The organism is Dyella sp. ASV21 (assembly GCF_016428975.1).
Taxonomy (GTDB): Bacteria; Pseudomonadota; Gammaproteobacteria; order Xanthomonadales; family Rhodanobacteraceae; genus Dyella.
The window spans coordinates 1-57025 of the sequence record NZ_JAELTT010000018.1 but is presented as its reverse complement, the minus strand read 5'-3'; the positions used below and the strand labels follow the sequence as shown (position 1 = coordinate 57025).

The following is a 57025-nucleotide window of genomic DNA, read 5'->3' as shown; positions in this document are numbered from 1 at the left end:
CAGGTCGATGGGTGCCGTCTTGGCCTGCGCCTTGAGTTGGTCCAGCGCAAGATTGATGCGCTTACGCATCAAGGCGCGGTCGCCATACAACGGCTTCACCGCCGCCATGGCCTGGTCATCGCTGGTGGGACGCACCTGCGCACCGTACATATCAGTGACGAGGATGACGTAATCCTTGCCGGCAACGCCCTCGGCCTTCTTCAGCGCCAGATCGGTGACGCCGTACCAGTTGGGCACCATCACCAGCCCGGGACGCTTGCTGGTGATCGCATCGTCGTAGACCAGCACACTGTGAAACGTGGTGCCGTCCTGGCTCCATTCCACCGGCTTGTGCACCATCTTCGCCTGCGCGGCGAAAGCGAGGCCGGACAGCAACAGCGCACAGCAAACTCGGGCAATACGCATGACGAGCACTCCTCGTTACAGGTTTTGAAGAAGCCTTACACGCCCGCCGCGTGCTCCGCCAGGCGGCGTTTGAGCGGCCCCAGGCGATCGAGCAGGCGCACACCCAGGCCACGGGCAGCCACCAGCGGCGCAGCATGCCATTGATAGATGCGCGCCAGTGCATCGAAGCCCAGGGCGTCCAGCGTATCGGCGCTACGACGACGTCGCGCATAACGCCGAAGCACATGGGCGGCCGCAATATCCAGGCCGGCATCACGCGCGGCGAGCAAGCTGTCGCGTAACTCCAGCACATCGCGCAGCCCGAGGTTTACGCCCTGCCCGGCCAGCGGGTGCACCATATGCGCGGCGTCCCCCAACAACACCAGGCGTTCGGCCTGATAGGTCTTAGCCAGCTGCAATTTGAGTGGAAACGCAGCGCGCGGCGTACATGCGGTGATGCGCCCCAACCGGAAGTCGCTAGCCACGCCCAGCGCGTCCATAAAGGCTTGATCGTCCAGCGCCATCACACGCTGCGCTTCGGCTTCGGGGAGCGACCACACGATTGAGCTGCGCCCGTCGGCCAACGGCAATAGCGCCAGCGGGCCGGTATCGATAAAGCGTTGCCAGGCGGTGTGCTCATGCGGGCGCTCGGTGACCACATGCGCCACCACGCCGCGCTGGGCGTACTCGCGACCTTCGGTCTCGATACCTGCCAGCGCGCGCAGCGGTGAACCGGCGCCATCGGCGGCGACCAGCAAGCGGGCGGAGAGCGGCTGCGCATCGGCCAGGGTGAACTGGATGCGATCATCCAACACCTCGTAGCCGCTCACGTGTGCCGGACAGATCCGCTGCACGCCAGCGCTCTCGAGCGCCTGCCACAGGCGCCACTGCACCAGGTTGTTCTCGACGATGTAGCCCAGTAGATCGCGGCCTTCGGTAGCGGCATCGAAATGGATGGCCGCGCCGGTTTCCGCATCCCATACATGCATATGCGCGTAGGGACCGACGCGCGCATCGCGAATAGAGGGCCATACACCCAACTCATGAAGCAATGCGATGGACGATGGCGCCAGGCCCACCACGCGCAGGTCCACCTCATGCTGCGCCGACCATGCCGTAGGCTCGCGCGCCTCCACCAGGGCGGTGGCAAAACCCGCGCGCGCCAAGGCCAACGCGGCCGCCGCACCAACCATGCCACCGCCGACGACGGCCACGTCCAGCGCGGGACCGCGCCGCCGGGTGGATTCACCTCGCAAGGTCGCGGGTGCATTCATGGCAAGCGCTCCAGTACGGCGCGCGGCGGTTCGCTGCGAAATCCCATGCCGTGTTTGGCCAACAGATGCTGCAGCGGTGGTACGCGATTGAACGCCAGCATGGCCAGGGAACGCAACGGCCCCAGCAAAGGCTGCGGCAAACACGCCCACTGGATCAATCCGTGGCTCATCGCCATGGTGCCTTCGCGATCGGCCGCGCGGCGCTCCGCATAGCGCGCCAACAGCGCCTCCGCGCCCGGGTCGCTCGCCTCGGCGACCAGCTCGGCCAGGGTCAGCGCATCGCGCAAGCCCAGGTTGAAGCCTTGCGCCCCGATGGGATGGATGGTCTGCGCCGCATTGCCCACCAACACCGCGCGCTGCGCGGTCAGATGCGCCGCGGCCACGCGCTGAATGGGGTATGCATGGCGGCGCCCCGGCCGACTGAGGCGTCCCAGCCTCCAGCCAAAGCGCTGCTGCGCTAGCGCGATGAAGGTGTCATCGTCCATCGCCATTGCGGCATCAGCCTCTTCGCGCGGCAGGGTCAACACCAGCCCGCACCGTCGATTGGCGAGCGGCAGCAGGGCGATCGGGCCGTCATCGGCAAAGCGCTCATAGGCACGCCCCGCGTGATCGCGCTCCGGCGTGACCGTGCAGACGAACAAGGTCTGCTGGTAATCGTGCCGTTCCACGCCGATGCCCAGCTGCTCGCGCACGAAACTGGCCGTGCCATCGGCCCCTATCAGCAAGGGTGTATCGATCTGGCGCGGCCCCTCGGCCGTGTGAATACGGGCGCGCCAACCGCGCGCCAGCGGCTCCAAGGCTTCCAGCCGGGCCGGCGCCAGACGCTGCAGGCGCTGGCACTCGTCCAGACGCCGCAGCAATGCCGCTCCCAGTTCGCGCGCGGGCAAGGTCCAGCCCAGCGCGTCCACGCCATGCCGCTCGGCATCGAGTTGCACGCTGCCAAACTCACCGGCGCGGGTGACATGGATATGCCGGATCGGGGTGGCCTGCGCGAGGGCATGTCGCCACACGCCAATCGCCTGCAGCCCGTTGACGGTGGCCCGCGCCAGGGCCAGGTTGCGCTCGTCGTAGCTGGGCTGCTCGCCCACGCGTGGCGCCGCGGCCTCGACCATCACGGCCTCGATACCGGCCGCGTCCAGCGCGATGGCCAGACTGGCGCCGACCAGGCCGCCACCAATGATGAGGACGGGGTGCCGCTCGGTATCGGCAAGAGGGGTGCTTGCGGTAGTCATGGGCCGGAATGATACGCGCAGCGGGCGCCCAGCCCCATCTGGGGCCGGACCAATTGCGATAGACTTATCGTCTGCACTTTGCGCAACACTTTATTTCTGGAGCAAGTCATGGCTACGACGCAGACCCAGCGGCTCGGCATCTTCCTGGCACTCGCCGCCGTGATGGCCGCTACCCGCATCCATCTGTCGGTGTTCAATCACGATGTGTGGGATGCCTCCTGGGGCATTTTCTTCCTGGCGGGCTTCTGGCTGCGCAACTCGGTTCGCTGGGCGTTTCCCCTGCTGATGGCCGAAGCCGTGCTGGTGGACTACCTGGTAATCAGCCAGCAGGGCGTGAGCTTCTGGGACCACTACTGCGTGTCGGCCGCCTATTGGTTCCTGATTCCCTCTTATTTCAGCCTGTGGCTGGGCGGCAGCTGGCTCGCCCGTCAGTCGCTGGGCCTGAACCTGCGCAGCCTCGCCCTTGCGGCCACCGCCGTGCTGGTGAGCTGGGCCGCCTGCTACGTGATCTCCAACGGCAGCTTCTACTGGCTGAGCAGCAGCGTGCCGCAGCCGCGCAGCGTCGGCGCCTGGCTGGCGAACCTGGGCGACTGGTACGCGTTCTTCCTTGAAACCACCGTGCTTTACGTGGGCCTGGGCCTGGTGGTGCATGGCCTGGTGGTACAGCTGGCGCGCATGCTGGGCCACACCCACGCGTCCAAGCTGCCGCGCTGAGCCTGCGCATGGGCAACCGCCTTTCGAAGATTTACACGCGCACGGGCGATGACGGCAGCACCGGTCTGGGCGACGGATCCCGCGTTGCCAAGGATTCACTGCGTGTGGCTGCCTATGGCACCGTCGACGAGCTCAACAGCACCATCGGCATGGTGCTGGCCTCCGATGGCGTGCCCGACGACGTGCGCGAGACGCTGACCCAGGTGCAGCACGACCTGTTCGACTTGGGCGGCGAGCTGTGCATTCCAGGCATGGCGATGGTCGAGGACAAGGACATCGACCGCCTGGAGCAGGTGCTCGATGGCTTCAACGATCCGCTGCCGCCGCTGAAGGATTTCATCCTGCCGGGCGGCGGCATGGCAGCCTCGTGCTGCCACCTTGCTCGCACGGTATGCCGCCGCGCCGAGCGCGAAGTGATCGCCCTGGCACGCCACGAAGAAGTACGGCCGCAGGCGCAGCGTTACCTTAATCGTCTCTCCGATCTGCTGTTTGTGATCTCTCGCGTACTCGCTCGCGCCAGCGGCCATGGCGAAGTGCTGTGGCAGCACGAGCGTCGCCGCAAGACGAGCTAAGCGATCGCCATGCTGCGGCTCTACACCCATTCTGCCTGCCTGCAGCACGACCCCGGCCCCGACCAGCCCGAATCGCCAGCGCGCCTGCGCGCCGTGCTGCAGGCGCTGGATCAGGACCGCTTTGCCGCGCTGGACCGCATCGAGGCACCCCGCGCCACACGCGAGCAGTTGTTGCGCGCGCACACGCTAGCGCACGTGGATCGCATCCTTGGCACCGTGCCCGACAGTGGCACCGTGCGGCTGGACGAAGACACCTTGATGTCGCCCGCCTCGGCCGAAGCCGCCCTGCGTGCGGCCGGCGCCGCGGTGGCCGCCGTGGATGCGGTGCTTGGCAGTGGCGGCCAGGCATTCTGCGCGGTGCGCCCGCCGGGCCATCACGCCACGCACGAGCGGGCGATGGGTTTTTGCCTGTTCAACAATGTCGCGGTCGCTGCAGCGCATGCCATCGCCGAGCACGGGCTCAAGCGGGTGGCGATTGCCGATTTCGATGTACATCACGGCAACGGCACGCAGGACATCTTCGCCAACGAGCCGCGCGTGCTGTTCATCTCCAGCCACCAGATGCCGCTCTACCCGGAAACCGGGCGCGAGGACGAGCGCGGCGTGGGCAATATCGTCAACGCCCCGCTCTCTCCCGGCGAAGGCAGCTACGAGTTCCGCGAACTGTGGGAGGGCGCACTGCTGCCACGGCTGCATGCCTTCAAACCACAGCTAGTGCTGGTGTCGGCGGGCTTCGATGCGCACCGCAACGACCCATTGGCCGACCTGCGCCTGGGCAGCGAAGACTATGCGTGGATCACCGGCCGGCTACGCGACGTCGCCGAGGCGCACGCGGGCGGGCGGCTGATTTCCAGCCTGGAGGGCGGTTACAACCTGCTGGCCCTGGCCAGCAGCGTGGCGGCGCATGTTTCCACGCTGATGGAATGATCCTGCGTCCGGCCGCTCAGCCGGGCAGGAAATCCAGCGCTACCGAGTTAATGCAGTAGCGCAGCCCGGTCGGCTTGGGGCCATCGGGAAACACATGCCCCAGATGCGAGCCGCAAGCGGCGCAATTCACCTCGGTACGGCGCATGCCGTGCGTCTCGTCCTGGCGCAGGCTCACCGCCGCGCGACTGAACGGCTGGAAAAAGCTGGGCCAGCCGGAGCCGGAGTCATACTTGGTCTCCGACGCAAACAACTGCGCTTTGCAGGCCACACAGGTATAGGTGCCCGCCGCCTTGTGTCGATACCACTTGCCGCTGAACGGCGGTTCAGTGGCCGAGCAACGACATACCGCATATTGCTCAGGGGTCAGTTCGGCCTGCCACTGGGCGTCGGTCTTCTCCGTCTTGGGCGTGCTCATCTCCATCCTCCGGTCGATTGTGCGGCGATCCAACTGCCGTCCATGGGGGCTTTCTGCTAGTTTTACGAGCCTCCCAGCCGACAGACTGCCATCGTGACGCCCAAGCTGCCTTCGCGCCACCTGCCCCCGCGCCGCCTGCTCGCGGTTGCCGCCGCTCTCGCCCTGTTCGGCGGCCCGGTCGAAGCCCAGTCGGCGCCCGAGCCAGCCCCGTCAACGCCCCCGCCGGCACCCGCCCCTGCGGCGACGACGGCGCCGGCAACCGTGGTGTCGAACTGCCCGCTGGGCGCGTTCCGCTGTGCGCCGCGGCCGGTGAATTTCTCCATGTGCCGCCCCAACGCCATGCTGTCGTTCTACGACCCGACGTTGAGCAAGGACAGCTCGGTTCGCGACACATCCAATACCTTTGTGACCTCCGAGCGCGTGGACGGCTCCAACCAGACCGTCTACCACCTGGAAGGCAACGTAAAGGTGGAGCGCGCGGACCAGCGCATGCAGTCCGACGTGGCCGACTACAACGAAGACACCACCGATTTCGACGCGCGCGGCAATGTGCGCTATCAGGAGGTGGGTCAGCTGGTCTCCAGCGACCACATGCGCGGCAACCAGGATGCCAGCACCGCCATTGCGGACAACGTCAGCTACCAGATGCTGACCAACCGCGGCAACGGCATCGCCACGCAGGGCCAGATGCTGGATGACCAGCGCAGCCGCTACCTCAACGCCACTTATTCCACCTGCGACGTGGGCAACCACGTGTGGGAAATCCGTGCGAAGGACATCCGCATGGACAAGGAAACCGGCGAAGGTGTCGCCAAGAACGCCACCATGTACCTGGGTGGCGTACCGCTGTTCTACCTGCCCACGTTTACCTTCCCCATCAACGACGAGCGCAAGTCCGGCTTCCTCACGCCCTCCATCGGCAACAACAGCCGCTCGGGCTTCATGCTGAGCACGCCGTACTACCTCAATCTGGCGCCCAACTACGACGCCACCTTGGACCCGCGCATCTATACCGATCGCGGCGTGATGCTCGCCGGTGAGTTCCGCTACCTGGTACCCGGCAGCATCGGCCAGTTGAACATCGAATACCTGCCCAACGATCAGGGCGATCCGCTTCCGGGCAGCAACATCAACACCAAGGGCACTGATCGCTACCTGGTGAAGTACAACGACAACACGCACCTGTACGGGCCGTGGTCGTTCAACACCTCGATCAATCGCGCGTCGGACCAGAACTACCTGCGCGACTTCGGCGACGACCTGTTCACTTCGTCCATCAGCACGCTGACCTCCAGCGCCTATATCAATGGCGCGGGCAAATGGGGCGCTGCGTTCTGGGACGCGCATTTCGGCGCGGACGACTATCAGCTGGTTGATCCCACGGTGCCCGCGTACGCCGTCCAGTACAAGCGGTGGCCCCGCGCCAACTTCAACGTGGACTACCCGATCAATCGCTGGCTGGACGTGGGCGCCAATACCGAGGCCGTAGCCTTCCGCAAGGACGATGTGGTGCAGGGCAACCGCATGGATCTCTACCCCTACATCTCGGCGGCTTTCCAAGGCGCCGCATGGTTCGTCAAGCCTAAACTCGCCTACCGCTATACGGCTTACGACCTTATCGGCAACTACCAGCAGTATGGCTATGGCGGCATGCTCGCGGCCGGCCAAACTTCGCCGTTCAACAGCAGCTCGCCCAGCCGTTCGCTGCCTATCGCCAGCATCGATAGCGGCCTGGTCTTCGATCGCAGCACCTCGCTGTTTGGCACCGGCTATACGCAGACGCTGGAGCCGCGCCTGTATTACCTGTATGTGCCCTACCGCAACCAGAACAACCTCCCGATGTTCGACACCAACCTGATGTCGTTCGATACCTGGCAGCTGTTCTCGACCAATGAGTATTCGGGTGCGGACCGGCAGATGAACGCCAACAACCTCAGCGCCGCGCTCACCACGCGCCTGCTGGACGACAACGGCGTGGAGCGTCTCTCGGCCAGCTTCGGGCAGATCCGCTACTTTACCCAGCAACGCGTACAGACGCCTAACAGCAACAACACGGTAAACCCAGTCACCAACTGGTCGGGCTCGGACTACGCGGTGGATTTCAGCACCCAGCTCAACGACGACTGGCGCGTAACCTCGCAGTACCAGTGGAATCCCAATACCAGCCTCACGGACCTGGGCGCCATCGCGGTACAGAAGCGTATCAATACGGACGGCATCCTCAATTTCTCTTACCGCTACCGTCGCCAGCCGGGCAGCACCTTGCCCCTGCTGGAACAATACGACGCTTCGGTTGTCTACCCCGTGTCCGACCGCTGGCGCCTGATTGGCCACTGGACGTATTCAGCGCTAGACAAGAAGACGGTAGAAGCCCTGGCCGGTGTGCAGTACGACAGCTGCTGCGTGGCGGTGCGCCTGATCGCCCGGCACTACGTGAATCTGTACAACTACACGACGGCGGTGGGCTCGGCCAATACGGCCCTGATGTTCGAGATCGAATTCAAGGGCATGGGCAACTTTACCGGTCAGTCGGAAAACGCCCTGCGCAATGGTATTCTTGGTTATCAATAACTTCCCTGTCGCCTCCGGCGATTGAAGGCCCCCGACTGATGAAGCAGCCCTTCGCGTTGTTCCTGCTCGCGATCGCCACCGCGACCGCCCTGCCCACCCACGCCCAGCTGTTGCCGCAGGCGGCCACGGGCAAGCAACCGCTCGACCGTATCGTGGCGGTGGTGGACGATGGCGTGATCCTGCAAAGCGAGCTGAACGAGGCCGTCCGTTCCGTGCAGCAGCAGTACGCCAGCAACCCCGGCACGCTGCCTCCCATGGATGTGCTGCAACGCCAGGTGCTTGATCGCCTGATCCTGATGAAGTTGCAGGTGCAGCGCGCCGACGACCAGGGCATCCGCGTGTCCGACGCCGATGTGGATCAGGCCGTCAACGCGGTGGCGCAGCAGAACAAGATGTCGCCCGAGCAGTTGCGCGCGGCGGTCGAGCAGAGCGGCTCCAGCTTCGCGGCCTTCCGTCGCCAGCTGTCCGAGCAGCTGATCGCGCAGCGCCTGCACGACAGCGTGATTCGTGACCAGGTGAATATCACCGACAGCGAAATCAACAACATGCTGGCCAGTCCGAGCTACAAGGCGGGCGAAGTTCATCTGGGCCATATCCAGATCAGCCTGCCGGCCGGCGCCAGCGCCGCTGACATCAAGGCAGCCCAGGAAAAGGCCACCCAAGCCATCAACGCCATCCATGGCGGCATGGATTTCAAAGCCGCGGCCATCCGTTTTTCGGATGCCCAGGATGCCCTGGACGGTGGTGACCTCGGCTGGCGCCGCGTGGACGAAATTCCGCCCGCCTTCGCCGATGCCGTGGCCAATATGAAGGCTGGCGATGTCACGCCGGCGCTGCGCGGCCCGACCGGTTTCCACATCCTCAAGCTCATCGAGCAGCGTGCGCCCAGCCGCCAGGTGGTGCAGGAGTTCCATGCCCGCCAGATCCTGATCAAGCCCAGCGAACTGCTGACGCCTGAGCAGGCGCACCAGAAGGCCGAGGATCTCTATAACCGCATCGTCAACAAGCACGAGGACTTCGCCAAGCTGGCCAAGGAGTTCTCCAAGGACGACACCACCGCCAACAATGGCGGTGACATGGGCTGGTTCATGCAGGGTGACTGGGGTTCGATCATCGCCCAGCACATGGCCGAGCTGAAGGACGATCAGGTGTCCCAGCCGTTCCAGAGCGAGGCCGGTTGGCACGTGCTGCAGCGCCTGGGCAGCCGCGAGAGCGACCGCACCGCCGAGATGGAGCGCAACCAGGCACGCCAGGCCATCGGCAATCGCAAAGCCGAGCAGGCCTATGACGATTACCTGCGCGAAATGCGCTCCAGCGCGTACGTGAACATCCTGGTGCCCGAGCTGCGCGAACCCAACGAGCCGCAGGGCGGCAAGTCCTCCTGAGACCGCGTTGAATACCCTCGCCCTACCCCCGCTGGCCATCACCGCAGGTGAGCCGGCGGGAATCGGCCCCGAGCTGTTGATCCGATTGGCCGCCACATCGTTGGCGGCCAATTTCATTGCGCTCACGGACCGCGACTTGCTCCTGCGCGCCGCCGATCGTTGCGGCTTGGTGATCGAGCTGATCGACGACGATGGCGCTCCCGTCACCCAGCGCCGCCCCGGCCAGTTGCGTGTGCGCCACATTCCGCTGGGCACCCCCGAGCGCCCAGGCCACCCCGATCCGCGCAATGCCAGCCACGTGCTGGCCACCCTGGCAGAAGCGGCCGATGGCTGCATGGCAGGCCGCTACGCAGCCGTGGTCACCGCGCCGCTGCAAAAGTCCTCGATCAACGAAGCCGGCATCCGTTTCAGCGGTCATACCGAGTTCTTTGCCGAACGCGCGCGGGCGGACGTGGTGATGATGCTGGCCAGCCCCGAGCTGCGCGTGGCACTCGCCACCACGCACCTGCCGTTGTCCGCGGTGCCCGCAGCCATCACCCGCGATGCGCTGGAGCGGGTACTGAGGATTGTCGAGCGCGAACTGCGAACCAAGTTCGGCTTGCCCGAACCGCGCATTGCCGTGCTCGGTCTCAATCCACATGCCGGCGAAGGTGGTCACCTGGGCCGGGAAGAACTCGACACCATCATTCCCCTGCTCGACGCGCTGCGCGCCCAAGGCATGCATCTGCTGGGCCCACTGCCGGCCGATACCGCCTTTGTACCGAACCAGCGCGAACGCTACGACGCGGTGCTCGCGATGTACCACGACCAGGCGCTGCCGGTACTCAAGAGCGAAGCGTTCGACCGCACCGTCAATCTCACGCTGGGCCTGCCCTTCATTCGCACCTCGGTCGACCACGGCACCGCGCTGGATCTGGCGGGCACCGGCCGCGGCGACCCATCAAGCCTGATCGCTGCCGCCACCATGGCGTTGGAGCTGGCGGCGCGGCGCGCGACGCATATCGCGCACGCCGACGCGGCACCTTCGCAAGGAAACTCATGAACGCCCGTCCCAAGAAAAGTTTCGGCCAGCACTTCCTGCATGAAAAGCGCTACATCGAGCGCATCGTCAGTGCCGTCTCGCCGCGTCCGGACGACTTCGTGGTGGAGATCGGCCCCGGCGAGGGTGCGCTAACGCTGCCGCTGCTCACTGCCGCCGGCAAGCTCACCGCGATCGAGCTGGACACCGACCTTATCCCGGATCTCAAGGCGCGCGCCGCCAGCGTGGGCGAACTGACCATCATCCACTCGGATGTGCTGAAGGTGGATTTCACCGCGCTCGCCCATCGTCACGGCGTGGAGCGGCTGCGCATTGCCGGCAACCTGCCCTACTACATCTCCAGCCCCATCCTGTTCCATTGCGTGGAGCATGCCGAGGCCATCCAGGACATGCATTTCATGCTCCAAAAGGAAGTGGTGGACCGCATGGCCGCCGAACCCGGCAGCAAGGTGTATGGCCGCCTTTCCGTCATGCTGCAACTGGTCTGCCGCGTGGAGCCACTGTTCGTTGTGCCGCCGGGTGCCTTCCGCCCGCCACCGAAGGTGGACTCCGCCGTGGTACGACTGGTGCCACTGCCCCACGATCAACGCCCGGATGCCGACCCCGAGCGCATCTACACCATCGTGAAGGCTGCATTTGCCCAACGCCGCAAAACGCTGGGCAACGCCCTTAAAAACGTGATGGATGCCCAAGCCATTCTCGCGGCCGACGTAGACCCCAAGGCCCGCGCCGAAACACTCTCGCCCCAGGATTACGTACGACTGGCGCGCGTCGTCACGTCATAACCACAGTCAGGCGAGCCAAGATTCGGTGCGCCGCAGGCAAGCTTGCCCCATGCGGCGCCACAACCCGTACAATCGCGGCATGAACGAAAGATCTTCCTACACGATCGACGTGCAGGTCGAACCCCGCTTTGTCCCCGACCAATCCCGTCCCGGCGACAACCGCTACGTTTTCGCCTACACGATCACCCTGCACAACGCAGGAAGCATCCCCGCGCGCCTGATGACCCGGCATTGGATCATCACCGACGCCAACGGCAAGGTGGAGGAGGTCAAGGGCGACGGCGTGGTCGGCGAACAGCCGTGGATTCGTCCCGGCGACGAGTACGAGTACACCTCCGGCGCGGTGCTCGAAACCTCCGTCGGCATCATGCAGGGTAGCTACCAGATGCTGGCCGATGACGGCACGCACTTCGAGGCGGCGATCCCACCCTTCACCCTGTCCATTCCGCGTACCTTGCACTGATGGCTACGTACGCAATCGGCGATGTGCAGGGCTGCTATCCCGAACTCCAGCGCCTGCTCGAAAAACTGCGCTTCGACCCGGCCAGCGATCGCCTGTGGTTCTGTGGCGACCTGGTTAATCGCGGCGGGCAGTCCCTGCAAACGCTACGGCTGATTCACACGCTGCGCGAACAGGTGGTGATAACGCTGGGCAACCACGACTTGAGCTTGCTGGCCATCGCGCAGCGCCGGCCCGAAGCACAGTCCAAGGTCAATCCGGAGCTGCGCGAAGTGTTGTTCGCCGAGGATGCGCCGGTGCTGATGGAATGGCTGCGCTCGCAGAAGCTGCTGCACCACGACGAGCAGCTCAACTGGACCATGGTACACGCCGGTCTCGCCCCGTCTTGGACGTTGCGCCAGGCGCAACGCTCGGCGGGCGAAATTGAACGCGAACTGGGCAGCCCGCGTCATCCTCGCCTGCTCAAAAACCTGTTCGGCAATCGCCCCGCGGCATGGAACAGCCGCCTGCAGGGGATCGAACGCATGCGCGCCTCGATCAATACGCTTACGCGCATGCGCTACTGCGACGTGCAAGGCCGCATCGACTTCGAGAGCAAGGGCATCCCGGGCACACAGAAGCCGGGCATGTATCCATGGTTTGAAGTCCCTGGCATGCGCCGACGCGAAACGCGCATCGTGTGCGGCCACTGGTCCGCACTGGGCCGCTTGGCCGGCATGGGCGTGTACGCCATCGATACGGGCTGCGTGTGGGGTGGCCAGCTCACCGCATTGCGCCTGGACAGCGAGGACCTGCAGTACATCACGGTGGATGCCGAGCCCTACCGCAAGCGTATGCCGGGCGGCGACTAACGCTGCGCGCAGCGATGCAGCCCGGCCTCCCGTGCGTACCGAGGCGCACAAAGAAAAACCCCGCCGAAGCGGGGTTTCTTTTTATCAGCTCAGCTGTCCGTGGCAGTGCTTGAACTTTTTGCCCGAACCACACGGACACGGATCGTTGCGGCCAACACGCGGACCATCCTGGGCGCCGGACACCGGTGCGGCCATGCTGCCCGCCGCCACCGACTCCGGATCGGCGTTCAACGCCGCCGTCGGCGCACCGCCGCCGCTCGCCATCATCTGGCGCTGCAGGCGCTCGGCCAAGCGCTGCTGCTCGGCTTCCATGGCAGCGACTTCTTCCTCGCTGCGCACGCGAACACGGGCCAGCATCTGCACCACTTCGGTCTTGATGCGATCGAGCATGCTCGAGAACAACTGGAACGATTCGCGCTTGAACTCTTGCTTGGGCTGCTTCTGCGCATAGCCGCGCAGATAGATGCCCTGGCGCAGGTAATCCATGCTCGCCAGATGCTCCTTCCAGGCGTTATCGACCACGCTGAGCATGATGTGCTTCTCAAGCTGGCGCATGGTCTCTGCGCCCATCTGCTGCTCCTTGGCCTTGAATAGCTGCTCCACGGCCTCACGCACGTGCTCGACGATCATCTTGTCGTCGACCTCATGCTGCTGCTCGATCCAGTGGGGCAGATCCAAGGTCAGGCCAAACTCGCTTTCCAGCTCGCGATCGAGACCAGGGATATCCCACTGCTCGTCGACACTGTCGTGCGGCACGTGGCGACGCACCAACTCGGTGACCACATCGTCGCGGATATCGGCGATGGTGTCGGAGACGTCATCCACTTCAAGCAGTTCGTCGCGCTGGCTGTAGATCACCTTGCGCTGGTCGTTGGCCACGTCATCGAACTCGAGCAGGTGCTTACGAATATCGAAGTTGTGCTGCTCGACCTTGCGTTGTGCCTTTTCGATCTGACGGCTGACCATGCGGTCTTCCAGCGCGTCCTCTTCCTTCATGCCGAACATGCGCATCCAACGGCCAACCCAATCGCCGGCGAAGATACGCAGCAGGTTGTCTTCCAGCGAGAGGTAGAAGCGCGAGGAGCCCGGGTCACCCTGGCGACCCGAACGACCACGCAGCTGATTGTCGATACGACGCGACTCGTGACGCTCGGTGCCCACGATGTGCAGACCGCCGGCGCTGAGCACCAGTTCGTGGCGCTGCTTCCATTCGGCCTTGGCCTTGGCGCGATCCGCATCGGTGGCCGTTTCCGGCAACGCGGCAAGGGCCGCTTCCAGACTGCCGCCCAACACGATATCGGTACCACGGCCGGCCATGTTGGTGGCGATGGTGACCGAGCCCGGCGCACCAGCCTGCGCCACGATGTGCGCTTCGCGCTCATGCTGCTTGGCGTTGAGCACTTCGTGCGCGATCTTTTCCTTGCGCAGCAGATCGGACAGCAGCTCGGACACTTCGATCGAGGTGGTACCCACCAGCACCGGCTGCCCACGCTTGTGGCAATCCTTGATGTCCTCGATCACAGCGCGGTATTTGGCTGGCTGCCCAAGGAAAACCATGTCCGGGTTGTCCTTGCGGATCATCGGGCGATGCGTCGGAATCACCACCACTTCCAGACCGTAGATCTGCTGGAACTCGTAGGCTTCCGTGTCAGCCGTACCGGTCATGCCGGCCAGCTTCTTGTACATGCGGAACAGATTCTGGAAGGTCACCGTGGCCAGCGTCTGGTTCTCGCGCTGGATCGGCACGCCTTCCTTGGCCTCCACCGCCTGGTGCAGGCCATCGGACCAACGGCGACCCTGCAGGGTACGGCCGGTGAATTCGTCGACGATCACCACCTCGCCATCGCGCACGATGTAGTCGACGTCGCGGTGATAGATGGCATTGGCGCGCAGCGCGGCATTAAGGTGATGCACCACCGCCAGGTTCTTGGCGTCGTACAGGCCACTTTCCGGATCGATCACGCCGGCCTGGCGCAGCAGTTCATCCGCGTGCGACATGCCTTCTTCGGACAGGTGCACCTGCTTCTGCTTTTCGTCGACCCAGTAGTCGCCAGTACCGTCTTCCTTCTCCTGGCGAATCATCTGCGGGACGATCTTGTTCACCGCGATGTAGAGCTGGGGGGAGTCTTCGGCCGGGCCGGAGATGATCAGCGGCGTGCGCGCTTCGTCGATCAGGATGGAGTCCACCTCGTCGACGATGGCGTAGTGCAGGCCGCGCTGGTAGCGCTGGTCCTTGCTGAGCGCCATGTTGTCGCGCAGGTAGTCGAAACCGAATTCGTTATTGGTGCCGTACGTGATGTCGGCCGCGTAGGCCACATGCTTGTCGGCATGATCCATGCCGGGCCACACCACGCCCGTGGTCAGGCCAAGGAAGCCATAAAGCTTGCCCATCTGGGCCGAGTCACGGCGGGCCAGATAGTCGTTGACGGTCACCACGTGCACGCCCTTGCCTTCCAGGGCGTTGAGGTACACCGGCAGCGTGCCCACCAGGGTCTTGCCTTCACCCGTGCGCATTTCGGCAATGCGGCCCGAGTGGAGCACCATGCCGCCGATCATCTGCACGTCGTAATGACGCATGCCAAGCACGCGCTTGGCGCCTTCGCGCACTACCGCGAAAGCCTCCGGCAGAATCTTGTCCAGCGCCTCGCCAGCGGCGATACGCTGCTTGAACTCGTCGGTCTTGGCGCGCAGCGCCTCGTCGCTCAGCTTCTCGAATTCGGGTTCCAGCGCGTTGATACGCGCGACAGTCTTGGAGAGCTGGCGCAGCACACGTTCGTTGCGGCTACCGAAAAGGCTCGTCAGGGCACGGTTGAGCATTGATCTTCCGGATCAGGATTCATGAGCCGCCCGCTCGGCAAGGCCAGGCAGGACGAAAGGATTGATGATACTAGGGTCGGCTGGCGATCCCAAACGCCCTGCCGCCGCAGGCGCCTGCAGGCATCACCGCATGCGATACCGCCGCATCGGCACGGAGCGCGGACTCCCCCCGAGCATCGTCTCTGTGCTGGTGTGGCGGCTCGCACGCCCCCTTTCAAGGGCGTCGCGCACGCCATTGAGAAGGGCTTCAGCGGTGATTTTTTACGAAAGCCAGGGGGTTGACCACACGCCCCTTGTACCAAACCTCGAAATGCACATGCGATCCGGTGGAACGGCCGGTGGAGCCGGCCTCGGACACGACATCGCCCACATGCACGCGCTGGCCGGGTCGAACTTCGAGCTTGCTGTTGTGGGCGTAGCGCGTCATATAGCCGTTACCGTGATCGATCTCGATCACCTCGCCATAGCCACTGCGTTCGCCAGCATAGGTGACCATGCCCTCGGCCACGGCGCGCACGGGCGTACCGGTGGGCGCGGAGATGTCCAGGCCGGTGTGGTACGCGCTATGCCCACTGAACGGATCGGGGCGACCGCCGAAATAGGAGGAGATGTAACCCTCCACAGGCATACCGGTGGGCTTGAGATTCGATTCGATCTTGGCGTCCAACAGCAGGCTCTGCAGCGCGGAAAGCTGGACTTGCTGGCTATCGAACTGGTTGGCCAACTGGTTGATGCTGGTATCGAGCGCGGGCGGCAGTGCATAACCGTTATCGCTGCCGTCCTCGACACCACCCACCGCGGGCGACTGGTCGAAATTGAACTCACCATCATCGAGCTTGCCAACCTGGGTAAGGCGCTCACCCAGCGCGTTCAACCGGGTCGATTGCGCCTGCAGCTGCCCCAGCTTCACTGCCAGGGCATCGATGTCGCGCTGGGCATCCTTGCGGACGCCGGCTAGCTGCTGGTCCTGTTGCTGCACCTGCTGATGCAGCCGACGGATCTCTGACAGGGCGCGGTCGTGCGGGCTGACCACCACCATGGCGAGGGCGCCGCCCAGGCCCACACATCCCAACACCGCCAAGGCTGCCAGTCCCAACAAGCGCCAGCGCAAGCGCCGGTCCGCGAGATTGAAGGTTTTAGGCACCTTTTTGGTGCGAGACACAAGTATTATCTGCATGTTGTTCTACGTCATAAGATGTCGGCACTCATGCAGCACGACAATTCAAAGCCCTATCGCCGCGCCGGTTCGGGACTTACCGCCGTCACCGCGTTCGGCCCCATTGCTGCACTGGCTCGCAAGGCCCGTGAGCTGGATGCTTTGGATCGCGCACTGCGCCAGACGCTGCCGTCACCACTCCGCGAGCAGGTTCGTTTTGCCAACCTGCGCGACGGCCGCCTCATTTTTCTGGCGCCTTCACCGGCTCTGGCCGCCCGGCTGCGTCTACTCCAGACGCAAATCCTCGCGACCGCACGCGCCGTAGGCACGTACGCCAGTTCAGTCACCGTGAAAGTGGCTCCCCCCTTGCCGACAGAAATCGTGCCGGATCGGTCCAAACCGCTTTCGCATGCCGCCGGCTCCCACTTGAGAGCCGCCGCGGCATCCACCACAGACCCCGAATTACGGGAACTGTTCCTTGAGCTGGCGTCCGTCGCCGAAGTTTCTGATTCCAAACCCGACGGCAAGGTCTAAAGCACCCTGACCGTCCATGCCATCGATGGCGCCTCCGCCACCCGACCCGAAGGCCGGAGCAGCAGGGGTTATACCACGCCCCCACGGACCGGACAGACCCCGAAGTCATCAGTACGTGAACCGCCGCCGATGCAAGTGGAGAGATATATCACAAAACAAAAAGCCGCGTCCTTAAGACGCGGCTTATTTGTTTTTTCAGATTTGTCGGGGACTTAGCCAGTCCGGGCAGGCGTCAGATGGCCTGCGCGGGGTGGGCGTAAGAGATCGGCGAGGTGGCCGGATCGTCCGCGAAGCTCACCTCTTCCCAGGCCGAGGCGTCGGCCATCAGGGTGCGCAGCAGCTTGTTGTTGAGCTCGTGGCCCGACTTGTGCGCGTAGTAGGCGCCCACCAGGCTATGGCCCAGCAGGTACAGATCACCGATCGCGTCGAGGATCTTGTGCTTGACGAACTCGTCCTCATAGCGGAGGCCGTCTTCGTTGAGTACGCGGTAATCGTCCAGCACCACGGCGTTGTCCATCGAGCCGCCCAGCGCCAGGTTGTGCTCGCGCAGCATCTCGATATCGCGCATGAAGCCGAAGGTGCGCGCGCGGCTCACTTCCTTCACGAACGAGGTAGTGGAGAAATCGATCTCCGCCTTGGAAGTGCGCTTGCTGATGATCGGGTGGTTGAACTCGATCGAGAAGCCGACCTTGAAGCCCTCGAACGGCTCAAAGCTGGCCCACTTGTCGCCTTCCTGCACCTTGATCGGCTTTTTGATGCGGATGAAGCGCTTGGCGACGTTCTGTTCTTCAATGCCGGCCGACTGCAGCAGGAAGACAAACGGGCCGGCACTACCGTCCATGATCGGCACTTCCGGCGCGGAAAGGTCGACATAGGCGTTGTCGATACCCAGGCCTGCCATCGCGGAGAGCAGATGCTCGACGGTGGAGACGCGGACGTCGCCATTGACCAGCGTGGTGGAAAGACGCGTATCACCCACGTTATCGGGGCGGGCGTGAATCTCCACGGGCGGATTCAAATCGGTACGGCGGAACACGATGCCCGTATTCGGGGCAGCGGGGCGAAGCGTCATGTACACCTTGTCGCCGGTATGCAGACCGACGCCGGTGGCGCGAATGATGTTCTTGAGCGTACGCTGCTTGATCATTTTTTTGGTACCTGTAAGGGGCAGCAGCCAAATTAGGGGAGCGATGCTAACACAGTCTTAACCTGTGAAAAGGCAATCCGCGCCACAGATCCTGTACACCCTTTCATGTTCCTTTCATTCACGAGTGAAATTCACTCATGGGGTGAACAGTAATTTCCCTAACATCTTCAATGCCTTAGACGTAACGCAGTGCCCCGCACCGGGACGGGATCCGGCGCGGGACACTGGACCAGCGGGATTCATTCCCGCCGGTCGTGCGTCATCCCTGAGGCACGCCAGTGAAGCCTTACGTACCTAAGAACTAACGCCGGATGCCAAGGACAGCTGACCTAGCCCGCTCACGCGGGGGAAGGCCCACACGCACGCCATCGCCAAGGCGACTTTGTACGCGTTTTGTCACTGACAAGTGAAACCGGCGTTTTGTTCAATTTTTCTTCAAAATTTATTGCCCTGTCAGTTTCTCAGTCCGCCTGGCGACGCAGGAAAGCCGGAATATCCAGGTAATCGAAGCTGGGATCGGCGCTCTTTGCCGCTGCGCTGGCCTCGACGCGGCTGGTGGTGGTCGTTTCCGGCTGTGCGTAATCGACCACTTCGTTGCCCGTGCCGGTGCGCAGCACGACCGGACGCGGACGCTGGCGCATTTCCACCTGCTGGGTCGCCGCCGGGCGGACCGGCTGACGGGCCGCGGCACGGTTGAGGCCGGTGGCCACCACGGTGACGCGCACGTCGTCCTGCATTTCCGGATCCAGCGAGGTGCCCATGACCACGGTGGCGTCTTCGCTGGCGAAGTCGTGAATCACGCGACCGATCTCATCGAACTCGCGCATGGTCAGGTTCGGACCGGCCGTGACGTTTACAAGGATGCCGCAGGCGCCGTTGAGATTGACGTCTTCCAGCAGCGGGTTGTTGATGGCCGCTTCCGCCGCCGCCTGGGCGCGATCGTCGCCACGGGCTGTGCCCGAACCCATCATGGCCATGCCCATTTCGGACATCACCGTACGCACGTCGGCGAAGTCGACGTTGATCAGACCCGGCGCGGTAATCAGGTCGGCGATGCCTTGCACGGCGCCCTGCAGCACGTCGTTGGCGGCCTTGAAGGCATTGAGCAGGGTCACTTCACGACCGAGCACCGACAGCAGCTTCTCGTTCGGCACCGTAATCAGCGAATCGACGTGCTGTGAGAGATCCTCGATACCCTTCAGTGCCACCTGCATGCGGCGACGGCCCTCGAACGGGAACGGCTTGGTGACCACGGCCACCGTGAGAATGCCCTTTTCCTTGGCCAGCTGAGCCACCACCGGTGCCGCACCCGTACCGGTGCCACCGCCCATGCCGGCCGTGATGAACACCATGTCCGCGCCCGCCAGCATCTCTTCGATGCGCTCGCGGTCTTCCAGTGCGGCCTGACGGCCCACTTCCGGGTTGGCGCCCGCTCCCAGGCCCTTGGTCACATTGGCACCCAACTGCAGGTGCGTACGCGAACCACAGGTCTTCATGGCCTGCGCGTCGGTGTTGGCGACGACAAACTCGACGCCCTCGATGTTTGCGTTAAGCATGTGCGCCACGGCGTTACCGCCGCCGCCGCCCACGCCGATGACCTTGATTACTGCATTCGGTGCGAGTTTTTCGATCAGTTCAAACATTTCCCGTCCTCCGTAGAGCATCGTTGTCGTTGTAACCGCAGGTGTCGACGTTCCTGTCGCCCCTTGGTGGCGGACGAACATCCCTTCGTCCATGGCGAGGCTTCCTGCCCCACCCAAATCAGAAATTCTTGGTAATCCAGCCGCGCAACTTGTCGACCAAGCCACCGACACTGCCGCCGGTGGAGCCGTTCATGCGCACGCCGCCCGCACGCGAGCCGTGCAACAGCAGGCCCACGCCCGTGGAATGCAGCGGATTGGTGACGACTTCGCCCAGGCCACTCACGTGCTGCGGCACGCCAATGCGCACCATCTTGTGGAAAATCTCCTCGGCCAGTTCCAGCGCACCTTCCATGCGCGAAGCGCCCCCGGTGAGCACCACGCCGGCCGCTACCAGGCTTTCGTAACCGGAGCGGCGCAGCTCGTCCTGCACCATTTCGAAGATTTCCTCGTAGCGCGCCTGCACCGACTGCGCCAGCGACTGGCGCGCCAGGCGGCGCGGCGGGCGATCGCCCACGCTGGGCACCTGGATGGTTTCCTCGGCATGCGCCAGCTGCGCCAGCGCGCAGGCATATTTGATCTTGATCTCCTCGGCATGCGCCGTCGGCGTGTGCACGCCGTAGGCGATGTCGTTGGTGACCTGGTCACCGCCCACCGGCAACGACTTGGTATAGCGGATCGCGCCCTGGGTGTAGATGGAGATGTCGGTGGTGCCCGCACCGATATCGACCAGGCATACGCCCAGTTCGCGCTCGTCGTCGGTTAGCACCGACTTGGCGCTGGCCACCGCGGAGGGCACCAGTTCGTCCACGGTGAGACCACAGCGCTGGATGCACTTGCTGATGTTCTGCACGGCGGCGGCAGCACCGGTGACCAGGTGCACGCTCGCCTCCAGGCGCACGCCACTCATACCTACCGGCGAGCGGATGCCGTCCTGGCCATCGATGCGGTATTCCTGCGACTCCTTATAGAGAACCTTGCGGTCGGCCGGAATGGCCACGGCACTGGCCGCCTCCAGTACCTGCTCCAGATCGCCCGGGGTCACTTCGCGGTCGCGGATGGCCGCGGTGCCATGCGAGTTCTTGGTTTCCAGGTGGCTGCCGGAGATCGAGGCATACACCGAGCGGATGTCGCAACCAGCCATCAGCTCGGCTTCTTCCACCGCGCGCTGAATCGAGTGCACGGTGGATTCGATATCCACCACCGAGCCGCGCTTCATGCCGCGCGAAACGTGCGTGCCGATGCCGATCACTTCGATCGGTTCGCCTGGCTCGTACTCGCCCACAATCGCCACCACTTTCGAGGTGCCGATGTCGAGGCCGACCACCAGTTGCTTGTCGTTCTTGGTCTTCATGTGCGGGGTGAGCCTCCAGCGTTCACGGTGCTCGCCTGGGGCGGCCATCGAACGGCAAATCCATTGGTGTAACGAAGATCGGCATAGGCAAAACCATCGGCGTGGCCTGCCATCAGCTGCGGATAAACATCGAGGAAGCGACGCAGACGGCGCCCGGCCTGGTCGCGGTCGCCCACGACGATCTGCGCGCCGCTGCTCGTGGTGAGACTCCAGCTGCCGCGCTCGGTCAGCGCGACGCCGGTAATTTTCAGGTGCGTGTTGGCGAACGCCTTTTGCGTCTCCGCGTAGAAGCTCACCACCTCGGCCAGACGCGCGTCGGGGCCGTGCAGATTCGGCAAATCGGTGTTGGCTTCCGTATCGGGCACCTGGAACACCAGACCCTGACGGCTGATCAGCTTGTCGTCGTTCCAGCGTGCAAACGGCTGACGCTCGTAGATGCGCAGGATCAACGTATCGGGCCAGCGCTTGCGCGCTTCCACCGACTCCACCCACGGCAGCGCGGCCACGGCCTTCTGTACGCCATCCAGGTCGAGCGCAAAGAACCCTTTGCCGAGACGCGGCATGACGACCGCACGGAGTTCGTCCGGCGTCACATGCTTGAACTCGGCTTGCACCGTCAACTGGGTCACCGGCCAGCGATTGGCCGCAAACCATCCGCGCAGCACGCCGACGATCGGCAGCGCCACGAGCGCGATGGCCAGAACCCAGGCAACGAGGCGGATGGTTCCCCTCACGCGTCCTCCCGGAAACTGGTTTCCAGCACGCGCCAGCACAGCGTCTCGTAATCGATGCCGGCTGCCGCGGCAGCCTTGGGCACCAGCGAATGGGAGGTCATGCCCGGCGCGGTATTCACTTCCAAGAGCCAGTTGCGGCCCTCGCGGTCGCGCATGATGTCCACACGGCCCCAGCCCGAGCAGGCCAGCGCATCGAACGCGCGCAGCGCCAATGCCTGCATCTCGCGCTCGGCTTCGCCCTCAAGGCCCGGACAGATGTATCGGGTGTCTTCGGCGATGTACTTGGCGTTGTAATCGTAGTACTCGCCCGTGGGTACGATGTTGATGGTGGCCAGCACCTGGCGATCGAGCACGCCCACGGTGTACTCACCGCCTTCGATCAGCGTTTCCATCAGCAGGTCGCCCGGGTAGCGATGGGCCAGCGCCACCGCCTCATCCAGGTCGGCTTCCTTGAACACGCGGGTGACACCCACGCTGGAGCCTTCCCAGGCGGGCTTCACGATCAGGGGAAAACCGATCTCGCGTGCGGCGGCGTGCACATCGGCGCCGCGCGGCAGTGCCTTGAAGCGCGGCGTGGGCAAACCCAGCGCCTGCCACACCAGCTTGGCGCGAATCTTGTCCAGCGAAAGCGCTGAGCCCAGCACGCCCGAACCGGTAAAGGGAATGCGCAGCGCTTGCAGCGCGCCCTGCAGTTCGCCGTTCTCGCCGCCACCGCCGTGCAGGATGTTGAACACGCGGGCGAAGTGGCCTGCGCGCACGGCATCGAGAAGCGCCGGGATGCCATCGATGGCATGCGCATCGACGCCGCGCGCCTTGAGCGCGGCCAGCACATTGCGGCCGGAGTCCAGCGACACTTCGCGCTCGGCGGAGCTGCCACCCATTACGACGGCGACGCGGCCAAACTGGGCGGTATCGGTGATGGTCTTGCTCATGCTTTGCTCGTCTTCAGTTGACCGGCCTGCGCCAGTTCCACCGCCGCCGCGCCGATGTCGCCAGCGCCCAGCAGCAGCAACAAATCGCCGTCGCGCAGCAGCGCGGGCAGCGTGTCTTTGAGGTCACGCGGGTGATCGACCAACACGGGATCGACCTTGCCGCGCGCGCGCACCGCGCGAGCCAGGGCACGCCCATCGGCGCCCGCGATCGGCGTTTCGCCAGCGGCATACACTTCAGTCAGCACCAGCACGTCGGCTTCGGCCAATACGTTGGCAAAGTCATCCAGCAGATCGCGGGTGCGGCTATAGCGATGCGGCTGGAAGCCCACCACCAGGCGACGATCCGGCCAGCCACCGCGAGCCGCGGCGAACACGGCAGCCAACTCGCGCGGGTGATGGCCGTAGTCGTCCACAAGCAACGCCGTGCCCTTGTCCAGTGCGATCTCGCCACGGCGGTGGAAGCGGCGCCCCACACCCTGGAAGTTTTGCAGCGCGCGCGCGATCGCCTCGGCCTCCACGCCCAGCTGCCAACCGATGGAGGCAGCGGCCAGCGCATTGAGCACGTTGTGGCGCCCCGGCAGGTTCAGCTTGACGGGCAGCGCGTCGGCGCGCCCCGGCAGCCACAGGTCAAAATGCATTTCGAAGCCATGCTGCGAAAGGTTGCTCGCACGCACGTCGGCGTCCGCCGTGTCGATGCCGTAGGTCATCACGCGGCGCGTGGTGGACTTGGCCAGTTCAGCCACTTCCGGATCGTCCATGCACAGCACGGCCAGACCGTAGAACGGCAGGCGATGCAGGAAGTCGCTGAAGGCCTTCTTCACCAGGGCGAAGTCGCCGTTGTAGTTCTCCAGGTGATCGGCGTCGATGTTGGTGACGGCCGCGATCACCGGCGAGAGCATGAGGAAGGACCCGTCGGATTCGTCCGCCTCGGCCACCAGGTACTGGCCGGTGCCCAAGCGCGCATTGGCGCCTGCGGCATTGAGCTGACCACCGATAACGAAAGTCGGATCGTAATTGGCCTCGGCCAGCACACTGGCCGCCAAGCTGGTGGTGGTGGTCTTGCCGTGGGTACCGGCGATGGCGATACCGCGACGGAAGCGCATCAATTCGCCCAGCATTTCCGCGCGCGGCACCACCGGAATGCGCGCCGCACGGGCAGCGACCAACTCCGGGTTGTCCGCGTGAATGGCACTGGAGGTAACCACCACGTCGGCATCGCCGATGTGCTCGGCCGCGTGGCCTACGTGCACTTCGATACCCAACTGGGCCAGGCGCTGGGCGGTGGCCGAGTTGGCACGGTCCGAGCCGGAAACGGCATAGCCAAGGTTGTGCAGCACTTCGGCGATACCGCTCATGCCCACGCCGCCGATGCCAATGAAATGCACGCGGCGGAAGGTGGTCATCAAGTCTTCATGAGCGAGCAGGCGGCGCGGCGTCATGCGGCCACCTCCACGCAGGCGCGCGCGATCACCGCCGCCGCATCGGGCTTGGCGAGCGTACGGGCGGCTTCGCCCATCGCTATCAATCGTTCGCGATTTTCCAGCAGCGCTTCCAGGCGCTGCGCCAACTGCTGTACGTCCAGATCCTTCTCCTGCATCAACTCGGCCGCATGCGCGGCGACCAGCGCTTCGGCATTGCGGGTTTGGTGGTCATCCACCGCATACGGGAACGGCACCAGCACAGCGCCCAGGCCCGCGGCGGTGAGTTCGGCCAGGGTGAGCGCGCCGGCGCGACACACCGCGAGGTCGGCCCAGGCATAGGTGCCGGCCATGTCTTCGATAAAGGGCACGATCTGCGCTTCGACGCCTGCCTTGGCATAGGCTTCGCGCGCTTCGTCAATGCCGCGATTGCCACATTGGTGCAGCACGTCCGGGCGCTGCGTCGGCGACACCAAGGCCAGCGCCTGCGGCAGCGCCAGGTTCAGCGCGCGCGCCCCCAGGCTGCCGCCCAGCACCAGCAAGCGCGGACGACTGCTACGACCGGCCATGCGTTCACGGGGCGCCGGCAGCGAGGCAATGGCACCACGTACGGGATTGCCCACCCATTCGGCACCCGGCAACGCATCGCTGAAACCTGCCAGCACCCGCTGAGCGTGCGCGGCGAGCTTGCGATTGGTGAAACCGGCCACGCGATTCTGCTCATGCACCAGCAATGGGCGACGGGTAAGGCGCGCGGCCACGCCGCCCGGGCCAGCCACATAACCGCCCATGGAGAGCACGCTGCGCGGCTTGACCTTGCGCAATACACGCAGCGAGGCGAGCAAGGCACGCGCCAGCATCAGCGGCGCCAGCAAACGCGTTTTCAGGCCCTTACCGCGCAAACCGCCCACCGGCACGGTGATCAGCTCCACGCCATGCGCCGGTACCACGCGTGTTTCCATGCCACCCTCGGCACCCAGCCACACGACCGGCACGCCCTGCGCACGCAGCGCCTCGGCCACGGCAAGGCCCGGGAAGATATGTCCGCCAGTACCGCCGGCCATGATCAACACCGGCGCGTTCATGGCGTCACCATCCCGCCAGCCACTGCTGGATTGGCATCGGGCACGGCGTTGACAGGGTTGCGCGCAGCCATTTGGCGCGCGTCCATGGCGCGATTGATTTCGTAGGTCGTGCGCAGCAGCACGCCGGCCATGGCGCAGGTGAGCACGATGGACGAACCGCCATAGCTGATCAGCGGCAGGGTCAGGCCTTTGGTCGGCAGCGCACCCAGGTTCACGCCAATCGACACCATGGTCTGCATGGCCAGCATCAAGGAGATGCCAAACGCGACATAGCCAGCGAAACGCTGGCCCATCTCCACACCCTTCAGGCCCATGTAGAGGCCGCGACCCACGGCCAGCGCGAACAGGCCCATCACCAGCAGGATGCCGGCCAGACCAAGTTCCTCGGAAATCACCGCAAAGATGAAGTCGGTGTGCGCTTCAGGCAGATAGGAGAGCTTGAGCACGCTCGAACCCAGGCCCACGCCGGTCCACTCGCCACGGCCGATGGCCATCAGTGACTGGGTGAGCTGGAAACCATCGTTGAACGGATCGGCCCAGGGATCGATAAAAGAGGTGAGGCGACGCATGCGATACGGCTCGAACTTCGCCACGAACCACAACAGCGCCACCACCGGCAGGCCCATCAGGCCCAGGTAAACCGGTTTGGCGCCGCCCAGCCAGATCATGCCGATGGTCACTGCGATCATCAGCGTGGCCGAGCCGAAGTCCGGCTGCAGCAGCAACAGCACGACGAACATGCCGGCCACCATGATCGGTTTGAACAGGCCCCAGAACGAGGTTTCCACGCTCTCGCGGTGACGAATGAGGTAGCTGGCGGTGTACACCACCATGATCAGCTTCACGGCCTCTACCGGCTGGAAGCTGGTGATCAAGAAGTTCAGCCAGCGACGCGCGCCGTTGATGCGCATGCCGATACCCGGCACGAATACCATCAACAGCAACAGCACGGCACCGCCAAGCAGCAGGTAGGCATGCTTTTCCAGCAGCTTCAGCTCGGTGCGCATGGCGATACCCGCCAGCACCATGCCCAGGCTGAGGAACAGCAGGTGCTTCTTCAAAAAGTAGAACGCGCCTATGTGCTGGCTGTCGGCCACGGCAATGGAACTGGAGGTGACCATCACCACGCCAATGCTGGCCAAACCGACGAGCGCAACCACCAGCGGCATATCGAAGCTGCCGCGGGGTCCTTGTCGTCGCTTGGCCTGGGTGGTGTCCAAGAGCATGATCAGCGCACCTTCAACGTGGCGAGGCCAATCAGCACCAGTACGACGCTGATGATCCAGAAACGCACGATCACACGCGGCTCGGGCCAGCCCTTGAGTTCAAAGTGATGATGGATCGGCGCCATGCGGAACACGCGCTTGCCGGTCATCTTGAAGCTGGCGACCTGGATCATCACCGAGGCGGTTTCCATCACGAATACGCCGCCCATCACCAGCAGCACGATCTCCTGGCGCACGATGACGGCAATGGCCGCCAGCGCGGCGCCAATGGCGAGCGCGCCCACATCGCCCATGAACACCTGGGCGGGATACGTGTTGAACCAGAGAAAGCCAAGGCCTGCGCCGGATAGCGCGCCACAGAAAATCGCCAGCTCGCCCGCGCCCGGAATAGAGGGAATGCCGAGGTATTCGGAGAACACCTTGTTGCCGGCCAGGTAGGCGAATATGCCCAGCGCGCCCGAGACCAGCACGGTCGGCATGATGGCCAGGCCATCCAGGCCGTCGGTGAGGTTCACCGCGTTGGAGAAGCCCACGATCATGAAATAGGCAACCACCACAAACAGGATGCCCAGCGGAATGGCCACCTGCTTGAACAGCGGCAAGTACAGCGCCGTCTCGGCGACCGGCAGGCTGCCGGTCGCCTGCGGTGCGGTGTAATAGAGGAACAGCGCGGCAGCCAGGCCAAACACGGACTGCCAGAAATACTTCCAGCGCGAGGCCAGACCGCGGCTGTCCTTCAGCACCAGCTTCTTGTAGTCGTCATAAAAGCCGATCACGCCGAAGCACAGCAGCACCGCCAGCACCAGCCACACGTAGCGGTTGTGCAGGTCGGTCCACAACAAGGTGGACAGCGTCACCGCCAGCAGGATCATGACGCCACCCATGGTCGGCGTGCCGGCCTTGGACAGATGCGTCTGCGGACCATCCTTGCGCACCACCTGGCCGGCCTTGAGATCAGCCAGCTTGCGGATGAGGTTGGGACCGAACAACAGCGACATCGCCAGCGCGGTGAGCGCGGCCATGATGGTGCGGAAGGTGATGTACTGGAACAGGTGCAAGGCGGTGAAGTGCCGTGCCATCCAGTCTGCGAGTTCAAGCAGCATTGGATGTGCCCTCCCCATTTGCCTTGTTGTTACGAAGTGCAGCGACCACCTGATCCATGCCCGACGAGCGCGAGCCCTTGATCAGGCAGGTGACGCCGCCGTGCAGGTGTTGCTGGAGCGCGGCGATCAGCGCCGTCTTATCGTTGAAATGCTCAGCGCCTTGGCCGAAGGCCTTGATCGCCGCGGCACTCAGGGGGCCTACCGCAAACAGGCGATCGATGCCGCGCTGGTGGGCGCGCTCGCCGATGCCCGCATGCAGGGCGGAGGCGTTGTCGCCCAGTTCGGCCATATCGCCCAGCACCAGCCAACGCTCGCCCGAAGCCAGCGCCAGCGTATCAATGGCCGCACCGACGGAGCCGGGGTTGGCGTTGTAGCTGTCGTCGATCAGTGTCCAGCCGCCGCTCATGCGCTCGAACTGCAGTCGTCCGGCCACGCCGGGAACCTGTTCGAGGCCTTCCACGATGGTGTCCAGCGGCACATCCAGCGCCAACGCAATCGATGCCGCCGCCAGCGCATTGGCAATGTTGTGGCGCCCCGCCAGTGGCAGCTGTACTTCGGCATCGCCCACTGGGGTGCTCAGCAGAAAGTGCGAGCCGTCCACACGCTGGGCGAGGATGTCCGCACCCACGTCAGCCTTGTGGTCCAGCCCAAAGCGCAGCTGGCGACGCGTGCCGGCGAGGCCCGCGAAGAAACTGGCGAACGCATCGTCCGCATTGATGATCGCCACGCCATCCACCGGCAGCGCCTGGTACAGCGCGCCCTTGGTCTCGGCCACGCCTTCCACGCTACCCATGCGCTCAAGATGCGCTGGCGCGATGGTGTTCACGAGGCCGATATCGGGCCGCGCAATGGCAGCGAGATAAGCAATGTCGCCCGGCTTGCCCGCGCCCATCTCCAGCACGGCGTATTCGGTGTCCTGCGGCATCGCCAACAGGGTGAGCGGCAGGCCCAGCTCGTTGTTGTAGTTGCCCGCGTTGACGTGGGTACGGCCGTGGCGCGACAGGATGGACGCTGTCAGTGTCTTCACCGTGGTCTTGCCGTTGGAGCCGGTAATGCCGATCACCCGGACATTGCCCTGCGCGCGCACGGCACTGGCCAGATCGCCCAGGGCAAGCTCGCTATCGTCCACCAGCACTTGCGGCAGGTCGAAATCCACCTTGCGCGTGACCAGCGCAGCCACTGCACCGCGCGCCTTGGCTTCGGCGAGGAAATCGTGCCCATCCACGCGCTCGCCCTTGATGGCAACGAACAGGTTGCCCGGCTGCAGCTTGCGCGTGTCGATGGCGACGCCGCTGGCTTCCACGTCCGTGCCGATCAGGCGACCACGAGTCCACAGGGCAATGGCGCTCAGGCGCATCATGCGTGCACCTCCAGCGCGTGACGGGCGACCGCCAGGTCATCGAACGGACGCTTGCCTTGCGCGCCCTCCTGATAGGTTTCATGCCCCTTGCCGGCGATCAGCACCACGTCGCCTGCCTGCGCGGCAGCGAGGGCTTGCTGGATCGCCTCGGCGCGGTCGCGCTGCACGATGGCATCCCGCGGGTGCGCCAGGCCAGCGACAATCTGGGCGACGATGGTGTCGCCGTCTTCCCCGCGCGGGTTGTCGTCGGTCACGATGATGCGGTCGGCTAGACGCTCGGCAATGGCGCCCATCTGAGGACGCTTGCCTGCATCGCGCTCGCCGCCGCAGCCGAACACGCAGATCAGGCGACCCTCGCAGTGCGAGCGCAGTGCGTTGAGCGCCTGCTCCAGCGCGTCCGGGGTGTGAGCGTAATCGACCACGACCAGCGGCAGGCCATCGTTGCCGCCCAGGCGATTCATGCGGCCATTGATCGGCGCCAGCGCCTCCACCGCCTCGACAATGCGCTGGAACGATTCGCCCAGTGCCCCCAGGCTAGCCACCACGGCCAGCAGGTTGGCTACGTTGAAGCGCCCCAGCAAACGGCTGCGCACCGCCTGCGTGCCCCACGGCGTGTGCAGGGTAAAGGCCAGCCCTTCGGCGGAAGTGACCACCTCGGTGGCGCGGATCTCCGCCGCGACATCGCCCTCCGCGCTAAGACGCAGCACGCGCTTGCCGGCAGGCATCTGCGTGGCGAGCGTGCGACCGAAGGCGTCGTCGATATTGATGGCCGCTGCCTTGAGCGTCGGCCATGCGAACAGCTTGGCCTTGGCCGCGCCGTAGGCTTCCATGCTGCCGTGGTAGTCGAGATGGTCGCGGGTGAGGTTGGTAAACGCGGCCACTTCGAAAGCCATCGACGCCACGCGCCCTTGTTCCAGCGCGTGCGAGGACACCTCCATCGCCACATGGCTGGCGCCCTGCTCGCGGAATGAGGCAAGCAGGCCCTGCACGCTGATGGCGTCGGGCGTGGTGCGCTCACCTTCGCTGATCTGCCCATGCAGGCCCGCACCCAGCGTGCCGATGGTGGCGGCGCGATGACCCAGATGCTCCAGCGCCTGGGCCAGCAGCTGCACCGTGGAGGTTTTGCCGTTGGTACCGGTTACCCCGATCACGTGCAGCGCTTCCGAGGGTCGATCGAAAAAGCGCGCGGCTATCTCGCCAACCTGACTATGCAGGCCGTCGATCCACAGCACGGGCACATCCAGCTCCGTCACATCGGTCGCCGGCGCCTCGGCCAATACCACCCGCGCACCGCGCGCCACCGCGCCCGGCGCAAAGTGGATGCCGTGCTCGCGTGTGCCGCGCAGCGCGAAAAACGCGTCGCCGGCGCGCACCTGGCGCGAGTCCAGCGTGAGGCCCGAAACGACGATATCGCCGACACCAGGGGTATCGGCGATGCCGTGGAGCAATTGGTCGAGGCGGGCGCTCATGGCGTCGCGCCTTCGATCGGTGCGTCATCCACCGTTTCCACGGTGGGCTGTTTGTTGCCAATCAAACCATTCTGTCCTTGCAGCGGTCCGCCGACATACCAGCGGCCGATGTTGTCGGGGGGCACGTCCATGAGGCGCAAGGCGCCATCCATGACCTTGGCGAATACGGGGCCGGACACCAGCGCGCCGTAGTAACTGCCCTTCTTCGGATTGTCGATCACCACCACCGCTGCCATGCGCGGGTTGGATGCCGGCACGATGCCTGCGAAGGCGGCGCTGTAATTGTTCTTGGAATAGCCGCCGGCCGCGGCCTTGTGGGCCGTGCCGGTTTTGCCGGCGACGGCGTAGTTGGCAATCCACGCATACGGTGCCGCGGTGCCGCCCGGCTGGGTCACCGACACCAGCATCTGCACCAATTCGTTGGCGATCTTGGGATCGACGATCTGCTTGGCTTCGTTGTCCGAGCCCTTCACGAAAGTGGGCAGATGCATCACCCCGTTATCGGCGATGGTGGCGTAGCCATTGGCCAACTGCAGCGGCGTGACGTTGAGGCCGTAGCCATAAGCCAGAATGGCCTTTTCCAACATGCCCCAGCCCTTGCCGGCCTTGAGGTAGCCAGAGGCCTCGCCAGGGAAGCCGCTATTGGTGCTGGAACCAAATCCAAAAGCGCGATAGGTGTCGTACATCAAGCCGGTATCCAGCGTCATCGCCACCTTGGCGGCGCCGATATTGCTGGACTTGGCGAGGATGCCGGTGGGCGACAGCATGCCGTAGGCATGCGTATCGCGGATATCGTGCGAGATGTAATAGAAATGGCCGTTACCCGTGTCGATCAGCGGCCCCGTCGGCGTGTATTTGCCGCTGGACAACGCCGCAGCCATCACGAACGGCTTGATGGTGGAGCCCGGCTCCACCACGTCGGTCATCGCCCGGTTGCGACGGCTGGACGGGCTGCTGCTACGCAGCGCGTTCGGGTTGTAGGTTGGCCAGTTCACCATGGCGAGGATTTCGCCGGTGCGCACGTCGATGATCACCATGGAGCCGGAGTCCGCGTCGGACTGCTCGATGGTGTTCTTCAATTCGTTATAGGCAAGGAACTGGACGCGGCGATCGATGCTGAGCGTGATGTCGCGACCCGGTTGCGGCGCCTTCACCAGCTCCACGTCTTCCACCACGTGCCCCATGCGATCGCGGATCACGCGCTTGGCACCCGGCTTGCCGGCGAGCCAATCGTCAAAGGCCAGCTCCAGGCCTTCCTGGCCATGGTCGTCGATATTGGTGAAGCCCAACACATGCGCCATTACCGGACCGGAGGGATAGAAGCGGCGGAATTCACGCTGCCCGTTCACGCCCGGCACGGCGAGGTCCAGCACCGCCTGCGCCGCATCGGGCGACATCTGGCGCTTGAGGTAGACGAACTCGCGCTCCGATCGCTGCACCAAGTATTGCTTGAGTGCATCCGCGTCCATGCCGATGGCGGCGGCCAAGGCGGGCAGCTTGCTCTCGTTGTCCAGTACTTCGGCGGGATTGGCCCAGATCGAGACCACCGGGGTGGACACCGCCAGCGGCTCGCCGTTGCGGTCGAAGATGGTGCCGCGCGACACCGCAATCGGCACCTCGCGAAGAATGCGCGCGTCAGCCTGGTTCTGGTAGAAACCCTTGCGCACCACTTGCATGTCGAACGCACGCGCTACCAGGCCCAAGGAGGCCAGGCCAAGCACGGCCACCACCAGCACCATGCGGTTGCGGACGCTGGGACCGGCGTTGCGGCGACGGGAGGGGTGGAGGGCCGGACGCGGGCGCGACTTCATCGACGCACCAGCTGGATGTCTTGCGGCTTGGGATTGACCATGCCCAGCTTTTGCCGCGACTCGTCATCCACGCGACGCGGCTCGGCCCAGGTGGCCTGTTCCAATTCCAGCTTGCCGTACTCGACATTGATTTCATCGCGCTGGTTCTGCAGGCGGGTCAGCTCGACAAACAGCACGCGGCTCTCATAGCGCGTCCAGACCACGGCAATGGCGCTGCACAGCACCGCCGCGACCAGGATCAGCATGAAGAGGCCGCCGAGGACTTTCATCCAAGCTTCTCCGCCACACGCAGCACCGCCGAGCGGGAGCGCGGATTGACGGCCAGCTCGGCCTCGGACGGAAACTGAGCCTTGCCCACCGGCGCCAGGCGCGCAGGCGCAGCCTCTACCGGCGGACCACGGCGACTACCCTGCACACGGCCAGAGTGATCGCGGATAAACAGCTTCACGGCGCGATCTTCCAGCGAGTGGAAGCTGATGATGGAAAGACGCCCGCCCACCTTGAGCAGCGACAGCGCCGACTGGAGCGCCTGATCAAGTGCCTCCAGCTCGCCATTCACGCGAATTCGCAGCGCCTGAAAGCTGCGCGTGGCCGGGTGCTTGCCTGGTTCGCGGCGGCCCACCACGCGCTCGATCAGCGCAGCCAGCTCGCCGGTGCGGGTGATCGGGTTTTCGGTGCGATCTTCGACGATGGCGCGAGCGATCTTGCGACTGAAACGTTCGTCGCCGTAGTTCCACAGCACGTCGGCAATCTCGCGCTCACTGGCGTGAGCCAGGAAGTCGGCCGCACTTTCGCCCTGCGTGGTATCCATGCGCATGTCCAGCGGCGCATCCGCCATGAAACTGAAACCGCGCGCGGCTTCGTCCAGCTGCGGCGAGGACACGCCCAGGTCGAGCAGGATGCCGTCGAGGCCAGTCGCGGTTTCGTCCCACTCGGCCATGCTGGAAAAATTGGCGTGACGGATGGAAACACGCGGGTCATCGCCAAATTCCGCGTTAGCGGTGGCAATGGCCTGCGGATCGCGATCCATCAGCAACAGGCGCCCCTCGGGGCCCAGGCGCGACAGCACGGCGCGGGCGTGACCGCCGCGTCCAAAGGTGCCATCGAGATAACGCCCGCCTGCATGCACGGCGAGTCCCTCCACTGCTTCACCCAGCATCACCGGGATGTGCACCAACTGAGAGCCTGATTCCATGTTTCGAGTCGTTCGCGTTGTCATGCTGTCGTTGTCAGGTGGTAGTGCGAGGCACCGATCAGGGTGGTTTCCTGATCAAGCCGCGCGCTGCCGCATGACTGCCACAGCATGCCAACCCACAGGGCCGGGCCTGTCAGCTCCCAAGGCTTGGTCATCGTTCGGTTGTGTATCGACATACACTCCCTCACTCTTCCTTGCCTTGCGTGCAAACAGCTCCCGGCGCGAGCCACTCGAAACATGGATCCAGGCTCTTGGCCATGCCGCACTCCCGCTCCCGTCCCGTTAACTGCACTGCGCCGTAACCGGTGCCGGTTACAGCGACAGCTCCGCCATCTCGTCAGTGATCTCGTCTTCGCCGATGGTCTGGCGGATCTTGGCCAGGTGAGCCTGTTCGCTCCAAAGCTCGAACTTGTTGCCCATACCCAGCAGAACCGCCTTCTTTTCGATACCCGTGGTGGCGCGCTGGCTGGCCGGCAGCAAGAGGCGCGCGGCGCTGTCGGGCTCGACCACCGCAGCGGCACCCACCAGCTTCATCTGCATATCGCGATGAGCTGCCTTGACCTTGGACAGCGCGTTGACCTGGTCGCGCACCTTCTCCCACTCCGCGTACGGGAACAGCCACAGGCAGCCCGACTCGAAGGGGTTGTAGGTGATCACCAGACGATTGGCGCAGGCGTCGGCCACCAACTCGCGATACGCGGTCGGAATGGCCAGCCGGCCTTTGTCGTCAACGGTGATAGCGGTTTCGCCTTGGAACACGACCGATAGGCTCCACGAATTCCCACGATTTCACACAGGAACCCACGATAGTCTCGCCCCCTGAGACTGTCAAGGGAATTTTGCTTGTGAATCAATGAGAAAGGCGGTGATCTGGCAGTAATTCCAGCCTTTTATGAGGAAACACCCGAAGGTGTTTGAATGGCTGGGATTTTTTCAAATTGCCCGCCACCTCGCCGGCCTTCCACAGGGCCCCATCGGGGCACACCGGCCTGGGTGGTATGAACCGACTGTTCATGCCCATCGCCGCACACCCGCCACCGCCTGGTCCGAAGGGACTCAGGGATGGCGAGCGGCGTGAAGGAGGTGGAGTCGGCCTGTAAGCCGGGTTCTGTACGCCTTGCGGCGCGACAGTCATTCCTCTCGGCCTGGCGTCACCGCCAGGCTCCAGCAACCTACCCGGGAACAACGCGGGCCGCGTTATCGTTCCCCTATTCGGTCTTGCTCCAGGTGGGGTTTACCGTGCCATGCGGCGTTAGCCCCGCACGCGGTGCGCTCTTACCGCACCCTTTCACCCTTACCACGCGCACCCGAAAGTGCCGTTCGGCGGTCTGCTCTCTGTTGCACTGGCCGTCAGCTCACGCTGCCCAGGCGTTACCTGGCACCTTGCCCTACGGAGCCCGGACTTTCCTCGATGCGCTTGCGCGCGACGCGACTGTCCGGCCGACTCCAAGACGCATTGTAGAGGATTGCGCCGCTCAAAGGGCCTGAGAAGACACCGAGACGTCGTCAGCGCGGCGCGCACCCTCGCGTCACCCCTCGTAAAGCAGCTTGCGCGGCGCCCCCGTAATGGCTGCCGCCAGCTTGGCCGCCTTCGCCGGCGGCAGCTCCTCACGCAGCAGCGCGAACACGCGACGACCTTCCGCCTCGCGTGCATCGGTCTCCTCGCCGCGGCCGGCCACCAGAATCACGCATTCACCGCGCTGCTGGTCCGGGTCGTTCGCCACGCGTTCGGCCAACTCCGCCAGCGGTTCGCCAAGCACCGTCTCGAACAGCTTGGTCAACTCCCGGGCCAGCACACCCTCGCGTCCGGCGCCGAACACATCGCGCATATCGGCCAGGCTTTCGGCGACACGATGGGAGGACTCATAGAAGATAAGCGTCCGCGCGTCGCCGGCCAGCTCCTGCAGACGCGTGCGACGCGCCGCCGCCTTGGGCGGCAGGAAACCCTCGAACACAAAGCGGTCACTTGGCAGGCCCGCCACCGACAGCGCGGCTATCGCCGCACACGCGCCCGGCACCGGCACACAACGAATGCCGGCCGCGCGCGCCGCACGCACCAGACGAAACCCCGGATCGCTGATCAACGGCGTGCCCGCATCGGAAATCAGCGCCACCGATTCGCCGCCCTGCAGGCGGCGCACGATGGCGTCCACCACCTCGCGCTCATTGTGCTCGTGCAGCGCCACCAGGGGCGTGCCAATGTTGTAATGCATCAGCAACGGACGACTGTGCCGCGTGTCCTCCGCCGCAATCACCGCCACCGAACGCAAGGTTTCGATGGCGCGCGCGGAAAAGTCATCGCGATGACCGATGGGCGTAGCCACCACCCACAGTTGGCCGGGCTGAATCTGTGACATCTTGCTGTTTCCTGCACCGCGAGGCGGCGATCCAATGGGCTATCATCGCCCATCCGCCGACCCTGTCGTCAAAAAAGCTCGAAAGGGATTTGACTATGCGCTTGCATCGCGCCGCAGGCCTCGCCCTGCTGATTTCACTGGCCCTCAGCGCATGCGTGCCGCCGACCGTCGAGCGCTCGCCCGCCGAGATCGCCGCCAGCCAGCAAGCCGACGCCCTCGCCCAACAAGGCAAGCTGGACGAGGCCGCCCAGGCTTATCTGGCGCTTGCGCAGACCGGCAGCAACCGCGATCACTATCAACTGCTGGCCGCCGAAACCTATCGCCAGGAAGGCCAGCTCGACCGCGCCATCCCGCTGCTGGGAGCGATCCGTCGCCAACACCTGACTGGCGATGAACCCTCGCGCCTGGATTTGCTGCAGGCCGAGGTGTCGCTCAAGCAACACGACGCCGCCCGCGCGCTACAGCTCACCACCCAACCCAACATCAGCGTGCCGCCTGCCCTGCAGCTGCGCCTGCTGGAACTGCGCTCGCAGGCCATGCAGCAAACCGGTGACCTGTGGGGCGCGGCGCGCTCGCGCGTGGAGATGGACGACAAGCTCGGCGGACTCGACCAGGCTCAGAACCGCAAACAGATCGTGTCGCTGCTGACCCAGCTAGGCGTCGATCCGCTCAAGCAGCGCGCCGCCGCCATGCAGCCGGGCGATCGCATGCTGCCCTGGGTCAACGAGGCACTTACCCAGCTCGGCATCGCCGTGGCCCGCCCCGCACCTGCGCTGGAACAGGAAGTGGGCACCATGATTCCCGGCGAAGGCGCCAACGTACGCGAAGGCTTCAAGATGCCCGCGCACATAGCCCTGCTGCTACCCGCTACCGGCAACCTCGCCACGGCCAGCACCGCCGTCACCGAAGGCTTCTTTGCGGCCTACGCCGACGCCGGACGCAACCACATACCGCGTCCGCCAGTGCGCGTGTACGACAGCGGCGGCACGCCCGCCGGCGCCATCAAGGCGTACCAGCAGGCCGTGACCGATGGCGCCCAGTTGGTGATCGGCCCACTGACGCGCGGCGAAGTCTCCGCCCTGTTCGGCCTGCCGCAACTTCCCGTTGCACTGCTCGCGCTCAACCATCCGGACGACAAGAGCCTGCCCGCCAATGGCGTGAGCGAATTCGGCCTGCTGCCGGAAACCGAAGGCGCCCAGGCGGCCGATCACATGATGGAAGGCGGCCTCACCAATGCCTATGTGATCGTCAGCGGTGATGACTTCGCCCAGCGCGCCGGCAAGGCCTTCAAGGCCGAAATGGAAGCCCGCGGCGGCAAGGTGGTCGGCACGGGCAGCCTTGGCAACAGTGGGGTCAACTACGCCACCACCATTACCAGCCTGGGCATGCCCACCACCGCACCGGATGCCGCCGCGCCAAGCACGGCCGGCCTGTTCATCAGCATGAAGCCGCAGCAGGCACGCCTGTTGTTGCCGCAGCTCAAGCTGGCCCGCATCAGCCTGCCCGTGGTCGGCACCTCGCACATCTATGCCGGCCAGGACGACGCCGGCGCCAATCGAGACCTGGAAGGCGTGGAATTCTGCGACGCCCCTTGGCTGTTCGATGTGCAGCCGGGCCTGCCCAACCACGGCGATATCGCCGCGCAACTGCCCGCCGCACGCGGCACCTCTGCGCGCCTGTTTGCCTTCGGCATGGATGCGTGGAACCTCGCGCCGTACCTGGACTGGTTGCGCGCCCACCCGGGCAGCTACCTGCCCGGCGCCAGCGGCCAACTCACCGCCGACCAGTTCGGCCGCATCCGCCGGGTACTGGTGTGGGCCAAGTTCCAGGATGGCCTGGCGCGACCACTCAACGGCAGCCTGCAGATGGACAGCGCACCCGCACTGGCTCCGCCGGTCGACAACGACGCTCAGCAGCCTACCCAGCACTGATGCGAGCCGCAGGCGCGGTCTTCGAACAACGCGCCTGCGATGAACTACGTCGCGCCGGCCTTACCTTGCTGGCGCGCAACTACACCACGCGCTATGGCGAGCTGGACCTGGTCATGCTCGATCGGGGCATGGTGGTGTTCGTCGAAGTCCGTCACCGGCTCAGCCGCAGCCGCGGCGACGCGGCCGCTTCGGTCAATTGCAGCAAGCAAGCCAAACTCATTCAGACTGCCGCGCTCTGGCTCGCCAGTCATCCCTCTTACGCCAACCACACCTGCCGCTTCGACGTGGTGACCTACGACGGGCCCGCCGACCAAGCCATCATGACGTGGTGGAAGCAGGCATTCGACGCGGGCTAAGACTGCAATACGCCCGCCCTGTCGCCCAAGGAATATACCCATGACCACACTGCTGTTGATTCGCCACGGCGAAGTCGAAGGCATCCAGCCACCGACGTTTCGAGGCAGACTGGATCTCGCCTTGACGGCCAAGGGACAGCGCCAGGCAGAGCTGACACGCGACTATCTTGCCGCCCACTGGAAGCTCGACACGATCTACTGCAGCCCGCTTTCCCGCTGCATGCGCACCGCTCATACCCTTGCCGAGGCCTACCAACTCCAGGGCAGGCCCCATCCGGGACTACTCGACATCGACTACGGCAGTTGGAGCAGCCTGCCCGTATCGGACGTTGAGCAGCGCTGGCCGCGGGAAGCGCGCCTGTGGAAGGTCGCGCCACATCGATTCCGCATTCCTGGCGGAGAGTCGATCCAGGAGGTTGCCGCCCGCACCACCGACGCCCTGGCGACGATCCTGCAGGCGCATCCCGACGAGAACATCGCACTGGTGACGCATGACAGCGTCATTCGCGTGCTGCTATGCCACGCCGCCGGGCTGCCTCTATCCAGCTACTGGCTATTCCAGCCCTCACCGTGCGGCGTCCATGTACTTGAGGTCGATGAGGGCTTCACCATCCAGGCCGTCAACAACACGCAACACCTGTTGAACGCGTGAAGTAGCACAAGGCATGCGCGCGCCAGAATCGGCGATTCCATCATCCGAAATGCGCGCCGAATTCGCTAACCTACGACGCCTGCCCTGTTGATGTTCAAGAACACCATGAATTCCCGCCGTACCCTTCTCTTTGTGTTGCTCGGTCTTGGTTTGATGTCTTCCGTGGCCCATGCGGCCGCCTCGTCAAGGCAAGGCGTTCGCGTGGGTTCGTATCGCGTTGAGCGCGATGTCACGCCCGGCCGAAACAAAGTGGTGGGAACGCTGACCAACACCGGACAGGGTCGCGTCCATGTCGTGCGCATCAGCTTCAGCCTCTTCGATGCCAAGGGGCGTGCCGTGGGTCGCGCTACCGACGAAGTGCATGACCTTGCGCCGGGGCAGACATGGAAGTTTCATGCGCTCGCGCGCGGCAACGTAAGCCGGGCGCGCCTCCTGCGCCTCGACGCCGAATAGGACCCCTCGCCCCACCGCCTGCATGCCGGTACGTGCCGCGTCTCGACGACGCGATCGTGCACACTACGGACACGGCCCGGCGAACGGGCCACCATGGAGGCGCCATGCTTCGCATCTGCGTGAAACTGGGCAAATGGACGGCGCTGCTTCTGCTGATTTTCCTGCTGCCCCTGTTGGCCATACGGGCATGGGATTCTCAGCGGGGCGATCCGCTGGCGGTGTGGCAGACCTATGTGCCTCACGAACTCACGGCGGGGGAGATCGACGCCACCGACTGGGCCGGCTACCTCGTCGCCGAACAACGTGTGTTCGACGAGGTACACAGACACGTCAGCGAACAACTGACGCCAACGCAACGCGTCAACACCAATCGCTATTTCGAAGGCTCGCCGCTTTATCCAGGGCATTTTGCCCATGATTGGAATCGCTCCTATGTGCTTGAACCGGTAGGCACACCGGTGGGTGCCGTGGTGTTGATCCACGGGCTCACCGACTCGCCTTATAGCCTGCGCGATATCGCGGAGCTGTATCGCGAGCGTGGCTTTATCGCCATTGGTTTACGCGTACCCGGACACGGCACGGTGCCGGCCGCATTGACCGAAGTGGAGTGGCCGGACTGGCTGGCCGCCACACGCGTGGCCATGCGCGAGGCGCGACGACGCGTGGGACCGGATCGCCCCATTCATATGGTCGGCTATTCCAACGGCGGCGCGCTCGCGGTGAAGTACACCCTGGACGCCTGCCAGCATGACGAATTGCCGATGCCTACGCGGTTGGTCCTGCTCTCGCCGATGATCGGCGTTACCTCGTTCGCGCGCTTTGCCGGACTCGCCGGTTTGCCGGCGATCCTGCCGGCCTTCGCCAAGGCGGCGTGGCTGGATTTGCTGCCCGAGTACAACCCGTTCAAGTACAACTCGTTCCCGGTGAACGCCGCTCGGCAGTCCTATCTGCTTACCGATGTGATTCAGAGCGAGATGCTGCGCATGGCGCGTGCGCATCAACTTGAACGCCTGCCGCCCATCCTCACCTTTCAATCGGTGATTGACGACACCGTGCGCGCTTCGGCGGTGATGCGAACACTGTACGCACAGCTTCCCGCCAACGGCAGCGAGATCGTACTGTTCGACGTCAACCGCAATCACCGCTTCGACTCGCTGCTGCGCACCAGTTCGCTACAGGCGCTGCAGAATCTCCTGCCGCCCGCGCCAAGAACGTACCGCACCACCGTCGTCGCCAACGCCGCCGTGGACGACAGCCGCACGGTGACACGCACCACCGAAGCGGGACAAACCCAGACCACGGAAGCGCCGTTGTCGATCCGCTACCCCGACGACATCTATTCGCTGTCGCATATCGCCCTGCCCTTCCCGCCCAGCGACCCGCTCTACGGCACCGCGCCCGACACCCGCGAGAACTTTGGCGTGCATCTGGGCATACAGGCACCGCGTGGCGAGCGCGGCGCGCTGGTACTCAATCTCGACGCGGTACTGCGCATCAGCTCCAATCCCTTCTACCCCTACGTCCAGGACCGCATCGAAGCGGTCATTCCCGCGGCGCCACCCGCCACGCACCCTTGACCCCGCAGCGGTGGGATACTGCGCATATGAACCTTCCGGATACCTTGCTCGCCTCTTTGCGCACGCACTTTGCGGCGGACGCGCTGACCACCGAGATGGGCGATCGCCTCGCCTATGCCTATGACAACTCGCGCCGAAATGCCCTGCCCGATGCAGTGGTATTTCCCACCCAGCATGCGCAGGTAGAAGCGCTGGTGCAGGCCTGCCGCGCGCATCGCGTGCCGGTGATCGGACGCGGCCGCGGCACCAATACCACCGGTGCCACAGTGCCGGTAGATGGCGGCGTGGTGGTGAGCTTCGAGCGGATGAATCGCATCGTGCGCATCGATCCGGACAACCGCCTTGCGGTGGTGGAACCCGGCGTATTGAACGGCGACCTGCAAGCCGCACTGAAGCCACACGGCTTCTTCTGGCCACCCGACCCCACGTCCTCGCCCTGGTGCAGCATCGGCGGCAACCTGGCCTGCAACTCGGCCGGGCCGCGCACGGTGAAGTACGGCAGCCCCCGCGAAAATACACTGGGCCTGCGCGCGGTGGCGGGTACCGGCGAGGGCTTCCGCTGCGGCACGTACACCAGCAAGGGCGCCACGGGTTACGACCTCACGCGTTTACTGATCGGCTCCGAAGGCACCCTGGCCCTCATTACCGAGGCCACCCTCAAGCTCACCCCAAAGCCGACCGGACTGCGCACCATGCGCGCGACTTATCGCGGCGTCGGCGCGGCCGCGCGCGCCGTGGCACGCATCATGGCGCAGCCGGTCACGCCCTGTGCACTGGAATTCATCGATGACGTGGCGCTCAAGCTCGCCCGCGATCACGGCGGCGACAGCGTGCCGGTGGCCGGCGCCATGCTGATGATCGAAGTGGACGGCGAGCCGGATACCCTGCCCAGTGCCGTGGAAGCCGTGTCGCGTGCAGCCCGCGGTGAAGGCCTGGAAGAGCTCAAGATCGCCGAGACCGCCGAGGAAACCGCCGCCCTGTGGTCCGCCCGCAAGGCACTATCGCCGGCGCAACGCACCATCTCGCCCAACAAGATCAACGAGGATGTGGTGGTTCCCGTGAGCCGCCTCCCCGAACTGGTGGACGGCATCAAGGCGCTATCCAAAAAGCACGACGTGCTGATTGTGAGTTTCGGCCACGCCGGCAACGGCAACCTGCACGTGAACCTGCTGCCACGCGATGAGGCGGAGCGTGAACGCGCACACGCCTGCCTGGCCGAGGTGTTCGCGCTGGTGATTGCACTGGAAGGCACGCTCTCCGGCGAGCACGGCATTGGACTGGTCAAAAAGGAGTTCATGCCCCTGGCGCTGGAACCGAGCACCCTGCACCTGATGCGCAACGTCAAGGCCGCGTTCGACCCCGAAGGGATTCTCAACCCGGGGAAATTGCTGCCGTGAGCTGGGTGACTGGGCAGCGTGCCCGCCCAGGCAACCGCTCTACCGCTCAAACCGGCCCGCAACGAAAGCCCGCTTACCCCGCGCGCCGCGCAAGGATCAGGTGCAGGCCAAAGGCCACGAACACCGCGCCAGCGAGGCCATCAATCCAGCGCGAGAGCTTGAGATAGCCACGGCGCATGGCCGGCAGGGCGAACACCCCGGCCACCAGGGTGAACCACAGCAGGGTCTCGACCACCACCATGCTCCACAGGCCCCAGCGCGTGCCGGCGCTCACGCCGTCGCCCAGAAAGGCCGAGAACACGCTGCCGAAGTAGATCACCACCTTGGGATTGGACAGGTTGGTAAGCAGGCCCGCCCGCAGGGTGGCCCAATCGCTCTGCTGCAATTCCGGCTTAGGCTCACCCGCCGATGCGTCGGGCGCCTTCAGCGCGCCGCGCAACATCTTTACACCCATCCAGGCTAGGTAGAGGCCACCGGCCACGCTGATCAAGCGCTCCAGCCAGGCCAACCGCTGCAACACCAACTGCAGGCCTGCCAGCGCCAGCGCGGACCACACCACCACGCCCAGGGTGATGCCCACCACGCCAAACAGCGCCTGGCGGCGCGTGCGGCTCACGGCGGTCTGCGACACGAAAAAGAAGTCCGGGCCTGGGCTCAGCAGGGCCACCAGATGCACCACGGCAATGGTCAAGAACAGGCTCACAATAGTCTCCTTGGGGGCAGCAAGCGCAGGATTTCGCGGCGGCGCAGCTTGTCGCCACCGCATGGGTCCTCTAGTCTGCCGCTATTTTGGCACGGCCTTGGGACGCCCTTGGCCCTCTGCAGGGGAACACCCGACCACCGCTACAGGCCCGGTAAGTGCCCGGCCTGGCGGTATGGGCGTGCCCCACTCGACCTATTTCGACCGAATACCAAAGACGCTGATGAGCCTTCGACTCCGCCTGATTGCGATGAACTTCCTGCAATTCTTTGTGTGGGGGTCGTGGTTGCTCACCATTGGCGCGTACTGGTTCCAGACCAAACAATGGTCGGGCGCCCAGTTCGGCGCGATTTTCTCCACCATGGGCATCGCCTCCCTGTTCATGCCCTCCATCGCGGGCGTGATCGCCGATAAGTACATCAACGCCGAGAAGCTCTACGGCCTATTCCACATCATGGGCGCGGTGGTGCTGTTCACGGTGCCCATGGTGCAGTCGCCCGGCCTGATGTTCTGGGTGATGTTGGTCAACATGATGTTTTACATGCCCACCATCTCGCTCTCCATCGCGGTGGCATACAACGCACTCAAGAGTGACGGCAAGGACATCATCAAGGATTACCCGCCGATCCGCGTGTGGGGCACGGTGGGCTTTATCGCGGCGCTGTGGACAGTGAGCCTGCTGCACCTGGAAACTTCCTCGGGTCAGTTCTACGTGGCCTCGGGCGCATCGCTGCTGCTGGGCTTGTATGCCTTCACCCTGCCGGCCTGTCCGCCGCGCTTCCAGCGCAAGGCCAACCAGTCCTGGCTGGATACCTTCGGCCTCACGTCATTCAAGCTGTTCCGCGATTCGCGCATGGCCGTGTTTTTCATGTTCGCCATGTTGCTGGGCGCGGCGCTGCAGCTCACCAATGCCTATGGCGATACGTTCCTGCACGACTTCGCCAAGATGGATGAATACAAGAATCTGGTGTCGGTGCGCTATCCGGCCATCATCATGTCCATCTCGCAGATCTCGGAAACGCTGTTCATCCTGGCTATTCCGTTCTTCCTGCGCCGCTTCGGCATCAAGACGGTGATGACCATCAGCATGCTGGCGTGGACGTTGCGTTTTGGTCTGTTTGCCTATGGCAACCCCGGTTCCGGCCTGTGGATGATCGTGCTGTCGTGCATCGTCTACGGCATGGCGTTCGACTTCTTCAACATCTCCGGCTCGCTGTTCGTGGAAGGCCAGAGCGACCCTTCCATCCGCGCCAGCGCGCAGGGCCTGTTCATGCTGATGACCAACGGCATCGGTGCGGTGCTGGGCAGCTCGCTCAGCGGCCTGATCATCGAAGCGTTCTTCACGCAGCCGGACCAGAGCAAGGATTGGCACGGCATCTGGCTCACCTTTGCGATCTATTCGCTGGTGGTGGCGGTGCTGTTCATGTTGCTGTTCAAGCACAAGCACGACCCGGCCAGCGTCCAGGCCACCGCCGCCAGCAGCGCACACTAAGCGTCGCTCTAGAACGGCTCGACCACCACGCGGCTGCGGTTGCCATCCAGCTCGCCGTGGTGGTCGAAGTGCAACACCACGACCCAGTTGTAGACGTCTTCCGGCCACGACTTACGGCCAATGACATGGCCGGCGTTGCCGCCCAGCGCATCGATCAGCTTGTCGATATGGCCGTGGTGCCAGGCGATCAGCACCACATTGGCGCGGTTATCCCTGCGCAGGGACTTGGCCAGCTCGTCCACCTGGTCATCCGCAAAGGGTTGCTCGATCGGCAAATCGATACGCTGCGACAGCGGCGTAAGGGTAAGCCGGGGCCGCGCGCTTTCCTTGCTGTCACGCGTGGCGATCAAGCGCTGCGGCATCAGCGTTTCGCGATCGTCGCGCCAGGGATCGAAATAGCTCGCATAGGCGATAGCACGCTGTTCACCTTGCGGGCTTAGCCCGTCCCCCGCGCTCGCCTTTTCGGCATGGCGCACGATCAGCACCGTGGCATCGCGCAGCCCCGGGCCGCCCTTGTCTTCGTGATGTGCCACGGCCAAGGCCGGCAGAAAACACACCAACACCAGCAAAAACTTGCGCATAAACATGTAGATGCCCCTATCCACGAAGCAGCGAGACTAGCGAAAAAGCGCTTGCGTCGAGGTGAATGGTCCGGCCGCCGTGGAGCGCAACGGCGAGCCTGCCATCAGGACCTCGAAGGGCCATGTCGGCGACGACGCCTGCCGTTCGATGCAGGCAACGCCGAAAAGGTTGGCATGACTGGTGCCACGCGGTAGCCGACCCGCCATGACGCTATGGTCGGGCCACCTGCCCCGTACCGGGGCCCGCGGCGACTCCAAGGACGATGTCATGACTCGACTACTGGCTACATCCCTAGCGCTGGCAATCGGCACCCTGGCCGGGCCACCCGCCCCTGCCCGTGATGCCGCGCCCGGTGGCGAGGAGCTTGGCAAGGTCGTGCAGACCGAAGGCGAGGCCTTCATCAAGCAAGCTCGAAGCGACGGCCTTTCGATTGCGGTGGTACGGGATGGCAAGACCACGTTCTACAACTTCGGCACGGTGTCGCGGGAAAAGCCGCAGGCACCGACCAAGGACACCGTCTACGAAATCGGCTCCATCAGCAAAACCTTTGGCAGCCTGTTGCTGGCCCAGTCAATTGTGGCCGGCAAGGCCAAAGCCAGCGACGAGCTGCATCGATACTTGCCCGGCGACTACGCCAACCTTGCCTACCAGGGACGCCCGATTCGCCTGATTGACTTGGTCTCCACCACCAGCGGGCTGCCCGACAACCTTCCCGACTTTGGCGCAATCATCCAAGGTGTACCGCCCGAGCAGAGAACCGCGAAGATCGCCCAGTCGCTCAATGACCTGACGCAGGAGGCCCTGCTCAACGACCTCAAGGGCGTGTCGTTACAGACGCAACCCGGTACGGCAGCCAGGCATTCCAACGTGGCAGCCGAATTAGTCGGCGTGACGGTGTCTCAGCTGGAAGGGCAGCCCTTCGAAACCCTGCTTGCACGTCGCATCGAACAGCCGTTTGGCATGCAGAGCGGCGCGAGCCATGAGCGACAGGCACTGCGGGCAACCGGCTACGGCGATGACGGCGGCGTGGCGCCGCCCATGAACGGCACGGCGATCCTGCCCGCGGGCGGGTTGCACTACAGCGCCGACGATATGGCGCACTACATCACCGCGCAGCTGAAGAGCGGCGACGCCGCCATCGCCCTCACCCATCGACCCGCCTGGAGCAGCGCCGACAAAACCATCGGCTACAACTGGGTCATCGGCACCACCATGGACGGCGAACCGCGCCTCAGTCACACCGGCGGCACGCTCGGCTTCTCCAGCCTGGTCGAACTGTTCCCCGACTCGAACTACGGCATCGTCATCATGGCCAACCGCAGCGGCCCCAGCTTGCAAGGCCAGTTGTGGGAGATGTCGGACGCGATCTTTCGCCGCGTATGGGGGGAATCGCCCGGGTTCACCGCCCTCAAGATGGCACTGGACAAGGCGGGCTACGCCAAGGTCGGTGAAGCAGTGAACCAGGTGCACCGCACGTATCCGCAACTGTCGCTGTCCGAGAGCGAGGTCAATCGCTGGGGTTACAGCCTGCTACGGGCCAAGCGCGCCAAGGACGCCATCGGCGTGTTCACGTTCAACACCGAACAGCATCCGCAGAGCGCCAATGCCTTCGACAGCCTCGCAGAGGCCCATCGAGCCAACGGAGATATCCCGCAATCGCTGCGCAATTTCCGGCGCTCGCTGGAGCTGAATCCTGGCAACGACAACGCCCGCAAGCAGATTGCCGAGATGGAAACCGCTCGCGGCGAGGGCTGAGCGCACGGAGCAACGCCCGACGGCATCGGGGGCATTCGACGCCCCCGGGGCCACGCCGGGTAAGCCCGCAGGCCCTTTCCGGCGGCGAATGGATGCTGCCGCTACAATAACCGGATGCAGATCGGCCCCTACCGCATCGACCCGCCCGTGGTGCTCGCCCCCATGGCCGGGGTCACCGACAAGCCCTTCCGCCTGCTGTGCAAACGGCTGGGCGCGGGCTTGGCCGTGTCCGAAATGACCACGGCCGATCCGCGCCTGTGGCACACGCGCAAGTCGCTCAAGCGCATGGACCACGATGGCGAGCCGGAGCCGGTGAGCGTGCAGATCGCCGGCTACGACCCCGGCATGCTGGCCGAGGCCGCGCGCTACAACGCCGATAACGGCGCGCAGATCGTCGATATCAACATGGGCTGCCCCGCCAAGAAGGTCTGCAATGTGTGGTCGGGCTCCGCCCTGCTGCAGGACGAGCCGCTGGTGGCGCGCATCGTCAAGGCGGTAGTGGACGCGGTGGATGTGCCGGTAACGCTGAAGATCCGCACCGGCTGGGATCGCGACAACAAGAACGCGCTCACCATTGCGCGCATCGCCGAGGACGCCGGCATCGCCGCGCTGGCGGTGCACGGACGCACCCGCGCCGACAAATACGAAGGCGAGGCCGAGTACGACACCATCGCCGCGGTGAAAGCCAGCGTGCGCATTCCCGTGCTGGCCAACGGCGACATCACCAGCCCGCAGCAGGCGCGCCACGTGCTCGATGTCACGGGTGCCGACGCGGTGATGGTGGGGCGCGGCGCACAGGGGCGGCCTTGGATCTTTCGCGAAATCGCCCACTACCTCGCCACCGGGGAGACCCTGCCGGAACCGACGCCGGCGCAGGTACGCGAGATCCTGGTGCATCACCTGGAGCAGCTCTACGCGTTCTACGGCGAGTTGCAGGGCCTGCGCATCGCGCGCAAGCACCTGGGCTGGTACGCCAAGGATCGCCCGGAGAACGCTGCCTTTCGCCATGTGGTGAACCGCGCGGAAAGCGCCCCCGAGCAATTGCAACTCACCCGCGACTACTTCGATGCACTGTCCAGCGACGCGCGGATAGCTGCCTGAGGCTGCGTATCGCAAGCCCTTGCGTGGCGCACTGAGGCATCATCGATGCCTTCGTCGATCATCACGCCGACCATGGTTTTACTTCGCCACGCCACTCGACACGCGCTGCCGCACCGGTGGGTGCTGGCGCTGGTGGCCATGCTGGCACTCAGTGGCTGCCAGGCCACCTTGTTTGCCGGACTGAACGCGACCGACCCCCATCGCGGCATCGCCCAGACGCACGACATCGTATTCGATGAAAACCACGAACTATCGCTGGATGTGTATGCGCCCGTGCATGCCATGCACGCCCCGGTCGTGGTGTTCTTCTACGGCGGTGATTGGGCGCGTGGCGAACGTGCCTGGTATCGCTTCGTAGGCACGGCATTGGCGGCGCATGGCGTGGTGGCGGTGATTCCGGACTATCGCAAAGTGCCGCAAGTGCCACTGGCCGGTTTCATGGGCGACGCTGCGCACGCGGTGGCCTGGGTGCGTAAACACGCCAAGGAATTCGGTGGCGCGTCGGACGATATATTCGTGATGGGTCATTCCGCGGGCGGCCAGATCGCCGCGTTGCTTGCCACCGATCCCCAGTGGCTGGGCAAATACCGGCTCCAGCCCCAAGATCTTGCCGGTTTCATCGGATTAGCGGGCTGCTATGCGTTCGTCCCCATCGCGCCGGACGACAAGGACATGCTTGCCGTGTTCGGCCACACGGTTGCGCAGCAACGCGAAGGCGAACCAGTGGCACATGTGCGTGGCAGCGAACCGCCCATGCTGCTGTTGCAAGGCATGGCCGATCACGAAGTGGTGCCAGGCAATGCCATCGCGCTGAATCAGGCGGAGCTGGCCCAGCACGGCGACGTGACGCTACGGCTTTATCGCGATGTGGGTCACGAGGGCGTGCTGCTGGCCCTGTCCCGCCCCATGCATAATGCAGCGCCCACGCTCGACGATGTGCTGGCCTTTATCCAGGCACACCCCACTGCACGCCCGCTGGCCACGACCGACCCTGATCCGCGCTGACTCGCCACCTTCACGCGGGTGGGCGTAACGTGCGCAACGCATCCGAGGGGCGCCCATGAACAGCATCGTGACCGGCGAGTTTCCCTATATCCACGGCTTCTCCTCCGAGGAGCAATCGCGGCTCATGCGTCAGGCGCGCATGTTCGAAACCACGCTGTTCAGTCATATCGACTACAGCGAGGCGTCACGTCTGCTCGAAGTGGGTTGTGGCGTGGGCGCGCAGACAGAGATTCTGCTGCGGCGCTTTCCCAACCTGCATGTGACGGGCGTGGACCGCTCCGCGGCGCAACTTGGCGCCGCGGAGCACAACCTCGGCGAAACCGCCTGGTGCAGCGCCCGTTACACCTTGCAGCAGGCCGACGCCACCGACCTGCCCTTTGCCGATCGCAGCTTCGACGCGGCCTATCTGTGCTGGGTGCTGGAACACATGCCCAGCCCTGCGCGCGTACTGAGTGAGCTGCGCCGCGTATTGAGTCCCGGCGCGGTGGTGTACGTGACTGAGGTGCTCAACAGCTCATTCTTTCTCGACCCGTATTCGCCCCACCTGCTGCGCTACTGGATGGCCTTCAACGATCATCAATACGACAGCGGCGGCGATCCGTTCATCGGCGCCAAACTGGGCAATCTGCTGCTGGCCGGTGGCTACCGCGACGTGCAGACCGAGGTGAAGAGCTTCCACCTGGACAACCGCCAGCCCGGCAAGCGCAAGCAGATGATCGAATTCTGGGAGGAGCTATTGCTGTCGGCCGCCGACCAGTTGGTAGCGACCGGCGCGGTGGACACCGCGACGGTCGAGGGCATGCGGCAGGAGATGCAGGCCGTGCGCAACGATCCGAACGCGGTGTTCTTCTTCGCCTTCGTGCAGGCGCGCGCGCTGGTTTACTGAGCCGCCACGTGCGTGACGAAACCGTACTGTGCCAGCACCGGCTTGAGCGCGGCGATCCACAGCGCGTAGCCAGCCGGCAACATGTGCAGGCCATCGTCCCGGAACAGCTCGGCGCGCGGCTTGCCCTGGGCGTCCAGCATCACCGGTGCGATGTCCACGAAGCGCACATCCTTCTGCGTGGCCGCCCAATCGCGGATCAGGTCATTGGCCTGCTTCATCTGCGGCCACAGCGCCACGCGCGCCATGCTGGGCTTGATCGACACGAATACCACCGGCACGCCGGGCACGCCCTGCCGGGCACGCGCCACGAACGCCTGGAACGAGGCCAGCACCTGGGCCGGGCTGGCGCCTTCGGCCATGTCGTTGTCACCCGCGTACAACACGATCACCCGTGGCTTGTACGGCCACACGATGCGATCGGCGTAATACGTGGAGTCCGGCAGCGCCGAGCCACCGAAGCCACGGTTGATGACCGGGATGCCCGGGAAGTCCGCCGCCAGCGAACTCCAAAAATGAATGGACGAACTGCCGATGAAGAGCACGCCACCCGGTGCCGGCGGATGGGCCTTGTCGGCGGCCACGAAGGCGTCGATATCCGGCTTCCAATGGGACGACGGCGCCGCATCGGCATGCACCCAGGCCGACGCCACCAAACCGGTCAGCAGGCACAACAGCCAGGTCAGTCGTTTCACGTGCACTCTCCGCGCTGGGTGGGATCACCGATTATGTAGGCCACGGCAGCTATCGCCAACGTCTGTCCGGGCCGCCCCGGCCGCCCGCCATTCGTCCCAGCGTGGCCACCATTCATCACTATGCGCTTGTCCGCCAGCGCAGCAGGCGCACAGTGGCGGCATTCGTCACCCGGGGAACCGCCATGCATCGCCGCGACCTGCTCAAGACCGCCCTTACCCTGCCGCTGCTGCCGTGGGCCTTGTCGCCTGGTATCGCGTCGGCCACATCGGCGCGCAAAGCCGCCGGCGCGCTCCGCGCCCGTGTGCGGCCAGCCGACCCCGGCTGGCCTTCGGCCGCCCAGTGGGACCAGTTGAAGGACGCCGTAGGCGGCCGGCTGCAGGCATTGCATTCGCCCTTTGATGCGTGCACCGCCCAGAACGCCGCCTGCCAGGAGGCGCTGGCGCAGATCAAGAACCCCTACTACCTGGGCGACACCCCGGCCCTCACCCAGACCAGCGGCTGGGTGGATGCCTGGACCTCGCACCCCAGCGTCTACGCCGTGGCCGCGGAGAACGCGCAGGACGTGGTTGCCGCGGTGAACTTTGCCCGCCAGCATCGCCTGCGCCTGGTGGTGAAGGGCGGCGGCCACAGTTACCAGGGCACCTCCGCCGCGCCCGATTCCCTGCTCGTGTGGACCCGCCACATGAACGCCATCACCCTGCACGATGCCTTTGTGCCGCAAGCGTGCGCGGGCAAGCTGGCGCCACTGCCGGCCGTCTCCGTGCAGGCGGGCGCCATGTGGATAGACGCCTATGGCGCGGTGACCACGCGCGGTGGGCGCTATGTACAAGGCGGCGGCTGCACCACCGTGGGCGTGGCTGGCCTGGTGCAGAGCGGCGGCTTCGGCAGCTTCTCCAAAAACTTCGGCACCGCCGCGAGCAACCTCTTGGAGGCGGAAGTGGTGACGGCGGATGGCAAGCTGCGTGTGGTGAACCCGCAGCAAGACCGCGAGTTGTTCTGGGGCATCAAAGGCGGGGGTGGTGGCAGCCTGGGGGTGGTGACGCGCCTCACGCTGCGCACGCACGAGCTGCCGGAGACCTTCGGCGCGGTATTCGGTGCCATCAAGGCCGATTCGGATGAAGCCTACCGCGCACTGATCGCGCACATCATGCGCTTCTACCGCGATGCGCTGTGCAACCCGCACTGGGGCGAGCAGATCGTGTTTCGCCGTGACAACGTGGTGCGACTGTCGATGGTGTTCCAAGGCTTGAACCAGGCCCAGGCGCAGCAGGTATGGGCACCGTTCCTGGCGGCGGTGCAGGCGCGTCCTGATTGGCACATTCACGATGATGTCAAGGTCATCGCGCTGCCCGCCCGGCACTTCTGGGACGCGGATTTCTTCCGCGAACACGCGCCGAATTTGATCGTGCCGGATCGACGCATCGGTGCGCCGCGCGACCATGTGCTCTGGGCTGGCGACGAAGGCCAGGTGGGCCAGTTCATTTACGGCTACCGCTCCGCATGGTTGCCGCAATCGCTGCTCGATGCACGCCAGATTGATAGCTTGAGTGACGCCATGTTCGCCGCCACGCGACACTGGGGCTTCTCGCTGCACTTCAACAAAGGCTTGGCCGGTGCGCCGCCGGAAGCCATCGCACGCTCACGCGACACCGCCATGAACCCGGGCGCCATGGACGCCTTTGCGCTCGCCATTTCCGGCAGCGAAGGCGACCCGGCCTTCCCTGGCATGCCTGGCACCGAGCCCGACCTCGCCAAGGGCCGCCAAGAAGCCGCCGCCATCGATCGCTCGATGGACAGCCTCATCAAGGTAGCGCCTCGTGCCGGCTCCTATGTCTCGGAGAGCAACTATTTCGAACGCGATTGGCAAACCTCGTTCTGGGGCGCCAACTACCCGCGTCTGGCGGCCGCCAAGCATCGCTACGACCCCGAAGGCCTGTTCTTCGTCAGGCACGGCGTAGGCAGCGAAGGCTGGAGCGACGATGGCTTTACGCGGCGGTAGCTACAGTGAGCGGCCTCTTGGAGTAGATGGCCGGTACTGACCTGCCATCTACAAACACGCGCCCGCCATGCCACAGCTCACGATGAGAACCTCCAACGGCGTGAGCAGCACAAGGATTACACCGATAGCAAACGAGAGGTAGCGCACCCCGGTGGGGGCGAAGCGTCGCGCGGTGAGCCATTGCGCCACGCAAAAGCTCACTGCAAAAGGAAGCAGCACGTAGCTAGGCAACACGACATCCTCCACGAGGCTTCGCGGTATCGCGCTATGCCACGGAACCGCGTCGTTGAAGATCAGGTAGCGCCCCAGCAACCCAAGGCAGAAAAGCGAAAGGACAGCGGCAACGATCCGCAGTGTCCGTCGCTTCGCCCCACGCGCCGCCCATCGGGAAAAGAACCAAAGCGCCGCTATCAACGCGAGTGCGCAGACAGTAACGATCGCCGCAATGCTCATCGGAATCGCCTTCCATAGGAAATTTGCCTACCAGCCAGATCAAACTGCACCAGCAGCCGCATGCATGGAACATGCGGCCATGGAACCTGCCAAAGCGCATCGACTAACCGTGATCCACACCTGCACCCAGCGACTCCAGCGCCGCCATAAGCGCCTCCATGTCGTTCCTCTCATCATCGTGGAAGATGACATGCATGCCCAAAGCACGTGCCGTCACCAGATTTCCCTCGCTATTATCGATGAAGATGCACTCGTCAGGCTTCGCGCCAGCGCGGTCCAACGCCTGAAGAAAAATCGCAGGGTTACGTTTACCGTCGCCCACTTCGGCGGAAACCACGATGGGATCGAACAGGCTGTCCAGGCCCTGGCGCTCCCTGAGGTAATCCATTCGTTCCTTGTTGTTGTCCGTGATGATCCCGACCGAAACATTGCCCCTCAGACGCTTGGCAAGCGAAAACATCGCTTGATTCGTTGGCGTGCTACCAAACGCACCGGCGAGCAAGCCGATATCGAGCGGCTTGCCTATCACCTCACAAGCCTGGCGCCAGATGCGGGCATAGCTGGTCCTGCCCATCAGTAGATCCACCTGGTGCGGATCGAACGCGGCAGCGATGGTTGGCAGCGCAATGCCTGTCGTCTCGCTCAAATAGCCAAATGTGGTCGCGGAACCGCTCTTGTCCGTCGTGAGCACGCCGTCGTAGTCAAAGAAAATCGTCCTGATCACTCTGTTCTCCACGTCATCACGCAAGGCTGTGCATCCGCTGCATGGTCGATACATAGACCGCATCCGCGACGGGGCACCCACGCCGCGGCCCTCGCAGCATGCCGGCGACGAATCCCACGCGCCAGCCCGGCCACCATGCTCGGGGCGGATGGCTCCCCGAACCACCCGCTGTCACCACCGGCTGGCAACCCAGCGAATTACCCAAGCCCTTCAACCCCTGGATATTTTTCGGCTGATGCGGCCACCGCCTCAGGTTCTGCTCCACCTCGCCGACATATTGAGGGCATGCGCCTGCGGGTCCTCCGGTCGCTGCACCGTGATTGTCCAGACAGGCAGTCCATGATGCCCTTAGGGTCTAGACAGGAGTGAAGATGTGTTGATGACCCTCATGTTTGTCATGGCGCTCCTTGGTGGCATGGCCCTGGGTGCCGCCATGGTCGATCAGAGCTGGCGACGAAAATTGCAGCGCGATCCCATGTTCACCCCGCCCAATGCCGAGGCGGCGGAGTTCATCGAGGAATGCAGGCAGCACATGCGCGTCTACATTCTCTCGGCCCGCCGCAGCGAGACGCGCCCGGACCTCCCCCTGGCGACAGCCAGCCCTTCGGGCGATTCCGTGCTCAGGCATCTGGGCGACATGACCTGCGTGGTACCCGTTGTTCGTGGCGTGGCCAGCCTGCCCGGTGGCTGGAAGGTCGATCTCCGCCAAGGCCGCGACATCGAGGAGGCCTTGGCCGGCTCGTACGTGGCCATGGGCGAAGCCGCGGCCATCGTCACCCGCTACGCGACCACGCACTACACGGTGCACGACTTGGAGCATGCCGAGTCCGCCATGTTGCGTTCAATCACGGGCAGGGAATCTCGGTACCCCATGGAGACGGAGATCGGCCGGGTCGCCCGTCTGCTCGGCGCCGACCCCAAACGCGCGGATGGCGTGGTGGCGGGCGATCGCCTGTGGCACCAGATCCAGGCATGGCAATACCCCGATCGCGTAGTGACACATGAGCCGGCTCCCATCCTTGTCGAGGACAACGCGCCGGCCCTGGCTTTGACATCGTGATTCCAAGCCCATGAGTGATCCCGGGATGGCAACGCGCTACGGGCTAAGGCTCGTGGCGAACGATGTGAAAGCCCTCCTCGTCGGTCGGCGGCGTGAAGTGTCGATTGATCTCGTCAAACTCGGCATCCGTCGGCGCGAAGGGGTGAGAACACGACGCGTTCCGGGCGCGTAAGCGCGTCCTGCACACCTCATCGGTGATATCGAGGTAGTGCAGTTCATGGGCGACACCGGCGCGATTGATGATGTCTTTCATCCATTGCCGCTGTCCGATCGTATTCGCCGGAAAGTCGAGAACCACCGACAGGCCGCCCAAAAGCAACGCCTCCACATGGGAAGCAAGCACGCTACGCAGCTGCCGCGAACGGCGCACGTAATCGTCGAGCGCACGGATTTCGCCGGCGTAGAGCGTCGACAACCAACTGTCTTCGCTGATGAGCACCGTGTGCGGGCGCGTGGCGATATGCTGCGTTAGCGTGGACTTTCCGGCAGCAATCTTGCCGCAGACCAGATGGAGAACGGCAGAATGATCGCTATACCAGTTCATGACAGGCTCCTATCGGCGTTAAATGCCCCGGAGCCAAAGAAACCCGCCTCCAGGGCGGGTTATTAGCTACTTAGAAACGCACGCTAACCCACCACATACCGTGTGGCGTAAATAATCAGCGAAGACATGATGCACACGCGTTTCATCGCCTAGACCATAGGCGACGCGAGCTTAAGCGTCAATTCCAAAGGCTGCCATGAAGGGGAGCGATGCCTCTTCAGGCCACCAGCGCGCGAATTCCGGGGATGATTGAACCCTATTCCGGCACGGCCCGAATAGCGTGCTGGCGCTGGCGCGCACTGCTGGAGCTGGCCGGAGTTGGCGATGGGGGAAGTCCGCTGCGGGGCGGAAGCGGACGTTGGCTACTAATGCTGGCCTCAGAGGGCATTCCGGGCGAATCAGGCAACAACCACGCCAAAAGGCAAGAAAAATAAACATGCAACGGCGATGGCTCTGCGCTTGGCACCGTGAAATGCAAGGCCAGAAAGCCAAAGCGAGAGTGCCGCAACAGCAAGCCCTACATCTGTCATCAGCGTCGCTCTTGCATAGTTAAGCCGCTTGCCAGTCCGCAGGACTGGTACGACTAAAGTCCCGTATCGACATCAGGTATCCGTAGCCCATAAGAAACCACCCAACGAGGATTAGGGCTAAAGCAAGGTTCGCGCTAGTGCTCGGCTTCAACGGATGATCTCCAATCTCTTGTTAGGACAGCACGGCCATGTCTGCTCCGGTTTCGGAGTGTCGCATGAAGCGATTCGTCGAAGGGGTGGATCGGTCGCAGAGCGTGCCGTTCCCCGAACGGCTGGACAACTACATCGACGACAACAATCCCGCGCGGGTCATCGATGTCTTTGTGGACGAGCTGGATCTCGGCGAGCTGGGTTTTGAAGGGGTCTCGCCAGCCGTCACCGGCGGCCCCGGCTATCACCCGGCGACGTTGCTCAAGATCTATATCTACGGCTATCTCAACCGCGTCCCGTCCAGCCGCCGACTGGAGCGTGAGGCCCAGCGCAACCTGGAACTGATCTAGCTGACCGGCCGCTGTGCGTCCGACTTCAAGACCATCGCAGACTTCCGCAAGGACAACGGCCCGGCCATCCGCCGCATGTGCAGCCAGTCGGAAGCAGACATCTCAGCGAGCCTCTCGGGCCAACGAAATGTCGGTTGTTGTCAGCTTCTTCTCTGTCGTTTGGGTTGTGACGGTAGCCGCAAGATCGAAGCACTTCTCGGCACCCCCAGAGACAACTATCACTCCATTCAGAGAACTCAAGCTGGGCAAGTCACTGGCGCCGTGTCCCGCCGATAGATGTAGTTCGGACTGCCCGGAGACGGGTCGTGTGACCTCGGCGTTCCAGTCTGGCGGTATGTTTCTGAGCGCCCTGAATTCACCGCAAGCCAGCACAATGCGAATGTCATCAACGCGCAGATCGGTGGGTGGTGACACGAGCGTCTTAGGCCACATGATGGCGTGCAACTCATCTCCGGCCACCGCCACGCGAGAGAAGCACAGCAGTGAGGCGATAAGTGAAATTGCGGAAAGCTTTGACACCATCTACCCCCTGTCGAGCGTTTAAATTCTGATGTCCGCCTTGGGTTGCGGTTTCAGCCGGTCGTTGCAACAAATTGATGAAATCGTTCGGCCGGTGTTTCGAAGTTTAGAGTCTTTCGCGGCCTTCCGTTCAAACGCCTGGCCACGGCATTGAGTTGCCCTTGCGTAA

At 64.4% G+C, this 57025-nt stretch carries 52 protein-coding genes, 1 other RNA gene and 1 pseudogene (1 of these 54 cut by a window edge); 24 read left to right on the top strand and 30 right to left on the bottom strand.

Features of this window, described 5'->3' with window-relative positions; translation table 11 throughout:
* The 3 genes in view from JHD67_RS08555 to ubiH are tightly spaced (at most 35 nt apart) and all read right to left on the bottom strand, a layout consistent with a single transcriptional unit that may run on beyond the window.
* Positions 1–405: the 5' portion of a dienelactone hydrolase family protein gene (locus JHD67_RS08555; protein ID WP_199098752.1), read on the bottom strand. Its footprint begins 384 nt before the window's first position; only the first 405 of its 789 coding nucleotides appear in the window; the start codon lies at positions 403–405; its stop codon lies off the left edge, out of view.
* Positions 406–440: 35 nt separating this feature from the next.
* Positions 441–1658: a UbiH/UbiF/VisC/COQ6 family ubiquinone biosynthesis hydroxylase gene (locus tag JHD67_RS08550; protein ID WP_199098751.1), complete on the bottom strand. Its 1218-nt coding sequence runs from the start codon at positions 1656–1658 to the stop codon at positions 441–443.
* On the bottom strand, positions 1655–2890 hold the full coding sequence (gene ubiH, locus JHD67_RS08545; protein WP_199098750.1) for a 2-octaprenyl-6-methoxyphenyl hydroxylase: 1236 nt from the start codon (positions 2888–2890) through the stop codon (positions 1655–1657). Before ubiH ends, JHD67_RS08550 begins: the two co-directional genes overlap by 4 nt.
* Before the next feature lie 108 nt (positions 2891–2998).
* Between ubiH and JHD67_RS08540 the strand changes: the two genes are divergently transcribed.
* From JHD67_RS08540 to JHD67_RS08530, 3 genes are read left to right on the top strand one after another with little or no spacing between them, the layout of a single operon-like run.
* The gene (locus JHD67_RS08540; protein ID WP_199098749.1) at positions 2999–3604 is read left to right on the top strand and encodes a hypothetical protein; all 606 of its coding nucleotides are present in this window, start codon (positions 2999–3001) and stop codon (positions 3602–3604) included.
* Between the two features lie 8 nt (positions 3605–3612).
* The gene (locus tag JHD67_RS08535) at positions 3613–4176 is read left to right on the top strand and encodes a cob(I)yrinic acid a,c-diamide adenosyltransferase (protein ID WP_199098748.1); all 564 of its coding nucleotides are present in this window, start codon (positions 3613–3615) and stop codon (positions 4174–4176) included.
* 9 nt (positions 4177–4185) lie between these two features.
* Positions 4186–5103, top strand: a complete 918-nt coding sequence (locus tag JHD67_RS08530) for a histone deacetylase family protein (protein WP_199098747.1) — start codon at positions 4186–4188, stop codon at positions 5101–5103.
* 16 nt (positions 5104–5119) lie between these two features.
* On the opposite strand, the gene msrB is transcribed toward JHD67_RS08530, so the two are convergent.
* Positions 5120–5518: a peptide-methionine (R)-S-oxide reductase MsrB gene (msrB, locus tag JHD67_RS08525; protein ID WP_199098746.1), complete on the bottom strand. Its 399-nt coding sequence runs from the start codon at positions 5516–5518 to the stop codon at positions 5120–5122.
* A gap of 93 nt (positions 5519–5611) precedes the next feature.
* Between msrB and lptD the strand changes: the two genes are divergently transcribed.
* From lptD to JHD67_RS08495, 6 genes are all read left to right on the top strand, one after another.
* Entirely contained in the window at positions 5612–8089 is a 2478-nt protein-coding gene (gene lptD / locus JHD67_RS08520; RefSeq protein ID WP_199098745.1) for an LPS assembly protein LptD, read from the top strand.
* 38 nt (positions 8090–8127) lie between these two features.
* Positions 8128–9474 (top strand): peptidylprolyl isomerase, encoded by a 1347-nt coding sequence (locus JHD67_RS08515; RefSeq protein ID WP_199098744.1) that lies wholly within the window; start codon positions 8128–8130, stop codon positions 9472–9474.
* Between the two features lie 7 nt (positions 9475–9481).
* Positions 9482–10516: a 4-hydroxythreonine-4-phosphate dehydrogenase PdxA gene (pdxA, locus tag JHD67_RS08510; protein WP_199098743.1), complete on the top strand. Its 1035-nt coding sequence runs from the start codon at positions 9482–9484 to the stop codon at positions 10514–10516.
* On the top strand, positions 10513–11298 hold the full coding sequence (gene rsmA, locus JHD67_RS08505; RefSeq protein WP_199098742.1) for a 16S rRNA (adenine(1518)-N(6)/adenine(1519)-N(6))-dimethyltransferase RsmA: 786 nt from the start codon (positions 10513–10515) through the stop codon (positions 11296–11298). The genes pdxA and rsmA overlap by 4 nt, the downstream gene beginning before the upstream one ends.
* A gap of 79 nt (positions 11299–11377) precedes the next feature.
* Positions 11378–11761, top strand: a complete 384-nt coding sequence (apaG, locus tag JHD67_RS08500; protein ID WP_199098741.1) for a Co2+/Mg2+ efflux protein ApaG — start codon at positions 11378–11380, stop codon at positions 11759–11761.
* The gene (locus JHD67_RS08495; RefSeq protein WP_199098740.1) at positions 11761–12609 is read left to right on the top strand and encodes a symmetrical bis(5'-nucleosyl)-tetraphosphatase; all 849 of its coding nucleotides are present in this window, start codon (positions 11761–11763) and stop codon (positions 12607–12609) included. The genes apaG and JHD67_RS08495 overlap by 1 nt, the downstream gene beginning before the upstream one ends.
* A gap of 84 nt (positions 12610–12693) precedes the next feature.
* Here the strand turns inward: JHD67_RS08495 and secA are convergent, their stop codons facing one another.
* Together secA and JHD67_RS08485 are read right to left on the bottom strand one after the other, a co-directional pair.
* Positions 12694–15426, bottom strand: a complete 2733-nt coding sequence (secA, locus tag JHD67_RS08490; RefSeq protein ID WP_199098739.1) for a preprotein translocase subunit SecA — start codon at positions 15424–15426, stop codon at positions 12694–12696.
* 247 nt (positions 15427–15673) lie between these two features.
* Positions 15674–16603, bottom strand: a complete 930-nt coding sequence (locus tag JHD67_RS08485) for a M23 family metallopeptidase (RefSeq protein WP_199098738.1) — start codon at positions 16601–16603, stop codon at positions 15674–15676.
* A 30-nt stretch (positions 16604–16633) separates the two neighbouring features.
* Between JHD67_RS08485 and JHD67_RS08480 the strand changes: the two genes are divergently transcribed.
* Positions 16634–17116: a DUF721 domain-containing protein gene (locus tag JHD67_RS08480; RefSeq protein ID WP_199098737.1), complete on the top strand. Its 483-nt coding sequence runs from the start codon at positions 16634–16636 to the stop codon at positions 17114–17116.
* Positions 17117–17348: 232 nt separating this feature from the next.
* Here the strand turns inward: JHD67_RS08480 and lpxC are convergent, their stop codons facing one another.
* The 18 genes from lpxC to rsmI all read right to left on the bottom strand — a co-directional run bounded on the left by lpxC (position 17349) and on the right by rsmI (position 35947).
* On the bottom strand, positions 17349–18263 hold the full coding sequence (gene lpxC, locus JHD67_RS08475; protein WP_199098736.1) for a UDP-3-O-acyl-N-acetylglucosamine deacetylase: 915 nt from the start codon (positions 18261–18263) through the stop codon (positions 17349–17351).
* Positions 18264–18724: 461 nt separating this feature from the next.
* Positions 18725–19906, bottom strand: coding sequence for a cell division protein FtsZ (gene ftsZ / locus JHD67_RS08470; RefSeq protein WP_199098735.1), 1182 nt, complete (start codon positions 19904–19906; stop codon positions 18725–18727).
* Between the two features lie 118 nt (positions 19907–20024).
* Positions 20025–21257, bottom strand: a complete 1233-nt coding sequence (gene ftsA, locus JHD67_RS08465) for a cell division protein FtsA (protein WP_199098734.1) — start codon at positions 21255–21257, stop codon at positions 20025–20027.
* On the bottom strand, positions 21254–21991 hold the full coding sequence (locus JHD67_RS08460; protein ID WP_199098733.1) for a cell division protein FtsQ/DivIB: 738 nt from the start codon (positions 21989–21991) through the stop codon (positions 21254–21256). The genes ftsA and JHD67_RS08460 overlap by 4 nt, the downstream gene beginning before the upstream one ends.
* Entirely contained in the window at positions 21988–22923 is a 936-nt protein-coding gene (locus tag JHD67_RS08455) for a D-alanine--D-alanine ligase (protein ID WP_199098732.1), read from the bottom strand. The genes JHD67_RS08460 and JHD67_RS08455 overlap by 4 nt, the downstream gene beginning before the upstream one ends.
* Positions 22920–24362, bottom strand: coding sequence for a UDP-N-acetylmuramate--L-alanine ligase (gene murC, locus JHD67_RS08450; protein WP_199098731.1), 1443 nt, complete (start codon positions 24360–24362; stop codon positions 22920–22922). The genes JHD67_RS08455 and murC overlap by 4 nt, the downstream gene beginning before the upstream one ends.
* Positions 24359–25426, bottom strand: a complete 1068-nt coding sequence (gene murG / locus JHD67_RS08445; protein ID WP_199098730.1) for an undecaprenyldiphospho-muramoylpentapeptide beta-N-acetylglucosaminyltransferase — start codon at positions 25424–25426, stop codon at positions 24359–24361. The genes murC and murG overlap by 4 nt, the downstream gene beginning before the upstream one ends.
* Positions 25423–26652, bottom strand: coding sequence for a putative lipid II flippase FtsW (gene ftsW / locus JHD67_RS08440; protein WP_199098729.1), 1230 nt, complete (start codon positions 26650–26652; stop codon positions 25423–25425). Before ftsW ends, murG begins: the two co-directional genes overlap by 4 nt.
* Before the next feature lie 2 nt (positions 26653–26654).
* A complete protein-coding gene (mraY, locus tag JHD67_RS08435; RefSeq protein ID WP_199098728.1) occupies positions 26655–27755 on the bottom strand; it encodes a phospho-N-acetylmuramoyl-pentapeptide-transferase in 1101 nt (366 codons plus the stop codon).
* A complete protein-coding gene (gene murF, locus JHD67_RS08430; protein WP_199098727.1) occupies positions 27745–29115 on the bottom strand; it encodes a UDP-N-acetylmuramoyl-tripeptide--D-alanyl-D-alanine ligase in 1371 nt (456 codons plus the stop codon). The genes mraY and murF overlap by 11 nt, the downstream gene beginning before the upstream one ends.
* Complete coding sequence (locus JHD67_RS08425) at positions 29112–30584, bottom strand: UDP-N-acetylmuramoyl-L-alanyl-D-glutamate--2,6-diaminopimelate ligase (RefSeq protein ID WP_199098726.1); 1473 nt, start codon at positions 30582–30584, stop codon at positions 29112–29114. Before JHD67_RS08425 ends, murF begins: the two co-directional genes overlap by 4 nt.
* Positions 30581–32395: a penicillin-binding protein 2 gene (locus JHD67_RS08420; protein ID WP_233171738.1), complete on the bottom strand. Its 1815-nt coding sequence runs from the start codon at positions 32393–32395 to the stop codon at positions 30581–30583. The genes JHD67_RS08425 and JHD67_RS08420 overlap by 4 nt, the downstream gene beginning before the upstream one ends.
* On the bottom strand, positions 32392–32664 hold the full coding sequence (gene ftsL, locus JHD67_RS08415; protein ID WP_199098725.1) for a cell division protein FtsL: 273 nt from the start codon (positions 32662–32664) through the stop codon (positions 32392–32394). The genes JHD67_RS08420 and ftsL overlap by 4 nt, the downstream gene beginning before the upstream one ends.
* The gene (rsmH, locus tag JHD67_RS08410; protein ID WP_199098724.1) at positions 32661–33590 is read right to left on the bottom strand and encodes a 16S rRNA (cytosine(1402)-N(4))-methyltransferase RsmH; all 930 of its coding nucleotides are present in this window, start codon (positions 33588–33590) and stop codon (positions 32661–32663) included. Before rsmH ends, ftsL begins: the two co-directional genes overlap by 4 nt.
* 20 nt (positions 33591–33610) lie before the next feature.
* Positions 33611–33766, bottom strand: a complete 156-nt coding sequence (locus tag JHD67_RS08405; RefSeq protein WP_199098723.1) for a hypothetical protein — start codon at positions 33764–33766, stop codon at positions 33611–33613.
* A gap of 136 nt (positions 33767–33902) precedes the next feature.
* Complete coding sequence (gene mraZ, locus JHD67_RS08400; protein WP_199098722.1) at positions 33903–34349, bottom strand: division/cell wall cluster transcriptional repressor MraZ; 447 nt, start codon at positions 34347–34349, stop codon at positions 33903–33905.
* Positions 34350–34671: 322 nt separating this feature from the next.
* An RNA gene (gene rnpB / locus JHD67_RS08395) (RNase P RNA component class A) lies at positions 34672–35038 on the bottom strand.
* An 81-nt stretch (positions 35039–35119) separates the two neighbouring features.
* Positions 35120–35947 (bottom strand): 16S rRNA (cytidine(1402)-2'-O)-methyltransferase, encoded by an 828-nt coding sequence (gene rsmI / locus JHD67_RS08390; RefSeq protein ID WP_199098721.1) that lies wholly within the window; start codon positions 35945–35947, stop codon positions 35120–35122.
* A gap of 95 nt (positions 35948–36042) precedes the next feature.
* Here rsmI and JHD67_RS08385 point away from each other — a divergent pair, with 95 nt between their 5' ends.
* The 6 genes from JHD67_RS08385 (at position 36043) to JHD67_RS08360 (ending at position 42313) form a co-directional block, all read left to right on the top strand.
* Entirely contained in the window at positions 36043–37878 is a 1836-nt protein-coding gene (locus JHD67_RS08385; RefSeq protein WP_199098720.1) for a penicillin-binding protein activator, read from the top strand.
* Complete coding sequence (locus JHD67_RS08380) at positions 37878–38234, top strand: YraN family protein (protein ID WP_199098719.1); 357 nt, start codon at positions 37878–37880, stop codon at positions 38232–38234. The genes JHD67_RS08385 and JHD67_RS08380 overlap by 1 nt, the downstream gene beginning before the upstream one ends.
* 40 nt (positions 38235–38274) lie before the next feature.
* On the top strand, positions 38275–38886 hold the full coding sequence (locus JHD67_RS08375) for a histidine phosphatase family protein (RefSeq protein ID WP_199098718.1): 612 nt from the start codon (positions 38275–38277) through the stop codon (positions 38884–38886).
* 105 nt (positions 38887–38991) lie between these two features.
* Entirely contained in the window at positions 38992–39339 is a 348-nt protein-coding gene (locus JHD67_RS08370; protein ID WP_199098717.1) for an FxLYD domain-containing protein, read from the top strand.
* 104 nt (positions 39340–39443) lie between these two features.
* Positions 39444–40916, top strand: coding sequence for an alpha/beta hydrolase (locus JHD67_RS08365; RefSeq protein WP_199098716.1), 1473 nt, complete (start codon positions 39444–39446; stop codon positions 40914–40916).
* Positions 40917–40942: 26 nt separating this feature from the next.
* On the top strand, positions 40943–42313 hold the full coding sequence (locus JHD67_RS08360; RefSeq protein ID WP_199098715.1) for an FAD-linked oxidase C-terminal domain-containing protein: 1371 nt from the start codon (positions 40943–40945) through the stop codon (positions 42311–42313).
* A 73-nt stretch (positions 42314–42386) separates the two neighbouring features.
* Here JHD67_RS08360 and rhtC read toward each other — a convergent pair whose 3' ends face one another.
* Positions 42387–43016 (bottom strand): threonine export protein RhtC, encoded by a 630-nt coding sequence (gene rhtC, locus JHD67_RS08355; RefSeq protein WP_343214339.1) that lies wholly within the window; start codon positions 43014–43016, stop codon positions 42387–42389.
* 220 nt (positions 43017–43236) lie between these two features.
* Here rhtC and JHD67_RS08350 point away from each other — a divergent pair, with 220 nt between their 5' ends.
* Positions 43237–44505: a nucleoside permease gene (locus tag JHD67_RS08350; RefSeq protein ID WP_199098714.1), complete on the top strand. Its 1269-nt coding sequence runs from the start codon at positions 43237–43239 to the stop codon at positions 44503–44505.
* A gap of 8 nt (positions 44506–44513) precedes the next feature.
* Here JHD67_RS08350 and JHD67_RS08345 read toward each other — a convergent pair whose 3' ends face one another.
* The gene (locus JHD67_RS08345; RefSeq protein WP_199098713.1) at positions 44514–45092 is read right to left on the bottom strand and encodes a flagellar basal body-associated protein FliL; all 579 of its coding nucleotides are present in this window, start codon (positions 45090–45092) and stop codon (positions 44514–44516) included.
* Positions 45093–45354: 262 nt separating this feature from the next.
* Between JHD67_RS08345 and JHD67_RS08340 the strand changes: the two genes are divergently transcribed.
* From JHD67_RS08340 to JHD67_RS08325, 4 genes are all read left to right on the top strand, one after another.
* Entirely contained in the window at positions 45355–46842 is a 1488-nt protein-coding gene (locus tag JHD67_RS08340; protein ID WP_199098712.1) for a serine hydrolase domain-containing protein, read from the top strand.
* Between the two features lie 114 nt (positions 46843–46956).
* The gene (dusB, locus tag JHD67_RS08335) at positions 46957–47943 is read left to right on the top strand and encodes a tRNA dihydrouridine synthase DusB (RefSeq protein ID WP_199098711.1); all 987 of its coding nucleotides are present in this window, start codon (positions 46957–46959) and stop codon (positions 47941–47943) included.
* 45 nt (positions 47944–47988) lie between these two features.
* Complete coding sequence (locus JHD67_RS08330; RefSeq protein ID WP_233171736.1) at positions 47989–48948, top strand: alpha/beta hydrolase; 960 nt, start codon at positions 47989–47991, stop codon at positions 48946–48948.
* A gap of 55 nt (positions 48949–49003) precedes the next feature.
* Entirely contained in the window at positions 49004–49834 is an 831-nt protein-coding gene (locus JHD67_RS08325) for a class I SAM-dependent methyltransferase (RefSeq protein WP_199098710.1), read from the top strand.
* Here JHD67_RS08325 and JHD67_RS08320 read toward each other — a convergent pair.
* Positions 49828–50532 (bottom strand): SGNH/GDSL hydrolase family protein, encoded by a 705-nt coding sequence (locus tag JHD67_RS08320; RefSeq protein ID WP_199098709.1) that lies wholly within the window; start codon positions 50530–50532, stop codon positions 49828–49830. The genes JHD67_RS08325 and JHD67_RS08320 overlap by 7 nt on opposite strands.
* Positions 50533–50708: 176 nt before the next feature.
* Here JHD67_RS08320 and JHD67_RS08315 point away from each other — a divergent pair, with 176 nt between their 5' ends.
* Positions 50709–52526 carry an FAD-binding oxidoreductase gene (locus tag JHD67_RS08315; protein WP_199098708.1) on the top strand — a complete coding sequence of 606 codons (1818 nt, stop codon included), beginning with the start codon at positions 50709–50711 and terminating at the stop codon, positions 52524–52526.
* A 48-nt stretch (positions 52527–52574) separates the two neighbouring features.
* Here the strand turns inward: JHD67_RS08315 and JHD67_RS08310 are convergent, their stop codons facing one another.
* Both JHD67_RS08310 and JHD67_RS08305 read right to left on the bottom strand, forming a co-directional pair.
* Positions 52575–52979: a hypothetical protein gene (locus tag JHD67_RS08310; protein WP_199098707.1), complete on the bottom strand. Its 405-nt coding sequence runs from the start codon at positions 52977–52979 to the stop codon at positions 52575–52577.
* Positions 52980–53082: 103 nt separating this feature from the next.
* Positions 53083–53727: an HAD-IA family hydrolase gene (locus tag JHD67_RS08305; protein ID WP_199098706.1), complete on the bottom strand. Its 645-nt coding sequence runs from the start codon at positions 53725–53727 to the stop codon at positions 53083–53085.
* A 355-nt stretch (positions 53728–54082) separates the two neighbouring features.
* On the opposite strand from JHD67_RS08305, the gene JHD67_RS08300 reads away from it, so the two are divergent.
* On the top strand, positions 54083–54763 hold the full coding sequence (locus JHD67_RS08300) for a hypothetical protein (protein ID WP_199098705.1): 681 nt from the start codon (positions 54083–54085) through the stop codon (positions 54761–54763).
* A gap of 43 nt (positions 54764–54806) precedes the next feature.
* On the opposite strand, the gene JHD67_RS08295 is transcribed toward JHD67_RS08300, so the two are convergent.
* Positions 54807–55307, bottom strand: a complete 501-nt coding sequence (locus JHD67_RS08295; protein ID WP_199098704.1) for an ATP-binding protein — start codon at positions 55305–55307, stop codon at positions 54807–54809.
* Between the two features lie 745 nt (positions 55308–56052).
* Here JHD67_RS08295 and JHD67_RS08290 point away from each other — a divergent pair.
* Positions 56053–56424: pseudogene (locus tag JHD67_RS08290) on the top strand (transposase); the annotation flags it as partial.
* Positions 56425–57025 lie beyond the last annotated feature (601 nt).

Bases quoted from the DNA above. Each gene is read 5' to 3' on its own strand.
- JHD67_RS08550 (WP_199098751.1), bottom strand. From the start codon at position 1,658: ATGAATGCACCCGCGACCTTGCGAGGTGAATCCACCCGGCGGCGCGGT.
- ubiH (WP_199098750.1), bottom strand. From the start codon at position 2,890: ATGACTACCGCAAGCACCCCTCTTGCCGATACCGAGCGGCACCCCGTC.
- JHD67_RS08540 (WP_199098749.1), top strand. From the start codon at position 2,999: ATGGCTACGACGCAGACCCAGCGGCTCGGCATCTTCCTGGCACTCGCC.
- JHD67_RS08535 (WP_199098748.1), top strand. From the start codon at position 3,613: ATGGGCAACCGCCTTTCGAAGATTTACACGCGCACGGGCGATGACGGC.
- JHD67_RS08530 (WP_199098747.1), top strand. From the start codon at position 4,186: ATGCTGCGGCTCTACACCCATTCTGCCTGCCTGCAGCACGACCCCGGC.
- msrB (WP_199098746.1), bottom strand. From the start codon at position 5,518: ATGAGCACGCCCAAGACGGAGAAGACCGACGCCCAGTGGCAGGCCGAA.
- JHD67_RS08515 (WP_199098744.1), top strand. From the start codon at position 8,128: ATGAAGCAGCCCTTCGCGTTGTTCCTGCTCGCGATCGCCACCGCGACC.
- rsmA (WP_199098742.1), top strand. From the start codon at position 10,513: ATGAACGCCCGTCCCAAGAAAAGTTTCGGCCAGCACTTCCTGCATGAA.
- apaG (WP_199098741.1), top strand. From the start codon at position 11,378: ATGAACGAAAGATCTTCCTACACGATCGACGTGCAGGTCGAACCCCGC.
- JHD67_RS08495 (WP_199098740.1), top strand. From the start codon at position 11,761: ATGGCTACGTACGCAATCGGCGATGTGCAGGGCTGCTATCCCGAACTC.
- secA (WP_199098739.1), bottom strand. From the start codon at position 15,426: ATGCTCAACCGTGCCCTGACGAGCCTTTTCGGTAGCCGCAACGAACGT.
- JHD67_RS08485 (WP_199098738.1), bottom strand. From the start codon at position 16,603: ATGCAGATAATACTTGTGTCTCGCACCAAAAAGGTGCCTAAAACCTTC.
- JHD67_RS08480 (WP_199098737.1), top strand. From the start codon at position 16,634: ATGCAGCACGACAATTCAAAGCCCTATCGCCGCGCCGGTTCGGGACTT.
- lpxC (WP_199098736.1), bottom strand. From the start codon at position 18,263: ATGATCAAGCAGCGTACGCTCAAGAACATCATTCGCGCCACCGGCGTC.
- ftsZ (WP_199098735.1), bottom strand. From the start codon at position 19,906: ATGTTTGAACTGATCGAAAAACTCGCACCGAATGCAGTAATCAAGGTC.
- ftsA (WP_199098734.1), bottom strand. From the start codon at position 21,257: ATGAAGACCAAGAACGACAAGCAACTGGTGGTCGGCCTCGACATCGGC.
- JHD67_RS08455 (WP_199098732.1), bottom strand. From the start codon at position 22,923: ATGAGCAAGACCATCACCGATACCGCCCAGTTTGGCCGCGTCGCCGTC.
- murC (WP_199098731.1), bottom strand. From the start codon at position 24,362: ATGACGCCGCGCCGCCTGCTCGCTCATGAAGACTTGATGACCACCTTC.
- murG (WP_199098730.1), bottom strand. From the start codon at position 25,426: ATGAACGCGCCGGTGTTGATCATGGCCGGCGGTACTGGCGGACATATC.
- ftsW (WP_199098729.1), bottom strand. From the start codon at position 26,652: ATGCTCTTGGACACCACCCAGGCCAAGCGACGACAAGGACCCCGCGGC.
- mraY (WP_199098728.1), bottom strand. From the start codon at position 27,755: ATGCTGCTTGAACTCGCAGACTGGATGGCACGGCACTTCACCGCCTTG.
- murF (WP_199098727.1), bottom strand. From the start codon at position 29,115: ATGATGCGCCTGAGCGCCATTGCCCTGTGGACTCGTGGTCGCCTGATC.
- JHD67_RS08425 (WP_199098726.1), bottom strand. From the start codon at position 30,584: ATGAGCGCCCGCCTCGACCAATTGCTCCACGGCATCGCCGATACCCCT.
- JHD67_RS08420 (WP_233171738.1), bottom strand. From the start codon at position 32,395: ATGAAGTCGCGCCCGCGTCCGGCCCTCCACCCCTCCCGTCGCCGCAAC.
- ftsL (WP_199098725.1), bottom strand. From the start codon at position 32,664: ATGAAAGTCCTCGGCGGCCTCTTCATGCTGATCCTGGTCGCGGCGGTG.
- rsmH (WP_199098724.1), bottom strand. From the start codon at position 33,590: ATGGAATCAGGCTCTCAGTTGGTGCACATCCCGGTGATGCTGGGTGAA.
- JHD67_RS08405 (WP_199098723.1), bottom strand. From the start codon at position 33,766: ATGTCGATACACAACCGAACGATGACCAAGCCTTGGGAGCTGACAGGC.
- rsmI (WP_199098721.1), bottom strand. From the start codon at position 35,947: ATGTCACAGATTCAGCCCGGCCAACTGTGGGTGGTGGCTACGCCCATC.
- JHD67_RS08385 (WP_199098720.1), top strand. From the start codon at position 36,043: ATGCGCTTGCATCGCGCCGCAGGCCTCGCCCTGCTGATTTCACTGGCC.
- JHD67_RS08380 (WP_199098719.1), top strand. From the start codon at position 37,878: ATGCGAGCCGCAGGCGCGGTCTTCGAACAACGCGCCTGCGATGAACTA.
- JHD67_RS08375 (WP_199098718.1), top strand. From the start codon at position 38,275: ATGACCACACTGCTGTTGATTCGCCACGGCGAAGTCGAAGGCATCCAG.
- JHD67_RS08370 (WP_199098717.1), top strand. From the start codon at position 38,992: ATGAATTCCCGCCGTACCCTTCTCTTTGTGTTGCTCGGTCTTGGTTTG.
- JHD67_RS08365 (WP_199098716.1), top strand. From the start codon at position 39,444: ATGCTTCGCATCTGCGTGAAACTGGGCAAATGGACGGCGCTGCTTCTG.
- JHD67_RS08360 (WP_199098715.1), top strand. From the start codon at position 40,943: ATGAACCTTCCGGATACCTTGCTCGCCTCTTTGCGCACGCACTTTGCG.
- JHD67_RS08350 (WP_199098714.1), top strand. From the start codon at position 43,237: ATGAGCCTTCGACTCCGCCTGATTGCGATGAACTTCCTGCAATTCTTT.
- JHD67_RS08345 (WP_199098713.1), bottom strand. From the start codon at position 45,092: ATGTTTATGCGCAAGTTTTTGCTGGTGTTGGTGTGTTTTCTGCCGGCC.
- JHD67_RS08340 (WP_199098712.1), top strand. From the start codon at position 45,355: ATGACTCGACTACTGGCTACATCCCTAGCGCTGGCAATCGGCACCCTG.
- dusB (WP_199098711.1), top strand. From the start codon at position 46,957: ATGCAGATCGGCCCCTACCGCATCGACCCGCCCGTGGTGCTCGCCCCC.
- JHD67_RS08330 (WP_233171736.1), top strand. From the start codon at position 47,989: ATGCCTTCGTCGATCATCACGCCGACCATGGTTTTACTTCGCCACGCC.
- JHD67_RS08325 (WP_199098710.1), top strand. From the start codon at position 49,004: ATGAACAGCATCGTGACCGGCGAGTTTCCCTATATCCACGGCTTCTCC.
- JHD67_RS08315 (WP_199098708.1), top strand. From the start codon at position 50,709: ATGCATCGCCGCGACCTGCTCAAGACCGCCCTTACCCTGCCGCTGCTG.
- JHD67_RS08310 (WP_199098707.1), bottom strand. From the start codon at position 52,979: ATGAGCATTGCGGCGATCGTTACTGTCTGCGCACTCGCGTTGATAGCG.
- JHD67_RS08300 (WP_199098705.1), top strand. From the start codon at position 54,083: ATGACCCTCATGTTTGTCATGGCGCTCCTTGGTGGCATGGCCCTGGGT.
- JHD67_RS08295 (WP_199098704.1), bottom strand. From the start codon at position 55,307: ATGAACTGGTATAGCGATCATTCTGCCGTTCTCCATCTGGTCTGCGGC.